Origin of the sequence: Pseudolactococcus chungangensis CAU 28 = DSM 22330 (assembly GCF_002441885.1) — a bacterium.
Taxonomy (GTDB): Bacteria; Bacillota; Bacilli; order Lactobacillales; family Streptococcaceae; genus Pseudolactococcus; species Pseudolactococcus chungangensis.
The window spans coordinates 1-57671 of the sequence record NZ_JXJT01000001.1 but is presented as its reverse complement, the minus strand read 5'-3'; the positions used below and the strand labels follow the sequence as shown (position 1 = coordinate 57671).

Here is a 57671-nt window from a genome sequence, read left to right as displayed (position 1 = left end):
CTATAAACGTGGCTCGACTGGTGAAGTCTTAGTCGGCGATTTAGTCGGTCAGGGCTGGTTTTCAGTTGTTAAAGACATGGGCTTGAAAACGCCTTATACTGGACAAACACCTTTGATTTCTGGTGAAATAGGTGAGGACTTGGCTTACTACCTGACAACATCTGATCAGACACCATCTGCTGTTGGCTTGAATGTTTTGCTCAATGAAGATGAGTCCGTCCATGTTGCCGGTGGCTTTTTAGTTCAAGTCATGCCAGATGCACCTGAGGCTGAAATCTCAGATTTTGAAGCACGCATCCAGAAAATGCCTGCCATTTCCAAACTCTTGCGTTCACATGACCACTCTAAAGCTATTTTAGACGCCATTTACGGACAAGACCAATACAAAATTTTGGAAGAATCGCCTTTGGCTTTCCACTGTGATTGCTCTAAAGAACGGTTTGCTGCCAGTATCCAAGGCCTTGGCAAAATAGAAGTTGAAAAATTGATTACTGAAAATCACGGAGCTGAAGTTATCTGTCAGTTCTGCGAAACAGTCTACAATTTTTCAGAAAATGATTTGAAAGAACTGATATAACATGACAAATACCTACGATACACCCTGGAAAATTGGGGACATTGACATCAAAAACCGCATCGTCCTTGCGCCGATGGCTGGTATCAATAACAAAGCTTTTCTCAGCCTCGCTAAAGAATTTGGGGCAGGTCTTGTCGTCACTGAAATGATTTCTGACAAGGGAATTGAGCATCGCAATGCTAAAACCCTATCAATGCTTGATTTTGATGGTGTACCAAATCCCTTGTCGATTCAAATTTTTGGTGGTGATGCTGAGACTTTAGTGGAAGCTGCGAAATTTGTCCAAGAACATACGACGGCTGACATTATCGACATTAATATGGGATGTCCTGTCCCTAAGGTTACTAAAAATGAATCTGGTTCTCGCCTCCTGCTAGACCCTAATAAAGTGTATGATGTGGTATCCGCCGTTTCATCTGCTATCGACTTACCTTTAACGGTTAAGATGCGTCTAGGCTGGGATAATGACCACCTTTTTGCCATCGAAAACGCGCTAGCTGCTGAAAAAGCGGGTGCTGCTGCCGTTGCCATGCATGGCCGAACTAAAGCTCAAATGTACGAAGGCAAGGCTGACTGGGATTGGCTCGCCAAGGTCGCAAGCAAGATGACCATTCCTTTTATCGGAAATGGCGATGTCAAAACCCCTGAGGACGCCAAGCGCATGCTGGATGAAACCGGTGTCGATGCCGTAATGATTGGGCGTGCTGCACTTGGTAACCCTTGGATGCTAAAAAGGACTGCACATTATCTAGCTACTGGTGAAGCAATGCCTGAGCCGACTGTTGCTGAGAAAATCAAAACGGCTAAGGTTCACTTGACGCGCTTAACTGAGCTCAAAGGTGACGAAAATGGTTCACGTGAGTTCCGCCAGCACGCCGCTTATTACCTCAAAGGGGCACCTCGTGCCGCCAAGGTTAAAGTTGCCATTAATCAAGCCAATTCTGCTGCAGAGATTTCTGGCATCTTTGATGATTATATGAAACTGTTTTGATATTAATACTATTTCACTTTAAAAATACTGCTTTGTCTTGACAACATTCGAAACTGAAAAGTAATTTATATTTTTGAAGTGAAATAGCACAAAAGGACATCTGTCGATTGACAGATGTCCTTTTGTTTTGGTTACCTTGACTTGTTATCTTTTTTAAAACGGAAACTCACAAGTTCAAATCTTCCGTATAAGTAAAGCCACTGCCGATGACTTCATGCACATTGATGATGGAGACAAAGGCATCTGGGTCAATTTCTGCTAGAATGGCTTTGACCGCTTGAACTTGCACAGGACTCAAGACGACATAGATAACTTTGGTTTCTTGCCCTGAATAGACCCCTTCTGCCTTGAGGTAGGTTGCCCCACGACCGATTTCATCCGTGATTTTTTGGCTGATTTCTGTGTACTTGCTACTAATAATCAGCATCCCTCGTACGGTATAACCACCATTTTGCACGACGGCAACGACTTGACTAAAGACGAAACTAGCAATGACGGTGTACATCATGTGCTGGATGTCGATATAAGAGAGTGATAAGGTTAGGACGACAATGTCAAAAACGAAGAGGGTCTGTCCGAGGGCTAAGCCTTTTTTCTGCTCAAAATAACGTCCAATGATATCCCCACCACCGGTCGTCCCACCAAATCGAAAGACGATACCGCCACCAATCCCAGCAAAAATACCTGCAAGAAGTGCAGCTATCAAGGTATCATGCGCAAGATCAATTGAAAAGCTCATACGCTGAAAGAGCCAGATAAAAACAGATAGACAGACAGTCCCATGAATGGTGTAAATCATACCTCGTTTACCGAATATTTTGACACCCAAAATGAACAAAGGGATATTGAACAGAATCTGTGTGTAAGCTGGATTGAGTTTAAACAGGGCATGAAAGATCAGGGTGATCCCACTGATACCACCCTCAGCTAGGTGATTGACCATGTTAAAATTAACAAAACCAAAGGCGTAAATCGCCGCCCCCAATGCAATCATCAAGAAATTTACGGGGTGAAATTTAACTTCTTTATTCATCTATTTTTCTTTCTGCGTTTTCATTTTATGAAACCTTGAAACTTGACATCCGCTTGCGCTTCCGCCAAGCAGGGTCATTCGCGAACTTCGGCCGCTCAAAGGCTTTCTGCGTTTTCACTTTATGAAACCTTGAAACTTGACATCCGCTTACGCTCCCGCCAAGCAGGGTCATTCGCGAACTTCGGCCGCTCAAAAGCTTTCTGCGTTTTCACTTTATGAAACCTTGAAACTTGACATCCGCTTGCGCTCCCGCCAAGCAGGGTCATTCGCGAACTTCGGCCGCTCAAAAGCTTTCTGCGTTTTCACTTTATGAAACCTTGAAACTTGACATCCGCTTGCGCTCCCGCCAAGCAGGGTCATTCGCGAACTTCGGCCGCTCAAAAGCTTTCTGCGTTTTCACTTTATGAAACCTTGAAACTTGACATCCGCTTGCGCTCCCGCCAAGCAGGGTCATTCGCGAACTTCGGCCGCTCAAAAGCTTTCTGCGTTTTCACTTTATGAAACCTTGAAACTTGACATCCGCGAACTTCGACCGGTCAAAGGCTTTTCCTAACTTTCAAAAAATAAGACTGTGATGATGTGTCACAATCTTATCAAAGTTATACTCAGTTAGCTAAAGAAAGAAAACATAATAGTCAAAAATGTTTACTTTATTTGGTTAACCGAACATATAAACCTTATCTTTTATTTTTTATACTAATTCGCCTTAAAAATGATAAGTATCTTTTCGAATTAAATGTCGTCAAGACAAGGCAATATTTTGAAGGCATAGCGGTGTTATGTCGAAAAATATTAACGATGGATTGACGATATTTAATCGAAAAATTTAACATTTTTTAGGCGAATTAGTATTAATTTTGATCTTCCACAAAACGTCCTAAGACTTTGACGTTTTCAGCGACCGACACAAAGGCTGCCGGGTCAACTTCTTTCATAATATATTTAAATTCTTGATATTCGGCTTGTGTGATAATCGTAATCAAAATCGTCATTGTCACCTTTGTATAGCCACCCTCAGCTGAGTTAACCACTGTGACCCCTCGGTGTAATCTGTGATGTAAGGCCTGAGTAATTTCTACCGGATGTTTGGTAATGATGGTTGCTTGCATCTTACGTTGCTTGGTATAGATAGCATCCGTCACACGGCTTGATACAAAAATCGTTAAAAGCGAATAGAACATATACTGCCAACCGAAAAGAATACCTGCAAGGATTACAATGACACCATTGAACAAGAGGCTGATGTTCCCAACCTGGCGACCTGTTTTTTTCCGTATATAGAGACTGATGATATCTGTCCCACCACTGGAAATCCCACTGCGTAGCGCATAACCAATCCCCGCACCCATGACCGCACCACCAAAAATAGCATTGATAATCGGGTCTGGCGTCAAGGTAAACTCGGGAATGATATGGATGAAGATTGAACTCAGGGTAACTGTAAGCACCGTGTAAATGGTAAATCTTTTGCCGATTTTTAGCCAAGCTAAAACTAGCAAGGGAATATTAAGCAGATAGAGAGTAATGGATACGGGGATATTATGACCCAGTAATTTATAAGATAGAGTTGTGAAAATCTGCGCTAGACCTGTTATCCCACTGGAATAAACGTGACCAGGCTGAAAGAAGAAATTCAGGGCGACCGCAGATAGAATCGCGTAGACGACTGATGCTGAAAGTTTATACATCAGTTTTTCGATAGAGAGATTTTTAATCACGTTCATCATAGAAGATATTATTTTCCAATTTTTAAATTGAGTTCTGCCAACTGCTGGTTAGAAACCAAGCTAGGCGCCTGCGTCATCGGGTCTGTCGCCTTATTATTTTTTGGAAAGGCGATGACTTCACGAATATTATCTTTGCCAGCTAGAAGCATAACGAAGCGGTCAAGACCAAGGGCTAGACCGCCATGTGGTGGGAAACCGTAGTCCATAGCTTCAAGTAAGAAACCAAACTGCTCATTTGCAGCTTCTGCTGTAAACCCAAGCGCTTTGAGCATCCGCTCTTGCAAGTCTTTATGGTTTATCCGCAAGCTACCACCACCCAATTCATAACCATTGAGCACAATATCATAAGCGACCGCACGAACTTTGGCTAAATCCCCCTCAAGTTCATGCGCACTTTCTGTTGTTGGCAAGGTAAAGGGATGGTGAGCACTTGTGTAGCGACCTTCTTCTTCACTCCACTCAAACATCGGCCAGTCGATCACCCAAAGGAAGTTAAATTGATTCTGGTTAATCAAGTCTTGCTCTTTGGCGATTTGATTGCGGAGGGCACCAAGTGTCGCATTTGCCACGTCCAATTCATCCGCCACAAATAGGACCAAATCGTTATCCGTCAGAGCCAGCGTATCAGCCAATTCATCCGAAATTTCTGGCAAGAATTTAGCAATAGGACCTGAGAATTCATTGGCCACAAATTTAACCCAAGCCAGACCTTTGGCACCAAATTGTTTGGCGTAATCTGTCATTTTGTCAATGTCTTTACGTGAGTAAGCATCCGCCGCATCTTTGGCAACAATGGCTTTCACGACTGGCGCTTCTGAGAAGACCTTGAAATCTACCTTTTTGACAATGGTAGAGACGTCTGTCAACAACATCTCAAAACGCGTGTCTGGCTTATCAGAGCCATATTGATTCATGGCGTCATCATAAGTCATGCGAGGAAAAGGTAAAGTCACGTCGATATTTTTCGTATCTTTCATAACTTTTGCGATCAAACCTTCTGTCAAACCTTGAATCTCCTGTTCATCAAGGAAAGAGGTTTCCAAATCGACCTGTGTAAATTCAGGCTGACGGTCACCTCGCAAGTCCTCATCGCGGAAACATTTGACGATTTGATAATAACGGTCAAAGCCAGCGTTCATTAATAACTGCTTGGTGATTTGCGGTGACTGCGGTAAGGCATAAAAATGCCCTTCCGAAATTCGACTCGGCACTAAATAGTCACGCGCCCCCTCCGGTGTTGACTTAGTTAAAATCGGTGTTTCAACATCAATAAAGTCCAAATCATCCAGATAATGACGGATTGCCTTAGTCACATTGTGACGCAATTTAAAGTTTGACAACATTTCCGGACGACGCAAGTCCAGATAACGATAGCGCATCCGTGTATCATCACTGGCTTCTAAGTCATCCTTGATTTCAAATGGTGTTGTCTTTGCAGCATTTAAAACGGTCAACTCAGCAACTTCAAGCTCGACTTGTCCGGTTGCTAATTTATCATTGGCTTGCGCCCTAGCAACGACTATTCCTGTCACTTCAATGACAAATTCACTACGTAGGCTCTCTGCTGTTGCCAAGACTTCTTTTGAGGCTAATTCAGGATTAACCACCAACTGCATGATACCTTCACGATCACGTAGGTCAATAAATATCAAGCCACCAAGATCACGACGGCGTGCCACCCAACCCTTGAGGGTGATTGTTTGACCAATCTGTTCTGAGCGGACGGCGCCCGCATACAATGTTCGTTTCATTTTTACTTCCTTAATATACTACTATTTTCTACTTAAAATGAGTGTAACACACACATCACAAGCTGCAATCCAACAGCTAGAAAGACTAGACTTGTCGTCAAACGGCTTTCCTTAAGGAAAGCGTTGATTTTCTTGATTGCCACCCCATAGAGGACAACAAAGAGCCATAGGTTAAGACCGTTAGTATCGCCTTGTACCAGTTTGAGGATACTGATGATGATGATTAAAATTGCTAAAATTCTGATTGATAGATGGACTGTATTTTTTGTCATGCCTTACCTCGTGAGAAATGATGTCACGAGTAAAAGGATAAGCGTGATGATCACAATAACCCGCGCAATTTTATCTCGGGTAATCGCCTTATCCCGATTAAAAATCACAATCAAGGCGCAATAAATCACTAAAAAAGTATGGTCAAACTGATGAGAGTTTGTGATAATCTGATACAAACTAGCAGCCATTGATAAAGCTGACAAGCCCATCAATATTTTGAGTTTATCTGCCATTAATCAGTCGTCACTTCTGTAAAGACAGCATCAAACTGGCTTTGAATGTCAGACAAGGTCGTCTTGACTTCTGCACGTGTCGCATTATTTTTAACGACGATATCTCCAGTCTCAACTTCTGATTCCCCGAGAGTGATGATGGTCTTGGCGCCAAACTCTTCTGCAGATTTGAATTGCTGCTTAATCTTGCGATTTAAGACATCACGTTCTACGGTATAGCCTTGCTCACGCAGCGATTGCACTAACTTGAGCGCTGCAACATTGGCACTTGCGCCTAAAACAACCACGTAAACATCCAGTGGCTGTGCAACTGGTAGCGACGCACCTTGCTCCTCTAGGACAAGCAAGAGTCGATCCACTCCGATACCAAAGCCAAAGCCAGGTGTATCAGGCCCACCAAAATAGCTGACCAGTGAATCATAGCGACCACCACCACAAATCGTCAGCTCTTTGCCCTTGATTTCCGTCATGAACTCGAAAATCGTGTCGTTGTAGTAATCCAGACCACGCACCATATTTTGATCGACGGTGTAGGCGATATTTAGGGTCTCAAGCATGGTTTTGACGTCAGTCAAGTGTTGCTGACTCGCATCAGACAAGAAATCCAAGATTGAGGGCGCGTCTTTGACGATAGTGATGTCCTGTTTATCCTTGGAATCTAACACACGCAAGGGGTTTTCGTGTAATCGGCGCTTTGAATCATCCGAGAGCTTTTCCAAATGCTGCTCCAGATAGGCAATCAAGGCCTCACGGTAGCGCTCACGTGTCTCGGCATCGCCTAATGAGTTGATGACAAGCTTAATATTTTTGACACCAACTTGGTCAAAAAAGGCTTTAGCCATAGCGATTGTCTCAACATCCGTTGCAGGATTTTTTGAGCCAAAATTTTCGACACCAATTTGGTGAAATTCACGCAGACGACCAGCCTGCGGGCGTTCATAACGAAACATTGAACCCGTATAATAAACTTTAAATGGTTTTTGGACTTCTGGCGCAAATTTTTTGTTTTCAACATAAGAGCGGACAACTGGTGCTGTTCCCTCAGGCCGTAAGGTCACGTGACGGTCACCCTTATCGTAAAAATCGTACATTTCCTTGGTTACGATATCTGTCGTATCCCCAACGGAACGTGAGATTACCTCGTAATGCTCAAAAAGTGGCGTGCGAATTTCACTAAAACGATAGGTCGCAAAAACACGACGCATGGTTGCCTCGACAAATTGCCATTTTTCACTTTCACCGGGCAGGATATCAACTGTGCCTTTAGGTCTTTGTAATTTCATATTTGCTATTTACCTCTCTCAATTCCTATAAGAAAACGCCCCTGAGCGTAGAAATCTACGCTCAAGGACGACAATATCGTGGTACCACCTTGGGTTTCTAGGCATTCCTAGCTCTGTAGCTATAAAGTCGCTAACTATAATCTTTAACTGTCACTTTCTCTATCATGCGGATTTCCAGCTACCTCCGCTCTCTGATTGCTTATCTTAATTATATATTAGTCCTTACCATTTTGCAAGATTTTATTGCTGTGATTGGTCTGCATCTTTAAAGACTGACATATTTTGGGCAAAGTAGTCATAACCTGAGTAAATGGTTGCGGCTAGGCAGACGTATAAGAAAATCACACCAAGTAAGTGCCAACCTAGTAACAAGAAGATGATAGATAGCATTTGTGTGAAGGTTTTAATCTTGCCTGGTAAGGCAGCGGCCATCACGACACCACCTTGTTCAACCAAGAGTAAACGTAAACCAGTCACGGCTAATTCCCGACAAATGATAATGGCAATCACCCAAGCTGGTGCCAATTTCAAGGGCACCAACATGATAAATGCTGACATGACTAACATTTTATCGGCCAAGGGATCCGCAAATTTACCAAAATTTGAGACGATGTGCCATTTACGTGCTAAATAACCGTCTAACCAGTCAGTTGCAGATGCGACTGCAAATAAAATCGCAGCGATGACTTGCCAAACATGAGCGTGACCACCCAATGCTAAAATCAGGATAAAAAGTGGAATCGCAAAAATACGGGCAATGGTTAAATTATTAGGTAAGTTTTCTTTGGTTAATTTCATCAGTTCTCTATTCTATTGTTATCGTCAAGGTTGCTGGACTTTCAGGTGCCACAATACTTGACAAGTCAATTGGGGTATCACCAATTTTAATGGTTAATCCTGTTGTTTTACCCAATGTCAAGACTGTCTGGTTCCCAGTCAAGGTTGTCGTCGTCGGGGTAGCATTGGTCAAAGTAATCTGTCCACCTGGCAAGTCTGAGTTAGTCATGCCAATCCAAACAGCTAGTCCCGCTGCCGTACTGAGGTTAACTTTCACTGGACTTGCGACATTTTTCACCGTTGCTGCGAGTGCTTGACCATTCCCAGTCACCGCTATTTCTGGTTTGGGCGGTTCTGGTGCTTTTGATTCTGAAGAAATAGACGATGTACTTGGCGCAGGATGACTTGCTGATGCCTTACTTTTAGAGCTAGTTGACACGCTATAAAGGTGTTCTGCAATCCCACTGTTTTTAGGTTTGTTAAGGACTACGGTGGCTGAAATACTAATGATAATAAGGGCAGCAACAGTCCCTAATAAAACGATTGGCAGATAATAACGCCACTTTTTGTCGCCTAGTTCTTCATCCGCTTCAAGGCGTTCAGAAGGTTTTACAAACTGATAACTTTCAGATAAATCAGGTGTTTCATCTACTTCAATGGGTTCGTTTTTTTCATATGCTGTGACCAATTGGTCATAATCAAGGTCCAAACGTTCTGCATACTGTTTGAGATAAGCCTTGACATAAAAGTCCCCTGGCAAGGCATCATAATCATCGTGCTCTAAAGCGACGATATACATTTTTTTAATCTGTGTTAATGCTTCCGCTGCGTTGAGCGTCATATCAAGCTTCGCACGCTGGTCACGTAAAACTTGTCCTACTGTTTTTTTTGCCACGAGAACTCCTTTCTATATAAGATGTTGAGGCGACTGCTTAGCTCCGTATAATGTTTTACTGCGACGAGTAATCGCAGGAGCAAATTAGGGATTTGCCGTAATCGAACGTAGTTCGTGCGGACAAATCATCTATTTTCCTAGGAGCTAGGAGCCGAAACTCAATTCTATGTTTAGTATTATAGTCGATTTTGATTTGTTTTACTTTGGGTTCATGATAAATTCAGTCGAGACCATCTCTTTGATAAATCGGTCTGCATGTTGTTCAATTTTTCTCAATGTCAGACTTGACAAAATCATTGGGAAATCAAAGAAAGTCATACCTTCAAAAAGGTTAGATGAAAATTGATTGGCAATAAACTCTAGCGAATTTAAAGACTTATAATAATCGCCTAACATCTCTTTTTTGATAATCGTCAAATGATCTAAATTGAAATCACTTTCTATTTTATAACTTTTTAGCGTATCACGCAAAACTTTAGCGAGTTTTATTGGATAAATCGTATCTGACGTCATACTGGCAAAATGATATTGCGGTGCCACTTCAAAATCAAAACCAAACGAATCATCAATCAAGCCTTGATTATACAAGCTTTCATAACGACTACTCGTATTTCCCAAAATCATCGTTAACATAAGTTGAATCGCTAACTTATACTCAAATCTGAGCAAAGGGTCCGACGGCAAACGATCATACCCCCTAAAACCTAGCGCAAGTTTAGGAATCGTGACATCAAAAGCCAAATGATTTGTCGCAATCGGTGCTGCTGCCACAAACGGTGCACGCTGAATCGGTTCAATCGGCTCAAATCGTTTCTCAGCTTGATTTTTCTCAACCAAAGCTGACATTTCTGATACCTCAAACGGTCCTGTTAAAAATAGCGTCATATTGGCTGGATGATAAAAGGTCCGATAATTTTCATATAAATCTTCCGCTGAAATATGTCTGATACTCTGGGGCGTACCTGCAATATCAGCAGCTAAAGGTGACTCAGGATAAAGATTTTGTAGAAGACCAAAAAACAGTCTAAAGTCTGCATCATCTTGATACATCTGGATTTCCTGTGTGATAATGCCTTGTTCTTTTTCGACAGAAGGTTGGGTAAAATATGGCTCCTGAACAAAATCTAATAACAATTCAACATTAGGTTCAACATTTTCCATAGTTGAAAATAAATAAGACGTCCGTGTAAAGCTTGTAAAAGCATTGGAATTAGCGCCCAATGCACCAAAAAAGTTCATGGCATCGCCATCTTTTTTCTCAAATAATTTATGCTCCAAAAAGTGAGCAATGCCTTCTGGAAAGGTCTGCATATCTGAGCTGCCACGTGGGATAAACTGCGTATCTAAGCTACCGAAATTTGTCGTGAACAAACCATAAGTCTTATTAAATTCAGGCTTTGGTAAATAATAAACGAGTAGGCCATTGTCTAGTATTTCTTTATAGAGTGTCTCACCGACTTGTGGATATTTTTTAATCTCCAAGACTTTCTCCCTCCATAAAATACAAAGCTTGTAAATTCAATATTTTAGCTATTCTAACAACATCAGCTTTTGTCACAGCGTCCAACCTTTGCAACCATTCTGCTTGAGAAAGCTGACGGTCTGGTAAAAGTTGTTTGATATAAGCCTGCTCGATGAGGTTTGACGGCGAATCTAGTGACAAGAAATAAGCATTTCTCAACATATTTTTAGTCTGGTCTAGTTCACTATCTGAAATATCACCTTGTGCCAAAGCACGAACCTGTGCTCGAATAATCGTTAAAGCTTTACTGCGTTGTCCCGCGTCAATACCAGCTGAAATTTTCAAGAAACCTGTAAACGTATCAAAACGCGAGTTAGCATAATAAGCCAAACTTTCTTTTTCACGTACGTTTGTGAACAATTTTGAATGTGAAAAACCACCTAAAAGGCCATTCAACACTTGCATCGTGAGATAATCCGAATCGCCATATTTGACTGGGTGACTATAAGCCAACTGTAAAATGGATTGATTGACTGCTTCTTTTTCCGTCTTTTCACGCACAATATTAGCTGTTTCTTGCTCATAAAAGACAGTGCTCAAGGGCTCCCTATCAGTAAAAGGCATGTCTGAAAAATAAGTCCTGACACTCGCTTCCTGAGCCGCTGACAAATCACCCAGAATCCAAATATCAATTGTATCTGTCAGTAACATTTTTTTATAGTACTCAAAAACACTCTGACGCGTCTCGTGTTCCATCAGTTCAACTGTTGAAATACTAGGTGTCGATAGATTTTTATCCTCAAAAAAGAGCTCACTCAAGCGCATAGATGCCACGTAGGACTTATCCTCACGCGTCGATGCCAAATAATGCAAAAGATTTTTCTTTTCACGCGCAAAAGTAGCCTCATCAAAGCCAATCTCATCAATCAAAGGCATAAACAAGGCCTGGTGTAAGAGTTCAACCGCATCGGTTACCGTATCACCCTCAACAAACCTTGAGTTAACAACACTCATACCGATATTCAAAAAATGATTGTCACCTTTTTTAGACACGCCAGTCGCAAAACTTGCACCATACATCTCCGATAATTTTCTTTGAAATTGTTGATTGGTCGTCAAAACTGCATTTGATGTCTCCCAGAGGTTAGAAATAATCACACGTTTAGCAACATTAGCGCGTGACATCTTAGCGCGAAAGCGCACCAAAAATTGCACTGTCTTAAACTTAGTTTCCTTGATTATATGTAAATTTACGCCATTTTTTATTTTCATGTTTATCCTTTATTTATGTACTTTTCTATTATACCAAAATATAGGCATCCGAACACCAAATCAAGTAGCAGATTTCAACAAATTTTATAGCGCACTGATTGTCAGTATCGCTAGATTTTTCATGCCCTATTTCCTATCAAGTTATGCTCATTTAACGAAAGATTCCGATTGCACGCCTAAAGACCTTAATTTATGTTAAAATGAGGTATGAATACTTATACGATATACGATGAATTTATCACCCTAGGTAAGTTGCTCAAAGAAGCAGCGATTATTGAAACAGGTGGTGCAGCCAAACATTTCTTAGCAACCAACGATGTTTTGTACAATGGTGAATACGAAAATAGACGCGGTAAAAAACTTTTTGATGGCGATGTGCTTGAATTCCCAGGCTTTGGTCTCAAAATTAGTATTGTCGCAGCGACAGCAGATGAAATTGCGGAACATCAAGCCGAACTTGACGAAGAGGCACGTGTCAAAGCCATTGTCAAAAAAATCAACGCCGATAACAAAAAAACGGAAATGCGTCAAAAATCAGCTGCTAACAATAAAGAGCAATACTATAAACGTAAAACGAGCAAACCTAAATTCCCTGGTGCTAAATAAATACCTATGATTATTTCCGAGTTACATCTCTCCAATTTTCGAAATTATAACCATCTCGACCTCACGTTTCATCCCAACTTAAATATTTTCGTCGGAAAAAATGCCCAAGGCAAGACTAATATTGCTGAAAGCATTTATTTTCTTGCCTTAACGCGTAGCCACAGAACGCATACTGACCGGGAATTGATTGGTTGGGAGCAAAAAGAGATGTCGGTATCAGGCACGATTATCAAAAAAAATACAACTGTCCCACTCGAGATTACCTTGACACCTAAGGGACGGATTGCCAAAGTCAATCATCTCAAGGAAAATCGACTGGCTGATTATGTCGGACATTTGAATGTCATCATGTTTGCCCCAGAGGATTTGGCGATTATCAAGGGTGCACCTAGTGTGCGCAGACGTTTTGTTGATATGGAAATTGGCCAGATTCGTCCAGTTTATCTTTATGATTTGATGCGCTATAATAAAACACTCAAAGAGCGCAACAGTTATCTCAAATTCGATGCATCAAAAATTGACCCTAATTTTTTGGATGTCTTAGATGACCAGCTGGTCGAATATGGCGAAAAAGTCATGAACCATCGCAAACAATTTATCTCCAGTCTCACTGAGATTTCTGCTGACTTGCACCATCATCTGAGCCACGGTCAAGAAAAATTACGCATCGTTTATGCTCAAAATGTCAAGACTGACTTTGCAGTCGAGCTCAAGCAAGCGCGTCAAAAAGACCAGTTTCGTGCCCAAACTTCTGTTGGACCTCATCGAGATGACTTACAATTTTTTATCAATGATATTAATGTTTCCAATTTTGGTTCTCAAGGTCAGCAACGCACGACTGCACTGTCTGTCAAATTAGCTGAAATTGAGCTCATCCATCAAGAAACTGGTGATTATCCTGTTTTACTCTTAGACGATGTGATGAGTGAACTTGATAACCAAAGACAACTCGATTTATTAGCTCTAGTTATCGGTAAAACACAGACATTCATCACAACAACGACGCTTGATCATCTGCAGCATTTGCCTGATAAGATGACGATTTTTGAAGTGACTTCAGGTATGATACAAACCGTGTCTTCAGAACAATCGGATACATCAGTAGACACCGAATAGCACTTAGTACTAAATTGTAAAAATATTAATAAACGTGAACGGCTCAGCCATTCACGTTTATTAATTATTTTTTATTCTATATTTCTCTATACCTTACGGTTTCTTCTTATTTGCATTATCAGTACTACTGCTCGTGGTGTTACCAGCGTTATTATTGGCATTATTACCAGTATTACTACCTAAAATTTTTGTCCAAGCATCAGCATAGTCACTATCACTACCACCAATCGCAAATTTATATTGCGTCGTCGGTGCACCTTCTGGTTTAGCCCAATAAGATGTCGTCGTGGGTCCTGATAATGTAAAGTTCGTGTAGCCTCCACCTGTGAATGTACCTGGTTTTTCACCTGTTGCTGTCAAGACTGTTGATTTTGTCACTGATGGATCAAGTGTAAACCGTTGCGCAATACCAAACACATCTGGATTAGCTTGATAAATACTATTGGCTAGTTGGGCAACATATTGTGAGTTATTGTTATAACCCGTCATCGCAGCCATTGGCGTATTATTATCGTGACCGACCCAAGAACTGAGCGTTACTGCGGGCGTTGCAACCATAAGCCAAGCATCGACAAAGTCGTTTGATGTCCCGGTTTTACCTACCCAATCAGCACCCGCTAACGTTGAATTCAAGTTAGACAACTGACCATAAAAAGTCGTTGTTTTCTGTGACTTAATCGGTCCCTTTAAAAGCTCTGCCATGATAGATGAGGTTGCTTTTGAATAGACCTGAACGGGTTGACTTTGATGTTTATAAATCTCCTTACCATTGCCGTCTTTGATACTATCGATCACATAATAAGGGTCGTATTGGCCACCATTCAGCAAGGTTTGGTAGCCGTTTGTATGCTGCACAACAGTTGGATCTAAACCACCACCTAAGGGCAGAGACTCATATTGATAATTTTTAACTTGGTAGTTCATCTTACTCATGTAAGGTTTAACCGAATTGCCAGATTTAAGAATGGTCTGATACGTCCAGTAGGCCGGAATATTCCAAGAGGTATCCAATGCATCTTGCAAAGTCATCATTTCTTGTGTCCCAGCTGATGTATCATGCATAATCGGCTCACCACTAGCAAACTTCGTTGGATAATTTGACAAGCGACTTGCGCTTCCCATCAATCCCATATCAATCGCTGGCCCATAAGCCACGATTGGTTTGATAGATGAGCCAGGGTCGCGGTGCGTATCAAAAGCATGGTTGTTTTGGTTACTATTATAATCCAGACCACCCACAAAGCCAAGAACAGCGCCAGTTTTATTGTCCATGAGGACATTCCCCGTCTGATTTTCACCTGTGCCGTCTTGCAAGAGATAGCCATAATTTGCGACAGCTGTCTGCATGGCTTGATAAATCCCTTGGTCAATGGTTGCAGTGATTGTAAAGCCACCTTGTTGCAATTTTTGCTCTGCCATTTTTTGGTAGGTTTCTTTAATCACATCATTACCTTGTTCAGCTTCAGAAACTTTGTCTGTCTTAATCAAATAATCATAGACTTTATCAAAGGCTTCATTATAGACCACGTGATATAAATAACCATGACTTGCTGTTTCGGCTGTTGCCGGCGCAATGAATTCAGTCGAAATATCATAGGCTTTATAAGCTTCATACTCTTTTTTAGAGATATAACCATTTCTATAAAGGTTAAAGAGAACATCTTTTTGTCTATCTAAGCCATATTGCATATTTTCCTTAGATTTAAGATTGCCATCTGCACCATAAGGTGTATAAACAATAGGACTCTGTGGTAAACCTGCGATAAAAGCTGCTTCTGGAATCGTCAAGTCTTTAGCTGACTTGCCAAAAATTCCTTTAGCTGCCTCTTCAACACCTGCAATATTTTGACCTTTATTATTACGACCAAAAGGTGAGACATTTAGATAGTCTGTTAAGATTTCATCCTTGGTAAAATGTTTTTCAAGCTCTAACGCATATACCATCTCTGTGGCTTTGCGCTTAAAAGTTGGTGAATCTCCAAGGACTTGTTGCTTTATCAACTGTTGAGTAATCGTTGAGCCACCTGAAGACGACCCTCCCATTGATTCTCCCAAAATTGCTCTGAAGAAAGCCTTGGGTACCACGCCTTTATGATGTTCAAAATTTTCATCTTCTGTTGCAATCAAGGCATTCTTTACTGTTTGTGCCATCTGATCACTTGACACTTTTGTTCTGATTAAATCACTCGAAATATCAGAAATTGACTGACCATTGCTATAAGTCATCACAGATGCCTCAGGAATGGTATTGATTTTTTCAGTCAATACTTTGCTTGACGGTACTTTGACGTCTGAAATCAAGCTCACTAAATAACCCGTTCCTGTCGCGGCACTAAAAATAATACCAAGACTCAAAATCGTCGCAAAAACGACACCCAAACCTCTGACAACTATAAAAGTCGTCTCTAGAATAGTTTTACCATCGGAAGGACTTTTTTTATTTTTGTTTTTATTTTTTTCGTTACGTTTCGCTTTTTTAGCTTCAATGCGATGCTGTAGCGCCTCACGTTCTTTATCGGAAAATTCTCTAGTCATAGCTTTATTATATCACAACTTTTTTCTTTTACCTACTACTATATGCCCTACAAGCCTTTAGACATAGGGATTCCCTCTCTTTTGTATCTAGCAATAATCTACGCATTAACTGGTTATAAAAAAGCAAAGTAGACAAGAGGTACAGCAGATAATGTGAATTGGATAGAGAATATAAAAAATCCATTTGATGATAAATGTCATATCTTGACTAGCCATCATACACCCACATGGCATATCGACCTAAAAATAAAGTCCCAAAGATAGAATTAATCAGCTCTACCTTAGAGGTTAGCAAGATAGCTGGTATAGGCATAAATAAAATCTGACAAATCCAAAAACTAATCAATTAGTAGCTTTGACTTACACTTTCGTAAACTCAGTATCAGATCAGGCATTTCAGATACTTATCCGACAAGTTTTAATTTAGTAAATCACCGACGATATCTGTTAAAATATAGACTCACGCCTTAAAATATCTTGATTTTTTTGATATAATAGACTTAATTTATAAAAATTTAGCTAATTGAGGTGACACTATGTCTGCCCAGCTTTCAATATGGTATTTTTAACACTTTATCCTCTGTGGCTATGTCACGATACATTATACTCAAATCAGTATAATAAAATAACACATATAAAGTATTATCTGCTACCATGTACCGGCAGCAAGTAAGGACAACCTCTAAAGTAAGGACGATTGAACATGAATATCTTCGAAGAACTCAAAGCACGTGGTTTGATTTTTCAAACGACAGATGAATCAGCGCTAGTCAAAGCCTTGACAGAAACTTCTGTTAGCTTTTACACGGGTTATGACCCAACTGCAGATTCGCTCCATTTGGGGCATTTGGTGCCTATCCTAAATATGCGTCGCTTGCAGCTTGCTGGGCATCATCCTGTGGCACTCGTTGGTGGGGCGACTGGAATGATTGGCGACCCGTCATTTAAAGATGCTGAGCGCTCACTCCAAACCACTGACACCGTGGCAGAGTGGTCTAAGTCGATTAAGCAACAGTTATCACGTTTTCTAAGTTTTGAGGGCGAAAACGCTGCCATCGTGGTCAATAACTACGACTGGTTCGCCAACATGAACGTCCTTGAATTTTTGCGTGATGTCGGCAAGTACTACACCATCAACTACATGATGAGCAAGGAATCTGTCAAAAAAAGAATTGAAACCGGCATTTCATATACTGAGTTTGCCTACCAAATTCTCCAAGGCTATGATTTCTACCAACTCAATGAAAGTCACGGGGTTAACCTCCAAATCGGTGGCTCTGACCAATGGGGAAACATGGTAGCTGGGACTGATTTAATTCGTAAAAAGTCAGGTAATGAAACCCATGTCATTACAGTACCGCTGATCACCGATTCAACCGGTAAAAAATTCGGAAAGTCTGAGGGCAATGCCGTCTGGCTTGATGCCGATAAAACATCACCCTATGAATTTTACCAATTCTGGCTCAATATCGCTGATGCCGACGCTGTGAAATTCTTGAAAATCTTTACTTTCTTATCCCTTGATGAGATTGATACCATTGCCAAAGCGTTTGAGGCTGCACCACATGAACGTTTAGCTCAAAAAACATTAGCTAAAGAAGTCGTGACTTTGGTTCACGGCGAAGCTGCCTATGCGCAAGCAGTGAATATCTCAGAGCAACTTTTTGCAGGTCATATCAAAGCCTTATCAGTCAAAGACATCAAAGCTGGCTTGAAAGATGTGCCTAGCTATACAGTTGCCAGTGATTTTGATGGTAACTTGGTTAATCTACTTGTTGATGCCAAAATCTCTCCAAGTCGTCGTCAAGCGCGTGAAGACATTACCAATGGCGCGATTTACCTCAATGGGGAACGTCAAACTGAGCTTGATTATATGTTGACTGATGCGGATAAACTTGAAGGCGAACTCACGGTGATTCGCCGTGGTAAGAAAAAATACACGATTGTGAATTACTGATCGGTATAACCAACCTCCACTAAACATACATAGAAAAAGTGGAGACAAACAATAAAAGAAGAGTCTAGGAGTTAAGGTTACCTGATTCTGAAATACAAAAAAAACGCATGAAACCAAGTTTTTTTACAAACAAGGTTCAAGCGTTTTTCTGTTTTCAAGACTTTTATCACAGCCCCAATTTTCTCTTTTTGAGCTTTCTCTCAGTCTGCTTTTCTAGACTTGTTTAAGCTGTTATTTCATGTTTTTCGCAAACTTCTTTCCAAATTTGAACCAAGAAAGCAAGCTAACCAAAGCAACTAATAGGATACCAATCAAGAGGTTAACCACTTTTCTAATCAAATAAAAAATAGACTGGAACAATACGCATCAAATCTGATAGTTTTCAACTTTCTCATTGATCAAGCAGATTTTTTCCGTGTGAGTAAACGATAACCTGACAAGCTCCAAGCAAATACAATCAGTGCTAAAGCCACATAAAAGGCAATGTGCATACCGTGGAGAAAGACCTCAGGCTGTGATTTGACATAACCCGAAACACGGTGACCGATTTGATTGGACATGGCAACAAATAAAACCGTTGTCGCTAAGGTTGTTCCTAATACAAAGCCAAGGTTTCGTCCCAAGGCATTGACTGATCCTGCAATTCCCAGATACTTCGTTTCCACCGTTGACATGACCAAAGCATTGTTAGGACTTTGGAAAAAGCCGACACTGCCACCATGACAGAACAAGATCAGCATTACAACTGGCAAAACTGTCAGCTTACCAATCATGAGATAGCCCAGCTGCACAATCAATACACCAGAGATGGCAAAGAAAGTGATGATTTCTTTATCAAATTTATCTGACAAAACACCCGCAATCGGACTAAAAATGAACATTCCCACAGGATAGGCCATCATCACCATTCCTGCAAAACCAGCGGCAGCACCTCTATAATCTTGCAGATAGAATGGCATGATGATGTTGACAAAACTACCCGCTGTGAACATTGTCATGCTCGTCAAAACGCTCATACTAAAGAGTTTACTGCTGAAAATATTGAGGTTCAGCAAAGGTTTTTCGACTGTTTTTTCTGTATGAATAAACCAAGCAAAAAGTGCAATCATGGCAGCAAAACTTAGGATGACCGACAGCGTCATGAAACCTTGAGCTTGTCCTAGACTGACTGCGATGAAGAACGCGACAATCGTTAGAAACATCTGTGTTGCCCCAAGTAAATCGGCATCTTTCACACTACCTGAGCCAGGATCTTCCGGCAAGGCTTTTCTACCAATGAGATAGGCAACGACGCCTAAAGGTACATTAATCCAGAAGATGTACGACCAACTCGCAAACTGTAAGATAAAGCCGCCGATTGCAGGACCTGCAATTGCCCCTAAACTCACAAACATAGACATGATACTCATAGCTCTAGCTCTCAAAGTCGGCTCAAAGAGTTGACTAGTAATCCCAAAACTATTAGACATGGTCATAGATGCCCCAACAGCTTGTACAATCCTTGAAAAGAGTAGAAAATGTAGTCCTAGATTAATCCCTGCGAGTAGTGAGCCTAGGGTGAAAATCAAACTACCAATGCTAAAAATTTTTGTTTTTCCAACTAAGTCACCAAGTCTACCAAATAACAGAATTAAACCTGATATAACGACTAAATAAATGGTCACTGACCAAGTCACTTGCCCCATATCAAGGTGCATTTCACGTGCCATACTTGGCAGGGCAATGTTAACAATTGACCCATCAAGGGTTGACATAAACGTAAAAATACCAAGTGCTAATAGCCCTGGAAATTTTCCTTTACTAAACATAGGCAACTTCCCTTTTCTATAATAAATCTTGAATAACTACTTCTAAATCATCGACTTGTGCCTCACCAGTAATTTGGCTGACCATTATGCCGTCAACCGCTCGTTGTACCAAATCATCAATAGCCATACGCGCTTCAAATTTTTCAGCATTTTCGAGCTTAGGGTTGGTCTTAGGTTGTGGTGGTGCAAAAATCGTACAACAATCTTCGAAGGGTTGAATCGAAATATTAAACGTATCAATCTTCTCAGCTAATTCGATAATTTCTAATTTATCCATAGTCACAACTGGTCGAATGACTGGCGTTGTAGTGACTGCATTGATAGCTGTCATTGAGCCTAGTGTTTGGCTAGCCACTTGACCTAGACTTTCACCATTGATGATGACTTGACCATGACGACGAGCCCGAATCTCATCAACGATACGCATCATGAAACGACGCGTTACTGTCATCAAATAAGGCATCGGTACTTTTTCTTTGATTTCTTCTTGAATCTCAGTAAATGGCACTTCGATAAATTGAATATCACCGCCAAAAACTGTTAACTTACTGGCTAAGTCTTTTGCTTTTTTGAGCGCACCAGGACTCGTATAAGGTGGGCTAGCAAAATGAACCGCCTCAATTTCAACGCCACGTTTAAGCGCTAAATAGCCCGCAACTGGCGAGTCAATCCCACCAGACAACATCAGCATCCCTTTACCAGCAGTACCGACAGGTAAGCCGCCCGCACCTTTAATCGTTTCATAGCTCAGATAAGCGAAGTCAGGACGAATTTCAACCCGTAAATCAATATCAGGCTTTTTCATCTGTACTTTCGCATGTGGCACTGCCATAATAACCGTATGCCCCAACTCACGATTTAACTCTGTACTATCTAACTCAAAATCATGGTCAGAACGCTTAGCCGTAATTTTAAACGTCATGCCTTCTTGATACACATTTTTCATCAAGGTTGCCACTGCTGCTTCAATTGCTGGCATATTTTTGTCCACTTTAATCGCAGGCGAAAAATTCTGAATACCAAACACCTTGACTAATTTCTCAGCCAAAGGCGCATAGGCTGCACCATTAAGATAGATATGCGCACGGTCTCGCTCACCCTTAACCGAAATCGTCGGAAATTCTGTCAAAACCTCTCGGATATTTTGAGCCAAACGACTGATAAAACGCATCCGATTTTTGCCCTTAGTCGACAGCTCACCGTAGCGAACCATAATTTCTGAATAATTTAAATTTGTCATAGTCACTTTCTATTTAAAATCCCTCGCCTAACACTAGCGAAAGATGCCCGATACCCTCACCTACCTAGCGAAAAAGTATCTCTATATTTTATTGTATTTTTTGGAATTTGGCATGGAGTTGTTTGAAAATCGTCAAAAATTGCTCGATTTCTACCATGTTATTGGTCTCGTCTAAGGAAATGCGAACAGCGGATGTCGCAAGTTTAGGTGACACGTGCATCGCTGTTAAGGTACTAGACGCTAGACCCACCTTAGACGAGCAGGCACTTGTCGTTGATATGTAAATCTCATGTGCTTCAAACCCATGTACTAACACTTCACCACGGACACCTTTGAGTCCAAAAGTAATGATATGAGGTACAAAGTTATCTCGCTGACTAAAGACGACAACATCCGAATATTCAGCCAGTGCCGTCAATAAGACTTCTTTCATCGCCGCCAATTTCGTAAGTTTAGCCTCTGAATCTGTCAGCACCATACGTAAAGCCTTAGCTGTCGCTGCAATACCCGCCACATTTTCCGTCGTTGAGCGTTGATTATTTTCTTGACCACCACCTGTTAATAAGGGTTGCAGTTTTTTACCTTTTTTAATATAGACAAAACCAACACCGCGAGGACCATGAAACTTATGCGCTGAAAAAGTTGCAAAATCAACACGTTCAGGCAAAAACTCCGACACATCTAACTTACCAACAGCCTGTACCGCATCCACATGAAAAGAAATCGTTGGTTTATCCGCTAACAAGTCCGCAATCTGATGAATTGGCTCAATGGTGCCAATCTCGTTATTAACAGCCATAACTGAGACTAAAATCGTCTCTTTTTTGATTAAAGCTGCTAAGGCATCAAGTTTGACAAAACCATGGCTATCAACAGGGGCAAAATCCACTTCAAAGCCTTGTGTCGCAAGCCATTCGGCTGATGCTTTGACCGCAGGATGCTCAACACTTGAGACGATGATATGGTTTCCATAGACACGTTTTTCAAATGCCACACCCTTTAGGATCCAGTTGTCACCTTCTGTACCGCCTGAGGTAAAGTAAATTTCCGATGCTGATTTGCCGAGTAGGTCGGCAATTTGTTTGCGAGATGCCTCTAGCATTCGCCCAGCAACTGTCCCTAAATTATGCAAGCTAGACGGATTACCCATTATTTTTGTGGTAACGTCTGTATATGTTTTCAGGACGGTGGGGTCAATCGCTGTTGTCGCTGAATTATCAAAATATATCATGTTTCTTCCTTTTATTAGAACTTCAAGTTAACTTCTGTAGAAAAATAGATAATTGACGAACCTGCACAAGCGCAGAAGTTTGTGCTACGTCATACTGCTTTCACTATCATATTTTGAACTTGAAAATAACTGCGAGTTCGCAGTTTTTATTTTGGTGTATACTCTAGGAAATCATAGAGCAAGTTGGAATGATTGTCAGTCATTGAATAGTTTTCGAGGGCGTTGACATTTTTTCGCATCACTTTGGCTTCTCTCGCTGTTAGCAAGCCTTGTGCCTCATATTCAAAGATTAATTTGCGTTCTAAATAATAGCCTCGCATCATCTCATCTAAATTATTAGGCCGCGCCTTGGTAATGATTCGGGTGATGAAACCGCCCGTTGCCACTTGCTCTGACGCACGCAAGCGTTCTGATTGTAGATAATTAATCAAGTCAGTATTATAGACCCCCTCCAAACTCTCTAGGGCATCTAAAATAAGACTTGTATTATTGAAGTAAAGGTCACGAATTTCCGTTTTAGAATCGCCAACCAATTTTTGTATTTTTTTTCGATTAAAATGAATATTAGTATGTAAAATATTACTCAAAACCAAGCGAATCGCCCGTATAAAAATGGCAACTGCGAAGGCTAAACTTGAAACAAATCTATGAACAATTGAGCGTTCTAGCTCTTTCAAATATCTTTGGTAAATCCGATAAGTTTTAATCGTAATGTCATTATTTCGGAATGCATTTTCCAGACCTTCATTTTCAAGTCGAAGAATCAAAAGCTGTAAGTCATTAAACTCGGCGGTCATTGTCGCTGATTCTTGATTAATAATCAATTTCCGAATTCTCGCTTGATAGTTATCAATCGTTGCAATATAGCCGAGTTTATTTCGACCTTTTACTGATTCTTGCTCAAGCTGTTCAACGACACTAGTTAAAATAGCAATTTTTGAGACATTATCAACCTTTTCTTCTTTTTTAGGCGCGATGATTGGTAGCACCAAAATACCAGTTAAGAAACTGACAACTGTTACTGATGCCGCAAGAAAGATAAGCAAGGAATACTTCTGAGCAACGGCTTCTGGTAGTAATAAGATTGTCGCAACAGATACTGTCCCCTTAACACCAGAAAAGGTCAGAAGTAAAATATCATCAACATAACGGGAAAATTTTTGATGACGCTTTTTAGCAATTACGGCATAATAGACACTTAAAATCACATAACGCATGATAAACAAAGCTGCGGTTAACACTAAAACAGTGAATAATAACCTAAAATTATCATAATAGGCATTACTGATGATTGGTGTCATGATTTGTTGTAATTCAATACCTAGAAATAAAAAGACAATGGAGTTCAAAATAAACGTCACAGCATCCCAGACTGTTTTTGAAACACTTTCAACCTGAGCATCGAACAAAGTAATTTTTTTGAAACCACTTGCCTGCATGACACCTGCCACAACAACAGCAATAATTCCTGAAACATGAAATTCTTCTGCTAGGAAAAATGCCAATAGAGGGAGCACAATCTCTAACATCAGATAGCCCGTGACATCCTGCGCCGCGACATCTTCCATCAGGGTCAGAACAGTTTGATTTAACCAAGCCACTAGAAAACCAACTAGCGCTCCCCCAATGGCTGACAGTGCTAAGCTGCCAACAGCTTTCCCAAGAGAAAACTCTCCTGTAGTTAACGCTAATATGGCAAACTGAAAGGCGATAATACCAGATGCGTCATTAAAAAGACCTTCGCCTTTTAAGACGGCAATGATTCGTTTTGGAAAATCGAAACGCTCAGAGAGCGAACTCACCGCTACTGCATCGGTTGGTCCTAAGCTGGCACCAAGGGCAAAACAGGCGGTTAAAGGAATGGCAGCATAAAAATTATGACCGATAATCCCGACGATAAGGGTTGTCACAAAGACAACAGGGAATACAAGCAGTGTTACCGTACGTCCATGTTTGACAATCCCTTTCACGTCAGCTTCTTCTCCTTCTCTAAACAAAAGGGGACCAATAACAAAGGCCAGAAAAAGCTCAGAATTTAGGCGTAAGACATCTCCTGCTCCAAGTACACCTAAAATCAGACCAAAGACAACTTGAATGAGAGGTAGTGGAAGTTTAGGGAATACCTTATTGATGACATTAGAAACAATTAATGCAACAAAAAATATGATGACATAAAATACCGTATGAATCAACCGTGTATGCTCTCCTTTCGCTTTCTAACTTGTCACAGATGCTTGATCTCATTGTTGAGAGTGCTTATAACTCCTCCTATTTAGGTATGGCGCATTAATTGGCCACTCCATCTTATATTATGGTTTTTAACAGCACTTAAAAACTACCATTAATTATCATTTTTCTCATCCAATAATTGTTTGAATAAAGCTTTTTTCATGGCTAACTTCTGGTCAAATTTTTGGGCAGATTTCTTATCCAAAGTCGCCCGACATCGTTTAATTTCTAATTCTGATAATTGTCGACGCAAACGTGCTTTTTGATTATCTCGACTACGAAAGTGATCTAAAAATGATAATTTAGCTGCCATAGCAGTCTTTAATTCACTTTTATCATGATTTTCTAAATAAAGCTCGCGCATATGTTGAATTTTTTGTTCAAATTCATCATCAGACAACTTTTTCATTTCTTCTCTCCATATGATTAATTGATAAGGCTTATTATAGCACAAATGCCCCATACACGCCAACGCCAAAAGACCTGAGCCTTTCAAATCATATAAGACAAGTTTTTCTTTTACTTTTTTACCAAATGAGCATATAATAAAAGTAGAGGGCACGACTACTTTCTGCCCAGTTTTGGCACGAATGCCGCGTCAAAATACCCTAGAGCATCATGAATGGAGGAAAAGCTATGCTTCAAGAATATAACAAAATTATGGTGGGGATTGACGGATCCGTTGAATCTGCTAATGCTTTGGACCGCGCAATCGCTGTCGCAAAACGAAACGATGCAGAACTTCTACTCGTTAATATTATCGACTTGCGTGCTTTTCAGAGCATCTCAACCTACGACACAATGGTAGCTGAGGACACCAAAAAAGGAGCGGAACAACTCATTGCTGATTTCGCTGAAGAGGCGAAAAAAGCCGGTATTAGTAAAGTCAAGACCCGAGTCGAATTTGGTTCTCCTAAGATTATGATGTCTACGACACTCCCTAAAGAAGAAAACGTTGACTTAATTACGATTGGTGCGACAGGCTTGAGCTACATTGAACGACTATTCATTGGATCAGTTGCTCAATACATCGTTACCCATGCCAAATGCGATATCTTAATCGTCCGTTAAAAATGAAATCAGAACTCGAAAAGAGCTCTGATTTTTTGATAGATAGGCACAGATACTCACAATTAAAGTTGTGTGCTGTTTAATTTAGCAATCTCAATGATTGTATCAACAGCTGCCAGCATGGTTTGCACGCTCACGAACTCAAAACGACCGTGCATATTTTCACCACCCGCAAAAATATTCGGCGTTGGAATGCCCATAAATGAAATTTTAGAGCCATCTGTCCCACCACGGACAGGTTCAATCTTAGGTGTGATGCCCAGGTTTTTCATCGCAGTTTCAGCTAGTGCGACAATAGACATATCTTTCTCAATCACTTCAGCCATGTTGTAATATTGATCTTTCAAGACAACATTGACACGGTCCTCATCATAACTCTCGTTCATTTTTTCAGCAATTGTTAAAAGTTCTGACTTCATTTTCTCGAAATTCGTCCGGTGATGGTCGCGAATGATATAAGTCATCGTAGCTGCTTCTGGAGAACCTGTCAAACTTGCCAAATGATAGAAACCTTGACGCCCATCAGTCAGTTCTGGACGGGCTGTTTCTGGCAATTGATTGTGGTAATCATTGGCCAGTTGAAGGGCGTTAATCATTTGATTTTTCGCTGTTCCTGGGTGAACATTACGACCAGCAATTGTGATCACAGCTGACGCAGCATTAAAGGTTTCGTATTCCAACTCACCTAGTGGGCCACCATCAATGGTGTAGGCAAAGTCAACATCGAAATCAGCGACATCAAATAAATCGGCACCCGTACCAATCTCTTCGTCCGGTCCGAAACCAACACGAATTTCACCATGTTCAATCTCAGGGTGTTGCATTAAGAAATCAGCAGCTGTCATAATTTCAGCAATACCAGCCTTATCATCAGCCCCAAGCAAGGTTGTGCCATCTGTTGTGATCAAGGTTTGACCTTTGTAGTTAGCTAGATTAGGGAAGTCTTTGGCATCCAGTGCATAACCGCTTGTCCCAAGTTGGATCGGGTTACCATCATAGTTTTCGACGATTTGTGGATTAATCCCATCCGCATTAAAATCAGCTGTATCCACATGCGCAATCCAACCCATTTTACGGACTGGTTTAGCTGTCGTCGCTGGAATTGTCCCAATGACATAGCCATTGCTTTCTAAATAATGGACATTCTCTAAGCCAATTTCACGCATTTCGTCTGCCAACATGGCTGTAAACGCAACTTGTGATTGTGTCGTTGGAACTGTTGTACTTGTCTCATCAGAGCGTGTATTAATTCTTACATAACGTAAAAAACGATCTAACATCTCATTTTCTATCATCATTTTCCTCATTTCTTGGGTATTCAACCCCTGTCACATGAAAAAACTTTCAACCCTAGAGTCGAAAGTTTTTATTTTTAAGCTTTTTTGCTTTCTCGCCTAGGCTCGTCGCAGTTTCTTTTGCTTTCTCACTTAAGCTCGTCGCAGTTTTTAAGCTTTCTTAGCAACTGGGTAAACAGATACTTTCTTCTTGTCGCGACCGAAACGTTCGAATTTTACAACGCCTTCGATTTTAGCGAAAAGTGTATCGTCACCACCACGGCCAACGTTTTCACCTGGATGGATTTTAGTACCGCGTTGACGGTAAAGGATTGATCCGCCAGTCACAGTTTGTCCATCAGCAGCTTTAGAGCCAAGACGTTTAGATTGTGAATCACGACCATTGGAAGTTGAACCACCACCTTTTTTGTGGGCGAACAACGATAGATTCATTTTCAACATAGGGTTTTTCCTCCTTGATTTAATGTAGGATACTGTTTGAGTTCGCTTAGATTTTGAATCATAAGTCAGGAAATCGTTGATTCAATCGTTCGGTTTTTGAACGACCGATTTTCATACTTATGGTTTCAAAATCTAACCCAAACAGTTCACTTAGTAGATTACCTTGAGGTAACTTGGATGAAACTGCTATATTCTGCCTCCTCGGCAATGGCTTTAACACCATTTTCGAAGTTTAGCAGCAATATCTGAGCAATTTCAGCTTGTTTGTCGGATAAATCAGACAAGATTTCACAATCGAGAAAACCACCTTCAACTTCATCCACTTCAACCAGAGGTTGAAAATGAGCAATTGTCTCTAGGGAGTTGACCGTTGTGATTGCAAGACTTGAAACGCCAGCACAAACAATGTCATGCGCCGTTTGACCATTAAAGGCATGGCCTGTAATCACAAAGCGTGTAATCTGATCATCTTTTCGACTAAACTTGATGTTGATCATCTGATTAAACTGTCGCGATTAAGCGTTGATTTCTTTGATGACAACTTTTGTATACGGTTGACGGTGACCTTGTTTACGGTGTGAGTGTTTTTTAGGTTTGTATTTGAAAGTGACAACTTTCTTTTGTTTACCTTGTTTCTCAACTTCTGCGACGACAGTTGCACCAGATACGAATGGCGCCCCAATCACAGTTTTTTCACCGCCAACAAGTACAACTTCGTCAAAAGTTACAGTAGCGCCAGCTTCAACGTCCAATTTCTCAACGTAGATTGCTTGTCCTACTTCAACTTTGACTTGTTTCCCGCCAGTTTTTACGATTGCATAAGTCATTTGCGTGTTTCCTCCTTATATAATATGTTAGACTCGCCTTGGTAGGTGGAATGACTTCGCTTAAACCTAACTTCGTGCGGTTGTACTCTTGAAAGCTATGAAACTCACAAAGACAACGTTATAATTATACCAAAAATAACTGAGCTTGGCAAGTATTTTAATAAATAAAAACAAACAAGATGAATGCCTCATTTGCTTGATGTGCTTACTTAAAGCTTAATCTGATTTGAAACAAAAAAAGCACACTGTATTCAGAGTGCTTTAAATGATGTTCTTACCCTTAAATCGTTTCAAACAAAGCCACAACTTTTGCTTTTTGATCAGCTAACAAGGCAATCTTAGCAGCAATTTGTGTTTTGGCCATTTCGATAATTCGTTTAAAGGCTGGTTCATTTTTGAATGGTTCTGTGAAGTTAATAAAGGCTTGCAATTTTGCTTCTGTATCAAAACTATTACCTATGACTTTGATAAAGTCACCAGACGCCATATCTCCGCCTAGCTTTTCTTGCACCCAATCCCAATTTTCAACTAACCAATCGAAGGCAGCAGCCTGTGAAAAGTCGCGGCTGACAAGTGATGAGAACCAGAAACGTAAATCTTGTGGTTTTACCAAATCAGTGTTGCGATATTGTGAGATGATGGTGTCGACTGTTGGCATTTTCTTCGTGCTAGACACGGCAACATTCAACTCACGTTGGAAGGTTTGATCAGTCGTTTTAGCATAAGCATCGAAGTACTTTTGAACTAATTCATCTGTTTCGTTTTCAACGATTTCATTTTTCAGGACAACTTGTCTGATATCAGCTGGAATACTGTGAATATCAGTAGCGTGTTGGCTAAATACCTCTGATGATTGTGCAACAGCATCCGCGTTTTCAGCGTAGACTTCCCATGAAATTGGTAAAGCACGTAATTGCTCATCATTGAATGATTCACCAGCAACTTTAGCCCAACCTAAACGGTTATATTGTTTGTCAAACAAACGGGCAACAAATTTCTTAAAGTTGACTTCTGAATCAGTATCTTCGTCAATGAAAATTTTCAAAGCATTGAGCGCTTGGGACATCGCCAAGTTGACAACGTTTGACGGTTCATTATCAAATGTCGCAAGCAAATTGACCAAGTCAGCGTAGTCAGATAAGCCACCTTCTGCTAATTTCAAGGCAGATTGGATGAGTTGAACTTTTGTAATCGTATCAAAAGTTGGGACTGCTGCAGTTACTTTTTCAGTCAATGCTGCATCGTATTTAACCAAATAGTGCGCGGCATTTTGCGCATTAAAGAGGAGTGGTTTGCCGACATTTTCAGCTGACAAAACCGCAAAACCTGGAATTCTAACTTCTGCTTCTGATAAAACATCAGGCAGACCAGTCCAGTTCGTGTTAAGCGGAATTTGCCATAGACGACCTTGATCCACACCCTCACCTGTAAAGAATTGTTGTTGGCGTAAAACGAGTTCATCATTTTCTACGGACACGCTTAGTACTGGGTAGCCGGGCTGCTCAATCCACGATGTCATAAAGGCTGAAACATCACGGCTTGATGCTGCTGACAAAGCATCCCACAAATCACGACCAACGGTATTGCCATACTGATGCACTTCAAAATATGCATGAAGGCCTGCTGAGAAATCAGTGTCGCCGAGCCATTTTCGGAGCATGACCATGAGACGAGCACCTTTAGCATAAACAATCGCACCGTCAAAAAGTGTGTTAATTTCGTCAGGGTGGTTAACTGCAACATGGACTGATTGCACGCCGTCGATAGCATCTCGATTAAGCGCCATAGGAGCTTCAGATACTGAGAACTGCTCCCAGATGTGCCAATCAGGTTCAATCGCATCAATGGCAACGTATTCCATCATGTTAGCGAATGATTCGTTCAACCAGAGGTCATCCCACCACTCCATTGTCACTAAGTCACCAAACCATTGGTGTGCAAGTTCATGCGCGATGACAAGCGCCACGTATTGGCGGCTAGCAAGCGTCGAGTTATCTGGATCAGCAAGCAAAGCGACTTCACGATAAGTGATGGCACCCCAGTTTTCCATCGCGCCTGCTGAAAAGTCAGGCAGACCGATATGCCATGAATGTGGCAATGGATAGGCGACTTTGAAATAATCCTCGTAAAATTCGATAACACGAATCGCGATATCTAAAGGAAAATCGAGCGCTTGGGCTTTATGAGCTTTGGTTGCAAAAACACCAACTTGAGTCCCATTTTTCGTTTCACCAAGTTTTGACTGCATATCGCCAAAGACGAAAGCCAAAAGGTAAGATGACATCTTAACCGTTGTATCAAAGGTATGTACACCATTTTCATTTGAAATTTCTGGCATATTTGAAACAATTTCTTCGCCTTCTTTTTCGTCAAATTTCACTGATAAGTCAAAGGTCGCTTTAGCCGCTGGTTCATCAATCGACGGGAAGGCTTGACGGGCAAAATGCGTCTCAAATTGTGTACCGACTAATTGTTTTTTCTCACCATCAGCATCGTAGTATGATGGGTAAATACCAGTCATATTGTCAGTCAAAGCTGCAGAGTATGTGAAGTCAATTGTCATTTGACCTAGCTCAGAGGCCTTAAAACTTACCGTTTCTGATGGTTCATCCAAGCTGAAATCGACTGCTTGACCATTGACGATAACTGATGTCATCTCTAAATCTTTTTGGTGAAATGCGAGATTAGTCGTCAGACTCTCACCTGTTACAGTGACTTGACCTTTGAACCTTTTTGTTTCTCGGTTAACATCCAGAAAAATTTTATAATTTTCTGGTTTAAAATCATCGTATAAATGCTTAAATTCGCTCATGTTCATCTCCGCTATCATCCATTATTCTATATCATTATATCAAAAAAGACTGCTCTTGTAAAAATTTGAGATTAGTCTCATACTTTTTTAGACAACACTAACAAACTAAAAAATGCTCCTTAGAGTTGGCACTCTAAAGAGTGTTTTTAAAGCTTAATAATCCATTACATCTCCGATATAACTTTGGAGAAGATATTCATTTTGCGGTGCATCAACATTTTTCATCTTGATGTCCCATTTGCCATCTTTTTTGCTCATCACGATATTGAGTTTATCATTTGATTCTACTAAGTCTGATTTATCCAGAATTTCCTTATATTTATTATAGGCATCTTCTTCTGCTTTTTTGTAATCATAATCATCTGTCGTATCAAAATAAGCACTCTCATAATCACCGATAAGGCGACGAATGTTTTCCCTAGATAAGGCATTCAACTTAACATTAACCAGCGCTTTATTATCATAAAAACCTATGATTGTCAGTTTATAAGATGAACGTTTGGCTTGCGCCTCACGAAATTGATCATATGCCGCACTTGCTTGTTCATCACTTGGTCTAAAATCCATAAAACTGTCTTTAAAATTTTTGACAAACGCTTTTTTAGCTGTCTCAATAGCTTCATCTTTACCAGTTGATACCAATTTTCCATAAGCAGCATTTGCTTTATTTAGGAACACAACATCAATATAGGCTGCCAAGGCGTTCTCAGCTTCTGTGAAATTAGATGTTGTTTTATCATATTTTTTCAAATCAACTGAAATCTCAATATCTTTTTCTTTTTGTGCGAGGCTAGGTGATGTTTTTGATACGGCTAATTTATATGTTTTGCCTTTTTTAACTTCAAACACAATTGTGCCTGTTGTGCTTTTCCCCTCTGAAAGTTCTGTAAACAAAGTGTCTTTATAATCGTAAGATATCGCAAAGTCATACGTTCTTTCAGGTTTTATTTTCTCGTCATCACCTTTTTGGTACAAAGCAAAGTTCTCGTCACTTAAATAAATTTTCTTGTCACTCGTATTTTTAACATTGACCTCAAGTGCGAGGTATTCTGTATCGTCACTCATCTCTTTTTTCTCAGAAAGTGCAACATATCCATTTTTAAGATTAACTTCCAGTCCTACCGCTTTCGCTGCACTTGCTTTTGAGCCATCTTTGGTCTCTTTCTTCGCACCATTCGCACCACACCCCATCATTAACAATGCGGATGTCAAAGCCAAAACTATTATTCCTATTTTCTTTTTCATTAATATACTCTTCTATTTTTTCATATCAACCATTAGAAATAGTGATATTTTGAGGTTTTAAGGCGAAAGCGATAATCAAGAAGATACTACCAGCCAGTTGTGATAGAGCTCCGAGCAACTCAATACCACCGACACCCATTATGAAACCTCCTAATATCCCAAATACCGCTCCCAATATCCAGATAATAGCAATAACCAGTAAGAATATTTTCCAGCCTTTATCACCTGTCTTACCAATCCTCACATAGGCAATCCAAGTCAAGACATGCAAGATAAAATTAAAACTAAGACCAATAAAGATGCCTACCGTAAAAGCTGAAGATACCACTGTATCAGCTGAATTGAGATTAAGCGATAACGTTGTATAAGCTGTCATCAAAAAAGATAGTGTTGCTAGAATATTTCCCACTAAAGCGTGTTGCTTATTTGTCATTTTTTCTCCATTAATTTTTTTCTATGCCTCATCCATTACCATTTCAAACACAAAAGCCGTTGAGGCAATTGCTTTCATGCTTGCTTACCACCACATCAATGCTTGATTGAAAATGTCACTGATGAAAGAAAATATCCCCACCATCAGCACTTTTGGACTGCTTATTTCTTTTTGTGCAAGACAAGCTGTCCCACAATCATTGCAAAAATACCTGCTACTAATCCAATGCTAAAAATAACGAGAGGGCGTACATCAAAAGATTGCTTTGTATTGACTACCAAGTTTTGCTTTGGTGTGGCATTACTTGTCGCAATCGGTGTGGCGAAGAAATCATAAATACCTTGTGTATTCACACCTTTGGTTCTCGTATTGGCAAGTGTTTTTGAGAAATCTCCAAAGAATCCTTTCGACTCATCAACACCTTGATTACCAGTAGATACCAAATTATCCGTATTCGCAAGGAGATTTTGTGCATCTTTTTGCGTACTGATTGCTTGATTCACCAACTCCTCAAATTGTGTGGCGTTATCTTTAACAACGGTTGAACTTTCTGCAATTGTTGCCATAGATTTTTCAGTTGTTGTCACTAGAGTTTGAAATTGTTCATAGAGCGAGTTACTTATCTCCATGTAGAGTTCAGTTTTAGTACTATCATACTTATTCCACTCCACTACTTGAAGCGGGGTTGCATTTTGTTGTTGCCAATTTTTGTAGGTCTCATCAATTTTTGACACAGTTTTCGTATACCAAGTTGTCAATGTAGCTAAATTATCTGTGAAGTAGTTCTCAGGGAGATGATTCTGTAAAGTTGATACATCATTTTGCAATGCCGAAATGGAACTGTTCAACTCCTCTATGGTCTGAATGACTTTATTCAAATCATTTTGTCCCATCGTCAAAAAATCTTGAACACCTTGATCACTTAAACGATCCGAAAGTGTCGATAAATCCATATTACCGTACATATTAAAAATGGAACTTGGGCTCGCATTCTGAAAATCAGCCTTACTTGTTGCCGAAAGTAAGCTCGTGTAATCAGCTCCAGGACTTGAGAAAAGTGTTGCAATCATACTTGCTGTGCTGTCAATTTTCCCAAGTAAATCTGTTATAGTTTGGAAATTATCCACAACATATTGATTGTAACTTGTCGTGCTTTCCTTGGGTATTAAAGCGAAAGTATCAGTTGTCGTTGATAAAGTTTCATTGATTTGGTTCTTCCAAGTCGTCGTAAAATTATATGACTTTTTATCACTCAATGCCACAGCCAGTTGACATTCAAAAGTTGTCGGACTCCCAGTTCCTGTTGTCCCATCTGGATTTATTGGGTGCGGATTATCTAATACAACACTATTATCTGCATTGACTGTTATTCCTGTTGCAGAAATAGGGTTAACGCTCACTTCGGAAGGAAATTTTGAAGATTTATAGGTAGTTCCTGCCGGCACTGTTATCTTGATGTTTCGTGTCAAGGTTTGAGTAACCGTATCTGCGGTTGGGCTATCTCCCAATGTCACTGCACCATTACTCAAACCGAACTCAGTCGCATATTGCCGTATCACTTGTAGTTCTTCTTTATACTTCGTTCTCGTAATATTATCAATGGTACCATTTGCCACTAAGTCATCTAATTTATAATCAGAGTCGGTCAAAGATAGACTACTAATGAGATTTTGAAGTTTAGTTAAATAGGCACTCCCAGTCAAATTGTCATGTTTACCAAGAGATGTCTGAAGTTTAATAGCCAATGCCATTCTTGAATTATCAAGTGTTTGTAAATTTGCGAAACTATCAAAATTATCTGTTGTCGCAGTTATACTCTGTGCCAAAAACTGGTGATACAAATCATTTTCAAGTCCAAGTAATTCATCTCGCTTATTTGTCAGCGTTGTGATTTGATTTGAAATATCCTCTTTAACATCTTCAGTCAATGTATTATAATCCGTGACTTTCTGCCTCAAATCGACCAGCTGACCTGTTTCAGCACCCACCGTGTCTTTTTGATAGAAATCACTTAGACCATTGACAATATCTGTGTTCAAGACATCAAATTGTTTATAATAAAAGACTTGGTCGCTATCAGCTTGATTCGCTATCCCAATGTTTGCATTGGCTACATTGATACTAGCGATTCTCTTTTGTGTCTCAAAATAGTTGGTGATCTGTGGCAATTGATTTGAAAAACTCTCGCCAGTTTGTTTCATCAAATTTTTAGTACTATCAGTAAAACTATTTTGCATGGCAACATTCGCTTGATTGATGCCTTTCAAACTAGTTGTCCCAGAAATAAAACTCGCATAATTGGGCATACTAGATTGAAAGGGTTGATGCACTTGATGAGATAAAGTTGAAACCAAATTTTCCTGTTTGCCAACTGTGGCATTCATCTGGTTTTCGGCTTCAGCAATATTGCCTGCGACACTGGCGTAATACATTTTGACGACATTTTGGTTGAAATCATATAAGGCAGACGTGATTTTGTCTTGAAGCAACTTTTCAGATAGTTCATCTGCCTGTGGTTGAATTTTATACGCAACATCTGCTTGGGTCGGTTCAATGTCCTGTAACGTCAACAAATCCTTTGAGAAAGTCTGAGGGAGATAGATGACTCCGTCGATCGAGCCGTCTGAATAGGCTTTATCCGCAACAGAACGGGAAACCACTTGCCAATTATACTTGTTGTCATTGGACACCAAGTCAATGAAATTCTTCCCAAAATTGTAGTCTTGATTGTTAAATTGGGAAGGACTATCCTCATTGACAAGGGCAATCGTTGGCGTTTTCGCTTTGACTTTTTCTTGCGGTTTTTGATTGAGAGAGACAAGAATAACAACCAACGCAGACAGCACAACAAACAAAGAAATACCTGCAATAAGTTGTAGCCTACGATAGTAGTTATTCAGTTTGTCCGTGAGAGTTGGTTTTTTCTTCATTTAGTTGCTACTCCTTTCTGTTTTAAAAATGTAAATCCCATGGCTGAAGTACAGTCTTAGGTTTCTCGTTAAACAAACTTTTACCTGCCTGACCGTCATAAGACTGGATATTATTTGAAACATTCTTCAAAGCATCGCTAAATTTATCAAGTTTTTCTTTATATTTTTTCGCTATTTTTAAATTATCTTCAGCTTGTGAATTGTCCCAAAGATTATCTTTTTGGAAACTTTGAATCATTGCATCTACCTCATAATAAGGAAGACGGAATGCTAAACCATGGGCTCCTTCAAAAACTGCTTGAACAAGTCGGTCAATTTCATCTTCTGTTTCTTGTTGACAATTCTTTACAAGCTCCTCATATTCTCGACCATAGCTTTTTGCTTCTTCTGAGACAGCTCCCGCAAGTTCTGCACGAAGTTTTACTTTTTGTCCACCTGAACTGCGAGAAATTTGATTTTTCAGATTAGAAATTTTATCATTTCTTTTCATTTGTTTAGCGGTATCAGCAATAATACCATTATATTTCTTAGAAAAATCATCATATATTTTTTTCGCTTGTTCATAAGTCAAATAACCATTAGCAGCTGCAACGATCGCGCTAATTGGATTACGTGTTGCCGCACTTCCCAGTAGTCCTAAAATTGTTGTTAGCGTTTGGCTACCAAGTTTAGGCGCGGCTTTTGTTACTTGTTCTAATGTTTCATCAATCAATCGTGATACTCGAATTCCTGCCTCAAAAATCTCTGGATTATCTTTCACATTGGCTTCTTTGATGCTACCATCTTTATTAAATTGATATTGTCCAAAGTCATGACTAGAGCCACAGGGAGCATCCATCTGAAAAGTGCTTGTTCCAGAAATAGGCATCAAATAATGAACATTTCCAATTTCGTCTACACCTTTTTTATTACGATTCAACATTGAAACGATGTCAAAGGGATTCACGTAATAATCAATCTTTCCTTGCGCCTCTAACGTTTCAATGTTTTTTCTTGCCTGTGCGGACATTTTTTCAATACTTGAACGTGCATCAGGACCTTGAAACAATACCACTCGGCCAATTTTATTGATGTCCCCTGCTGGTAAATTCGCTACCGCTTGAATAGAAACCATTGTACCAAGCGAATGACCTGTTACATTCATTACTGCTCCATCTGGAAGTTCAGCGACCCTAGCATTCATTGCCTTTGTTGCAACTTTTGCCTGTGGAATATAAGAGTCAAACAACGTGAACGTACCATTATTTCTTATCCAGTCGGTTTGCAAATCATGGAGACTTTCATAGCTATCACTCCCACGAGTTACAAAATAAGTTTCTTTAGACTCGTTAATACTTGAGTTATCTGTGACAAAATAGGAATTAAAACCTGTGAACTTATCTTGAGACAAATTTGTTTCAAAAGTGGATGTAACTTTTTCTGTATTATATCCTCCGTTTGGTCTAGGCGTTTGAATAGTATTCGTGACCTGTTTTGTAACGGTTTTATCTGGTTGGAGGTAAACTTTTCCGTCATTTGGTAGATTGATGCCACCTTTAGTAAGATTTTCGTCCCTATCATAGGCATCTTTACTAAAATCAAATAATACAGCCTTCCCTTCATTTAAATTATCTTTTTGTTTATCATTAAGTTGTTCTTGTGTGAATGGATTGGGTCTATTATTATACGCACTTTCAGCTAAATTAGCGTACATATCATTGAAATTTTTTAAATTTGTCATTCTGTCTTCCTCATCATAAAAATTTACGGAAAATTAAGACCTGTAATCGAATCAATCCGTTCAGGCTTGTCAACATCAGGTTTTGGGATTATAAAAAAACTATATCCATTAATCTTTTCTTTGTATTTATTATAGGTAATTACTCTAATATTAAATCCTTTTTTTGTAAACGCTCCACTATCGCTAATGGACACACTATCCCAATCATATTGAACTTCCTCAATTGCATTGCTTTTATTTTTGACATATTCAGTTATCTGACTTTCGTGTTTTTTCAAAAATTCAATCTGCTCTTCTTTCGTTGTGACATTTTTTTTATCTGCCATTTTACACCCTCCTAATATATTAACCATCACTAACATCAGTAAACTAATAATAAATAACTGTTTCTTCACATACTACCTCCATTGCTTTTTCAGCTAATTTTGCTTGTGGGATATAAGCATTGAACAACGTAAAATTGGCATTATTGTTTACCCAATCATTTAGATTTTCTACGGACATACCATCACTTCCCCGAGTGACAAAGTAGGTTTCTTTAGAGTCTTTTACCGTGGATTGATCCGTCACAAAATACGAATTATATCCTGCTTTTTCATCTGTTAAAATTCCTGTTGAATCTTGTTGGAGGTAAACTTTGCCACCATTTGGTAGGTTGGTGCCGCCTTTAGTAGTCTCTGTTACCCATTTCCCATCAACTTTATAAGATACCGTTGCTTCCTGTGAAAATTCAAACTCCACTGATTTTCCTTTATTTAAATTTTCTTTCTGCTTTTTATTTAAATCTTCAATAGGAAAAGGATTGGGTCTGTTGCCACTATAAGCACTTTCAGCCAAACTAGAAAAAATATCATTAAAATTTGTCAAATTAGCCATTAAATATTTTCCCTCCTACCCTAAACGTTTGTTGGATATACATACTTTCTATTTCCGGTTGGTTATTATCGCTCATTACAAAGCTTAACAGAAAATTTGAGTCATTAATTTCGTTAAACCCTCCGTCAATGCTTAATTTCTTATATTTTGAACCTGCTGGTATCCCACCAGCATTGGGAGTAACGATTTGTATCTCTATACTTTCCCAATCCCATTGCACACTAGTGATTTTTGTATTTTTAGATTTAACATACTCCGTCATCTCTTGTTCATGTTCTTTCAAAAATTCAATCTGCTCTTCTTTCGTTGTGACATTTTTTTTATCTGCCATTTTACACCCTCCTAATATATTAACCATCACTAACATCAATAAACTAAAAATAAATAACTGTTTCTTCACACTGCCTCCATTGCTTTTTCAGCTAATTTTGCTTGTGGGATATAGGAATTGAACAACGTAAAATTGGCATTATTGTTTACCCAATCATTTAGATTTTCTACGGAGATACCATCACTCCCCCGAGTGACAAAGTAAGTTTCTTTAGAGTCTCTTACCGTANTTGTTTACCCAATCATTTAGATTTTCTACGGACATACCATCACTTCCCCGAGTGACAAAGTAGGTTTCTTTAGAGTCTTTTACCGTGGATTGATCCGTCACAAAATACGAATTATATCCTGCTTTTTCATCTGTTAAAATTCCTGTTGAATCTTGTTGGAGGTAAACTTTGCCACCATTTGGTAGGTTGGTGCCGCCTTTAGTAGTCTCTGTTACCCATTTCCCATCAACTTTATAAGATACCGTTGCTTCCTGTGAAAATTCAAACTCCACTGATTTTCCTTTATTTAAATTTTCTTTCTGCTTTTTATTTAAATCTTCAATAGGAAAAGGATTGGGTCTGTTGCCACTATAAGCACTTTCAGCCAAACTAGAAAAAATATCATTAAAATTTGTCAAATTAGCCATTAAATATTTTCCCTCCTACCCTAAACGTTTGTTGGATATACATACTTTCTATTTCCGGTTGGTTATTATCGCTCATTACAAAGCTTAACAGAAAATTTGAGTCATTAATTTCGTTAAACCCTCCGTCAATGCTTAATTTCTTATATTTTGAACCTGCTGGTATCCCACCAGCATTGGGAGTAACGATTTGTATCTCTATACTTTCCCAATCCCATTGCACACTAGTGATTTTTGTATTTTTAGATTTAACATACTCCGTCATCTCTTGTTCATGTTCTTTCAAAAATTCAATCTGCTCTTCTTTCGTTGTGACATTTTTTTTATCTGCCATTTTACACCCTCCTAATATATTAACCATCACTAACATCAATAAACTAAAAATAAATAACTGTTTCTTCACACTGCCTCCATTGCTTTTTCAGCTAATTTTGCTTGTGGGATATAGGAATTGAACAACGTAAAATTGGCATTATTGTTTACCCAATCATTTAGATTTTCTACGGAGATACCATCACTCCCCCGAGTGACAAAGTAAGTTTCTTTAGAGTCTCTTACCGTAGATTGATCCGTCACAAAATACGAATTATATCCTGCTTTTTCATCTGTTAAAATTCCTGTTGAATCTTGTTGGAGATAGACCTTCCCTTTTTCTCCTAGGTTAGAACCTCCAGACCGCTTTGAAAATTCAAAAAGAATTGCTGAGCCATAGTGTTCTTGTTCTCTTTGTTCAGGATTCCATGTTTTATACTCTGCGAAATTATTTGGTCTATTTGTGTACGCACTTTGAGCTAAATCAGCAAATAATTCACTATATTGTTTTAAATTTGACATACTACTCTCCTTGTCTTAAATAAGCCACTCCATTACTAAGAAAATATATATCTTGCTCTGGTTCAAAAGAACTTGTTGACTCTAATGTTGAATTCACAGCTATATAAAATCCTAATTTAGGATCATCATTTACATACCCAGAAACCCTGATAACCACGCCTCCTCCCTGCGGTGTTCCATTTCCTACAACTCCAGTGTCAGTAGCATTCCAATCAAATTCAACTGTTTGAATTGTTTTATTAAACGATTTAACATACTCCGTCATTTGACTTTCATGTTTTTTCAAAAATTCGATTTGTTCTTCTTGAGTTTTGTATTTCGTTTCCATTTGACAACCTCCTAAGGTAAAAATTACTAAAACTATCATTAAAAAGATAATTACTTTTTTCATTTAACGACCTCTTAATCTAAAGAAATTTTTGAGGATAATCCATCAAGCGTACGCCCATTGTAATGAGTAAAAAGCTTTACTTCAATTGGAAGGTCGGTATTTTTAAGATTTTCATCCGTTAACGTCACTTGTACTTCATAGACCAAATCTAAACTACGACTCTGATTCCCCATTACAAAAAACGATTCATAAAAGACAGAAAATTTATAAGTTCCCTCGTATTCAACTTTTTTATATCTTAGCTCTGTCGTACCTTTACCTGATACGTTTTCACCCGTTATTTTTTCTTTTTTAACAAACTCTTGACACTTTTCATTATATTTTTCGAAAATTTCTTTTTCTGCCGTTTCATTCTCTTCAGCAAGCTTTTTATCTTCTTTTTCCTTCAATTCCTGATATGACTCAACTTCTTTTTGCATATTCCGTATTTCTTCTACGTGTATATCTTTTTGAGCTGAAAATGAAATCTGTTCTTTTTCATTACCTATTCTTCCTTGAATAGGTAAAAATATATCCGATAAATTTTCCCTATTTAAAGTAAAAACCATAGAAATATTCTTATTGCTGTCTTTTTTGTTTAAATAGTTTACAGCTAATTCAAATTGATTTTTGGATTGACTATTGACATGCAACCTTTCAACATCTTCTTCAATCACTTCATTGGAAGAAATATTATTTATTTTTGCTAGATAGTTTATAATATTTTGACGATGAACTGCATAAATTTTTTCAATAGTTTTGTGTGATGCGGAGTGCTCATCATAAGAGTCGCCTGCATAATTTTCAGCCCAAACTTCAGGAACAAAATTCCACCATGAATCCATTCTATTCTCTGCCTCTTTATCCTCCACAGAAGCATCAATAGTTTCTTTAGAGAATGTCATATCCATTTTCTTTTTATATGGATTTGGTTTAGTAAAAGTGAAGGGAGCTATTTGGGCATTTGGAAAATTAATTTCTACGTTAATAACTTTATTTTCATCTTTATTTGCAATTGCCAGAAAACGAATATGATAATTACCAGAAATATCCCCTCCATTATCAAAATATCCTTCAATGGTCGATTCAAGTATATCAAGTGATTTTATTTTTTCTCTTTTTTCGTCGAATTTTTCCCATAAGATGCTCTTGATGACAGATTCATTTTTTATTATGAATTTTTGATCATCACTTTTTTCTATCACTGGGGTATGAGACATTGAAAAAAATATTAGAATTAGAGAAGTTAATACCAAACTAAATATTATTATTTTTCGTTTCATTGCTTATCCAATTCCAACAAAGATTTTTCGTACTCTCTATTTAACTCACTCGCAACTTCTTCTAACTTAAAAATCCTTTTATTCGCCTCATGATAAAATTCTTCTTCAATGGCTCTCAATTGTCCTTCCACTTTATTGAGATTGACATCATCATTTTTGGTATAGTAAATAAACTTCTCCATTAGCTGATTATTCTCTCGGCGAAATTCGTTCATTTTTTCATTGATGGTTTCAATCCCATTGTTTATTTTTTTCTTTTCATCGATGAATTCTTCTTCTAATGCTCGGCGTTTTCTTGTTTTTTCATCCACAGTTCATCACCCTTTCACTGCACTTCTCAACATTGGTTTTGAAATCTCACCTAGAAAATCTTGACCTGCTTTTGCTGCCTTTCCTTCTAGCGCTCCATCAATATCATTTGGAATTTTACTTTTTGTTTTATCGTACATTGCTTCAGATAACTCGTCCAATTGTTTCGTAGAACTATTTTTGATTGTCGGAATTCGACTTGATTTTGTTTCTAGTAGTTCTCTAATCAGTTTACGTTCTCTTTCTTTATTCGCTTCAACATTAATTACATCGAACTCGTCCATAAATGAATTAATATCAAAATATGTCATCTTTTTTCGCTCTCTTTCATTTTTCTAAATTTGTAAAAAGGATCTTTCGCCAGCATTTCCTCATGTGTCAACCCATTGTTATTAGAAACTTCCACTTTAGATTGCTCAGCTGTTGGAGCTACTGAAGGAGCATTTTGAATTCGCTCCGTTAGCTCCTCCACTTTTTGTTTCGCAAAATCAATATCTAAATCATCGGTATAGCCTTTTGTCAACACTTCTGAAATTTCTGTTTCTTTGACGATATACACTCTAGAATCTTTTGCGTAACCTTGAGGATACAAAGAACATTGATAACCTGCTATCATTTCTTGTTCTGGAGGTTGCATAAAGGCTCGAGAAATAATGATGTAGATGGACTCTTCATCTTTTTTCCATTTGATTGCGCTACCTAATGGCAAAAATTCTTTACTCATTTTCATTCTCCTGTCTTGGCAATACAACAGTTGAAATGACTTCATCGTTCAAACATATCAATTCATAAACTTGAATTTTTTTCTTCCGTGCTTCTTGAGTCATTTCCACAAAATTTTGTTTTTGCATATCTCCTCCAAAGAAAATGTATGGGAGATTTTCTTTTGTTGCTGTCGTGACTGCGCCATAATTCCCACCAACATTTGTTAAAACGTCGAATAAAATAAACTGTATATTGTGATTGCTCTCTTCCACAATGCAATAAAATTCTTCTGGATTTAAAACAATTTTATTCAAAATTTGTGCAAGTCCATTTAAGATAACAACAAACTTTTCGTCAGCTCTGTATTTTCGTAACGAACGAATAGAGTCTACTATATTCACAGAATCTTGAGCAATCGTATCTTTCCCAACGTAGATACTTGAAGGATATGTTGATAGATTACCAACCATATAAAAAATAACCATATCTTCAAATTTTGAAAATTGTTTTTCTAAAAAATAAGTTACAAAGGCTGTTTGCTTTTTGTTTCCCAAGAAAAATCCGATCGCATTTCCGTTAAACAGTTCGATACTTTCTATATTCGAGGTTGCCTTATTTAACCCCAGATACAAGGTGTTTTCTTCCCTAACGGAAATAAAGGACTCAAAGATTTCTTCTGTCAACTCCTCAGGCACCATCGGAATCTTCGCAGGTCTCACACCTATCCAGTTTTCATTCAGTGTCAAAACTTCTTGTTCAAGTTGCTCTAGTACTTCTGTACTATTATTTCCTGCAACAGGCAAGTAAAATTGAATGGCTCTAGGCGCCTCCAACATGACTTGTCCTCGTCCGACTTTCGCAACTTGTGCGACTTTCTCACGCCCCATGATAGTCGTGAGCTCACTTTCTTCATTGAGGTACAAAGCCATTTTCGTCGCAATGCTACTTGTCATATTCATGCGAACCGCACCTGTTCGACTAGCGGTAAAGATAAGATAGACACCCAAACTTGCCCCATCTCGCAATACTTGTAGGAGCAGGTTATCAATCCCGTCTTTTCGCTTGTCGTTAGGACTTAACCCGTCATAATTATCCAAGAGAGTCACAATGATTGGCAGAGACTCTTTTGTCTTCGCTTCATACTGTTCAAGACTCGCAACCCCAGCCTCTTTGAATTGTTTCTTACGAATCGCCAGCGTCTCCGCAATACCAGCCAACATTTTTTGAAGTTTTTCTTCTTCTTCAAGGGTCACAATATCCGCTACGTGTGGTAATTCTTTGAGTGGCAATAAGCCATTGTTCCCAAAGTCTAATAAGTTGAGTTGGACTTGTTCTGGGGTGTTGGCTTTTGCCAAGTTCAAGGCAAACGTTTGAAGAATCGTTGATTTCCCATAGCCACTACTTGCGAAAATAACGGTATTGCCTTGTTTAGTGAGGTCAAAGTCATAGTTTTCTTGTGTTTGATTACTTGGAATATCGAGTAACCCTAAGGGTATTTTGAGCGTCCGTTTGCCTGTTGTTTCAATTGTCGGTGTTGGGAGGTTTTCTCCCAAATTCGGTAGCCAAGGTTTATCTGGCAAGGCGTATTGACTCTGCTCAAAAGTTTTACCAATCTCTGAAATGACTTCTTCTAGTTGAGTAGGTAAGTCACTGGTATCTTTGCCTTGTTTGACTTCTTCACCTGGATCATAAATCAATTCGTGCTGTCCAAGCGCATTGATTTTATAAATACGCTCATCAACGACTTCTTCCTGACTCGCTTCAGGGTCATAAGGCACACCCGCATAGCCACTTTGGAACAATTCATAGACTTCGTTTTCGCCTACCTTGAGATACCCACGTCCCGGATTGGTGATATGCGCCGCATCAGGAGTTTTCAAGAGTTCATTGGAATCTTGAACGCCTGCCATTTTCAAGGCAATTTTTGATTTCGAATTGGCTTCTATTTGATCATTGACCACACCGCTTGGTTTTTGAGTCGCTAAGATTAAGTGAACCCCTAAACTCCGACCAATACGCGCAACAGAGGTCAATTCATCGAGGAATTCTGGCACATTTGATTTCAATTCGGCGAACTCATCTGAAACCAAAACCAAATGAGGGAGGGGTTTCGTTGGATATTTAATTCCCTCTTTTGGTGTCAATCGCTCTTTATACAACGACATATAGCCGTTGATATTATTAACCCCAAACTTCGCAAATTCTCGTTGGCGTTTGTCTAGCTCTGCCTTGATACTGGCAAGCGCTCGTGCGGTACCTGCACCGTCAAGGTTGGTAATGGCACCCATAAAGTGTGGGAGTTTATCCAAGGTATTGGCAATCCCGCCACCTTTCCAGTCGATGATTAACATCCCAATATCTTCTGGTGAGAAGTTAATCGCAAGACCAATGAGGTACGTGGTTAAGAACTCCGATTTCCCTGAACCTGTTGTCCCACCGACCAAGGCATGTGGTCCATGGGCACGTTCGTGTAAATCCCAATAAGCATAGTCTGATTTTCCACGCCACCCAATGAGTGATTTGATGGACTTGTTGGGTTGGGCTGCTTGCCAACGTTGCGGTATTTCAAGTTCCTCGACTGTTTTTACCTCATATTGTTCAAGAAGAGACAAACTTTCGGGTACCGCATTTTTCTCCACTTCCAAATGGTTTAAATTGGAAAGGGTACGCAGGCTCTGTTCCAAGTTTTCAGGCAAGACATAAGGTTGGAATACTTTATCCACGTAGACACTGTCAACATTCACAAGTCGCCCTTTTTGTTCATTGGGCACTTCAATCAAGGTCGTGACCGTCTCAGGTAACAAGACGCTCTTTTCCTTACACCAAATGACCGTAACGCCTAGCTCGCTCATATCTTCAGCGAGAAGTTCATTCAGTCCATGTCCGGCAAGATACGTATCATCTTGGATCGTGAAAATATAATGGGGCGAGAATTGAGGCTTTTCTTTCCCTGCCTCATTCACTGTTTGCTTGCGTTTCATCAGGAGTTGATAGAAGGCATTCAGCACCACATCCCGCCCTTTTTCATTGTAGATGAGCCCACGCATATTCAAATCATTTAGTTTAAAATGTGGGAGTAAGCGCCATGCTTGCCAGGTTTCTTGGTAAGCATCTTTTGAAACCAAACTGATAAAGTTCACATCTTGATAAGAATGGAAGAACGCTGTTTGAAATAAGAGGGCTTGAACATTGTCCTTCAACACTTCTTGTGTCCCCACAAACCCAAGCGTTGTGCTCGCTAGTTGTATCGGTGTGGCAACATTGCGCTGAATCGTATAACGCTTTTGAAGATTTCTCAAATGTACCGCATCTTCACTTAAATCTTTCGCATCTGCGCCAATCTCTACTTTCAAGTTAGATGGTTGATCACTTAAGCCAAGAGAAACTTCTAAGAAATCTTTATTGTGTCGTTGACGTTCATAAATTCTTGCGTCATAGCGCTCCACTAACTCAGAAAGTTCGAGTGGCGTAGGCTGTTGGTAGTGTAAGACGTTCTTTTCTGCTTCATAAGTCGTGCCCAATCGACTGACTTCATTTATCAGATAAACTTTATAATCATCTGCTTGTTGGGCTGTTTCTATTTTCTTTTCTTTTTTCTCTGTGACATATTGGGAAACGCTAATCCCAGCGGTCATCAGACTCATACCACCCATACCTAACATCATGACTGGGTTACGTCCACTTAATACTGTTGTAATCCCTGTCATGGCAAGCATCCCCAATGGTGGCATCAATAACTTCATCAGACCATTTTTATCTTTAGTGTTGTCCTTGGTTGGACTATCTAGTTTAAAGCTTTCTTCTGGGACTTCTAAATTTAACCTGGGACTCCTGCGATAATCTGGAAAGTCTTTCGGATAATTTTCTGTCCTTGAAACTTTTAATAACTGGTCTCGATTAAAGGTTATCGCATCCGAAAAACTCGTGATTTTCCATTGGTCTTGACGCTTTTCCAGATAAAAGGAGGGCGTCAAAACGCGCAAGCCATCCTCTACTGGTACAATCCTTGTTTTCGTAACCAATCGGTCGTTCAGATAAACGGTTTCGCCTTCTGGTTTGACCGTCAACGTTTGATTATGGAGGATAAGCAGAGACTCGTCTATTACTTGAATCCCACTGTTCTCAGACTTGCCAAAAACAAAATCTTTTGTTTCATTGCGGATAAAATAACTCGTTTTCGCATTTTCTTCGGACACAATAAAAAACGACTGTCCCTTGATGTCTTGTTTCCCCACACCCGTTTTTGACCCATTGATCAACAATTCATCATTGACAATCCCGAACTTATATTGTTCCGTGTTATAGTAGGGATGCGTTGTGGTTAGCGTGATTTTGTCTAGTGTTTCATTAAGCAAAAAGATGACAAAAATCACTTCTTCAGGATGCAAGCGTTCATCTAAGGAAAACGTCTGAATTTTGCGCTCCTCATGTGTTTCAAATAGTGTCATCTCATCACTTCCCTAACTTTTTCGTTAATTCCTCAATCTGTTTTGTATATTCTTGAAGGCGCTTTTGTTTCTTATCTCCAGCCATCTTGGTATTCAATTTCGTTGCTTGATACAAGTCAGTGTAGGCAAGCAGTGTTAATTGATCATCTCCTAAGTTTTGCGCCAAATTCAAAGCTTCTTCAAAATGTCCGCGTCCCATATTAACCCAGTAATTGAGTGTATTATCATCCGTTTTAATGGATAGCGTATTTAAAATGGTTTGTTTTTGTGTGCTGGTTAAATCTGCCAAATTCACAGACGATACTGCAAGGATATATTTAGCAGATTTCGGTAAACTTGCAGGTTTGTATTTTTCTAAATCCGCCTGTGTTTTAGCATAATTATTCGTGATGAAACTCGTTTGAGCCGAAACGATAGCTTCAGATTTGTCGCTACTTGTTTTATATTGGTAGAAAAAGAATCCCATAATCATTGCGAAAACAAACGCAAGTAACCCAAATACACGAACAGCCACAAAACTTCTTCTTGAGACAAGACGTTTTGACTGATTGATTTTCGTTTTCTCTTTTGTTAATGCTGCATTCAAAAATGTAAAAAGTGCTTCTAAATTTTCAGCTTCAAGAATACCCGTTGAGAAAGGATCTTTCAAACTTGGCAGCCCTTCCAGGCATTTTTCATAACTTACTTTCGACTGGAAAATAGACAAAATCAATCCTTTAACTGCTTTTAAGAACAAAACAGGATTTTCTGCCTGTGGCGTTACCAGACCTTTTAAACCAAAATGAATGATTTTCAGTTTTTCACCTTCAAAATAAATATTTTCAGGATGTATAAAGGGAATTTGATACTCTCCCTTACACTCTTTAAACGGACTACACAAGGTCGCTAATTCTAATTTTTCTAGTTGTGTTTTTGCTTGAGTACAGGCTTGAGGAAACGGCAAAAGCCCCTCTTGTAAGTCGTAGCGCAATTGTACGCCTTGTTCGGTTTGTTCTGCGGACACGTATTGGTTGATTTCTTCTAATTCTGATAATTCCACTTGTGTTTTTTCTAGTTTCACAAGAATCGCTTGTTTCTCTTTTTCAAACTCAAGCGTCTCTTCTCCGTTAAACAATCTCATTTGATTCTCCACTTTCTCCTACCACAATTTCAATCTTATCCCCATTGCCAATCCCAAAATCACTCAACCAATCCGAATCTTTTAAACGGACTGTTTTGTCCTGAATCTTTAGAAAGATATTTTCTGGCAAGGCATTCCCATGTTCCAAAAATACGGAACGAAGTAGCGAACGCAATCGACCAAAAGTCACTTGCTTTGGTACAACCATATCTACTTCAATACCTTGCATGACTAACGTAATTTCCAACACGTTTTTTCCTCCGTTTGCTTTTTGCACGCCTATTGCCAATCAGAACACCGATTGACAGCAAAAATACTCCGCCAACAGTCCCTATTAGATAAATATTCCCTTCCGATTTTTTGTCGGTCTTTTCTGCACTTGAAATCACCTGTGGTTGATAGTTTTGAAACAAGTTTTTTGTCACAGGTTTCATATCAAGGCTTTGCGTGCTCTTATCATCAAACTGTATTGTTTGTATTTGTTTTGCGAGTTGAGCTTGACTCTCTTTAAGTTTTTGGCTCTGTTCTTCTAACTCACTAGAAAACAACTGACCTCGGATAGAGAATTCACCACTTCCACCAATACTAGTCCCATTGTTCACTAAGACGTCTGTATTTAACTTTAGATTACCATCTGCACTTCCTTTTACAGCTGGAAAAGAAAACGCAAAAGCACCAACCATTAGCGTAAAAATACACAAAAAGCGCCTTGATAGGCGCCCATGTTTAAAACCCAAAGCTCTGTGCATCTTGTGCATCACGCTCAGCGACCGTATCTGCATATTTGTTTAGCTGTTGATTGATGCTTTCTAATAACTCTTCAAACTTCGTCACGTTTTGGTAAAGTTCGTTATATTGTTCGAGATAAGCTTGAAAGGCTTGACCTTTCCACTCTTCCGCAATCGTTGAATTCATTTGATTGACTTGTTGGATGGCTTGTTCGATTTGTTCCTTTGAACGAATGTAAACTTGCGCTTGTTGTTTGAGTTCTTCTGGGGTTACGCTAATTTGTGACATAAAATTTCCTCTTTCTTTTTTAATAAGCAAATAGATATTAGGTTTTAGTGATGCTAAGTACTAAAACCTATTGCTGTACAGTAGCAGTCGCTTAACGACTAGTGATGATGAACAGTCTGGACTGACTATTCTGATTATTTATATAACTTATTTATAATTTTATCAAGATATAACACATATGTCAAGACATTTGTTATTTTTTTATTATTTTAATTTTTTATTTTTTATTATTTAGTTATTTTACTCTCTAAAATCAATGGTAATATTTACTTAATTCGAAATTCCTAAATTATTTCGCTTTCAATTCAGTATTTTAAATTGAATATATATTCAAAGCACTTTTTCTCCCAATAAAAAATCAAAAAAAGCACCCGACCAAAGCCGAGCACTTTATTTCTAACCTTATAAATTAAAATGTTTATAAAACGCCCCAAACACTTTCCAACACGTTTGTCTGGTCACGACCAGGACCAACTGAGAAAGTTGAGATTTTCACGCCTACGAGTTCAGAGACGCGACGAACATAATTTTTCGCTGTTTCAGGTAGGTCATCTAAATGACGAACACCTGTAATATCTTCTGACCAACCTGGCAATGTTTCATAGATTGGTGTGCAACGTTGTAATGTTTCAAGACTTGCTGGGTAGTAATCAATCCGCTCACCATCAAGGTCGTAAGCCACACAGATTTTAACTTCATCAAGACCTGTCAAAACGTCGATCGAGTTAAGTGACAGATTTGTCAAACCAGACACACGACGTGAATGACGCATGACAACCGAGTCAAACCACCCCACACGACGTGGACGACCAGTTGTTGTGCCATACTCATGACCAACTTCACGAATTTGATGACCGATTTCATCGTTCAATTCAGTCGGGAATGGTCCGTCACCAACACGTGATGTATAAGCTTTACATACGCCAACAACTTTAGTAATCTTAGATGGTCCAACACCTGAACCAATCGTCACACCACCTGCAACAGGGTTTGAAGATGTCACATATGGATAAGTCCCTTGGTCAATATCAAGCATGACACCTTGCGCACCCTCAAAGAGGACACGTTTACCAGCGTCTAAAGCATCATTCAAAATCACAGATGTATCTGTCACGTACTTCTTGATTTGTTGACCGTAATCATAATATTCTTCAAAAATGTCTTGGAAATTGATTGGGTCAATTTCATACATCTTCGTAAATTCACGATTTTTTTGCTCGAGATTTGTCTTCAAACGCTCAGCGAAAATCTCTTTATCAAGTAAATCGGCAATCCGAATCCCAACTCGCGCAGCTTTATCCATATAAGCTGGCCCAATGCCTTTAATCGTTGTCCCGATTTTGTTAACGCCCTTAGCATCTTCTTGAAGTTGGTCTAATTTGATGTGGTAAGGCAAAATAACGTGCGCACGGTCAGAAATCCGCAAATTATCTGTCGTAATTCCTGCATCATGCAAGTAAGCCAACTCTTTTACCAATGATTTTGGGTTAACAACCACACCATTTCCGATGACAGAAACCTTCTCCGGATAGAAAATCCCTGACGGAATCAAATGTAATTTGTATTTAGTCCCTTCGATAACAATGGTATGCCCAGCATTATCGCCACCTTGATAGCGCGCGATAACTTCTGCATTTTCACTGAGGAAATCCGTAATTTTCCCCTTACCTTCATCACCCCATTGGGTCCCAACGACTACTACTGATGACATATCTTCTCCTTCAAGATTCAAGTCAGAACTTGATAATCTTTAAAACTTGCGCAAATTGCAACACTTTATTATATCAAATCTACATAGAGATTGCCACCTTGCGCCCTGTTTTTTACCTGACGATATTTCTGAAAAGTTCGGAAATAGCTATTCCTTTATACCAGTTATGGCTTAAATGATCCGTTTTTAAAGCAAGTCTATACTTTGAAATATCTCCTCAGAAATCATCATTTTGACAAATTGAGAGCATCAAAAAGAACCCTTAACTAAGGGTTCTATTGCTGCTTACATCATGCCACCCATCATTGATGGATCCATACCACCAGGCATTCCTGCAGGAGCTGCTGGTTCTGGTTTATTTGCGACAACAGCCTCAGTTGTCAAAATTAAGCTAGCAACTGATGCCGCATTTTGAAGAGCTGAACGTGTCACCTTGACTGGGTCAATGATGCCTGTTTCAATCATATCTACCCACTCGCCAGTCGCCGCATTAAAGCCTGTTCCGGTTGCTGATTGTTTGAGTTTATCAATCACGACAGAACCTTCATAGCCTGCATTTTTAGCGATTTGACGGACAGGTTCTTCAAGCGCGCGTAAAACAATGTTACGTCCTGTTAACTCATCACCTGTTAACTCGATGTCAGCAACTTGCGCAATGACATTAATAAGCGCTGTGCCACCACCTGCAACAATACCTTCTTCAACTGCTGCACGTGTGGCATTCAAAGCATCTTCAATCCGAAGCTTCATTTCCTTAAGCTCAGTTTCAGTGGCTGCACCGACTTTAATTACTGCGACACCACCTGATAATTTAGCCAAACGTTCTTGTAATTTTTCGCGATCAAAGTCAGATGTCGTTTGCTCAATCTGTGATTTAATGACAGCAGTCCGATTAGCGATGGCATCTTTTCCGCCAGCGCCCTCAACGATTGTCGTTGTCTCTTTATCAACAGTTACTTTGCTTGCTTGACCAAGTGAGTCAACTGTTGCGTCTTTCAACTCAAGACCGAGATCTTCAGTGATGACTGTACCACCAGTAAGGATAGCGATATCTTCAAGCATGGCTTTACGACGATCACCAAAGCCTGGCGCTTTAACTGCAACAACATTGAAAGTCCCACGAATTTTGTTCAAGACAAGTGTTGGTAAAGCTTCTCCATCCACATCATCAGCAATAATCAAGAGCGGACGATTTTGTTGTAGGATTTGTTCCAAGAGCGGCAAGACATCTTGAATATTTGAAATCTTTTTATCCGTGATTAGGATGTATGGATTGTCAAGATCAGCAACCATTTTTTCGTTGTCTGTTACCATGTATTGAGACAAGTAACCACGGTCAAATTGCATCCCTTCAACTACCTCAAGTTCAGTTTCCATCCCTTTTGATTCTTCAATTGTAATGACACCGTCATTGCCAACTTTTTCCATAGCTTCAGAAATATACTCGCCGACTTTTTCTGAGCGAGAAGAAACAGCAGCAACTTGCGCAATTGCTTCTTTACCCGAAACCGGAATCGCAATATTTTTTAATGCCTCAACAGCTGTTGCGACAGATGTTTCAATCCCACGACGAATACCGATTGGATTAGCACCTGCTGTGACATTTTTTAAGCCTTCGCGTACAATAGCTTGTGTCAAAACAGTCGCAGTCGTTGTACCATCACCTGCAATATCGTTTGTTTTTGATGCCACTTCACTAACGAGTTTAGCGCCCATGTTTTCAAAATGGTCTTCCAACTCAATTTCTTTAGCGATTGTCACACCATCGTTGGTGATCAAAGGTGAGCCAAATGATTTTTCTAAGACCACATTGCGACCTTTTGGTCCAAGCGTTACTTTAACTGTATCTGCTAAAACATCTACACCACGTACCATAGCTGCACGCGCATCTGATGAAAATTTAATATCTTTTGACACTTCTTCTACCTCCGTAAATTTAATTTGATAATTCTACTTTATAAGCTGTGTTTGTTATTCTACAATTGCTAAGATGTCGTCTTCACGAACAATCAAAAATTCTTCAGAGCCATCTTTAATTTCAGTTCCTGCGAATTTTTCAAAAACAACAATATCACCAACCTTCACACCTGGTTCAATCACTTTGCCATGGTGTGTATGACGACCTTCACCAACAGCAATAACTTCTGCTGTTGATGGTTTTTCTTTTGCACTTGTCGTCAGAACGATGCCACCGACAGACTTCTCTTCTTCTTTTTTAACACGTAAAACAATACGATCACCTAATGGTTTTAACATTTGGTAAGCCTCCAATTATTTTTAATTTTTGGCACTCTGTGTGTTCGAGTGCTAACAATTCTATTATACTCAGTTGGTCAGGAATAGTCAAGGATTTTTGATTGTGAGACGCAAAAAAATTCAGGATAAAATCAAACAAACTGCCCTCGGGACAGTTCATGATTACTAAGCATCTCCTAAGTTATTACTTTTGACAATCTGGAGATTAAAATGGTAATTCTTCAGCCTCTAACATCACGTCTGAGACATCATCCACTTGATTTTCTCTTAAAGCAACGGCAGCGCGGCTTTCTAGTAAATTAAACTGCTGGCATAGGACTTCCGTCACATAGTGAGTCACACCCGTCTTGTCTTCATACCGTCGTGTCCGTAGTTCTCCCTCGATTGAGACCAGACTCCCTTTTTTAGCATAAGATGCGAACAACTCTGCTGGTTTCCCCCAGATGACAATGGTCAAAAAATCTGCCTCGCGTTGGCCGTCAGCAGTCTTAAACTGCCGACTAACCGCTAAGGTCACGCGCAAGACGGATTTATCCGTCGGCGTTTTTTTCACTTCCGGCTGTGCGGTCAAACGACCAATTAATAAACTCTTATTTAACATATAAAAAATCCTCCTACTTACTTATACGTAAATAAAAGGATTTTGTTTTCATTATTTCTTATTTTTGCCAATGCTTAGCTGGATTAAAGGCGGTTCCTGGGATTTCACTTGCTGCGAGTTCTATAATTCCACGTTTTTGAGGGGCATTTGGCAAGGCTAATTCACGTGGACTTGCCATCATACCAAAGCTATCTTCTCCACGAAGTTGGCCTGCAAAGATCAAAGCACCGCTCGGCATCATGGCACCAGGTAGGGCAACGATTGTTTTCAGTCCCAGACGTGCGTTAGGGGCACCTGCTACGATTTGAATCGTTTCATCTTCTGAGATCTTAACTTGTGCGATATTGAGATGGTCAGAATCTGGATGTGGCACAAGATCTACAATCTCACCAACCACAAATTTAGGCGCGTGATCTGGAACTAAGACATCTTCAAATCCAGCGGTTTTAATGGCCTCGTTGAGTGTGGCAACATCTGCATCTGAAAGGTCAACTTGACCATTTCCCGTAATGGCAAACAAAGTTGATGCGTCAAAAAAGTTCCAAGCCACAACTTGACCATTATCTTCACGCATGACTTTGGCCACATTGTTGTGGCGTGTTGCTGTTAATTTCTCACCTTGATTGTCCCCTGTAATCAACATCAAGACATCATTTAGGTGGGTGTTATAAATCGCGATCATTTTATTTTCTACTCCTTTAGGAAAGCGTCTTAACTTTTGACACTGGTTAAGAACGCATTCACTTCTTCTTTTGTTTTCCGTAATTTATTGACCAGACGGCCTGTTTCTTTGCCGTCTTCAATCACGACAAAACTAGGAATCCCCATGATCCCCCATTCAATGGCAACATCGATATAAACATCTCGGTCAACTTCGATAAAGGTATATTCTGGATGCGTTGCTTCAATTTCTGGCATGGCTGGTTTAATAAAAGAACAGTCCCCGCACCAATCTGCTGTGAAAAAGAAGACATTGCGGCCTTTTTCGACGTATGTTGCTAATTCTGCTACACTATTTGGTATAATCATTTTATTTCTCCTCTAGCGAAGTGACTAGTTCTGCTTCTGACTCGTGTGTTTCAACTATCCGCAAAGTGTCAGCATCGATTTCAAACGTGATAACGGTGCCATCCCGACGAATGAGGCCACCTTCATGGACATGAAAAAGAATCGGATCCATCACGATCCAACTGGTTAACAGATCATCAAACATAAAATGCTGTTTGGCCAGGGCCAAGAGCTTGCGCAGATTTTTATCCTTGCGCTTCTGGTAGAGCGTGCCGACACTGACGACCAGACTGGCACTGACGAGTGCGCCCACACCCATTTTCAAAATTTTCTTCATGTTTATATTTTAGCACAAATTTTACTTCCTCGCTAACCAACCACGTTTTTTACCCCATCTGGTCAGATTTTTGGTATCATGGAACTATCATGAAAAAGGCTAACTTGCGGTTAGCCGAGTGGATTAAGGAGAGTTACACATGTCGATCACTTTTGACAAAATCAAAGCTATCACTGAGATTCAAGCAACATCTGGTTTCGAGCGTCCCATGCAGGACTTCATGCGTCAGAACATCACCCCTCACGTCGATGAGGTTCAAACCGACGGCCTGGGCGGGGTTTTTGGCATCAAACACGCTGCGGATGCCAATGCCCCACGGATCATGGTGGCCGGTCACATGGACGAAGTCGGCTTCATGGTCAGCAAAATCAAGACTGACGGCACCCTGCGCGTTGTCTCGCTCGGTGGCTGGAATCCACTCGTCATCTCTGCTCAGCGCTTTACTTTGCTTGCCAGAAATGGTGTTGAAATTCCGGTCATCACAGGTGGCGTACCGCCACACTTGATGAGAGGCGCAGGCGGTACCCCTGCCATGCCACAAGTTGAAGATATTATTTTCGACGCAGGCTTTGCAGATAATACTGAGGCGGAGCGTTATGGCGTCCATCCTGGTGCTGTCATCGTCCCTCAAACCGAAGCCATCCTGACTGCCAACGAAAAAAATGTCATCAGTAAAGCCTGGGATAACCGCTACGGTTGTCTCATGGTGACGGAGCTATTAGCGCATCTGAGCGACAACAAAATCGACTTGCCCAACACCCTCATCGCAGGTGCCAATGTTCAAGAAGAAGTCGGCCTTCGTGGTGCACACGTTTCGACAACTAAATTCAATCCAGACTTGTTCTTCGCTGTCGACTGTTCACCTGCTCAAGATACTTTCGATGCCAGTGCTGATGGCCGCATCGGTGACGGGACACTGATGCGAGTCTTCGATCCTGGTCATATTTTATTGCCGACCATGCGTGATTTCTTGCTGGATACGGCTGAGTCTGCGGGTGTGAAATACCAGTATTATGTCTCAAAAGGTGGGACAGATGCCGGTGCTGCTCATTTGAAACACAGTGGTATTCCATCGACAACGATTGGTGTCTGTGCCCGCTATATCCACAGCCATCAAACCCTCTTCTCACTGGAAGATTTTGATACCGCACAAGCTTTCTTACAAGAAATTGTGAAACGCTTGGATCGGTCTACTGTTGACTTGATTCGGGGAACTGGGGTGTAACATATAGAAACGCATTAGAACGTACTGTTCTGATGCGTTTCTATATGAAATCAAAATATGAGAACGTCGAATCCTGAAATTGAAAATGTCTTTTGATTCTAGTTTAAGCGCATAAGCCGTACTAGACCGATGCAATCACTTGTGTTACAATAATTTTACTGTTAGTTTCTCACAATAAAATTATTAATAAAAAACAAAAAAACATTTTATGATTAATTGGTAGAAACTGTGTTATGATTAATTGGTAGAAACTGTGTGAGGAGACGTTGAGGTCATGGCTCGCATCTTTGATGGACTCTTTTTCTGTTAGTCTTCTGATGATCTGGGTTTTGAGTAAGGTGGAGTCTTTATGCCCTTTTAAAACAAGTTGTTCAGGGATTTGAGAGGATTGCGTCATACCACAGGTCACACAACGATAGCGTTCAATTGTGATCATCAGAAAGCAGGGTAGGCCCATATATTCTGTCAGCTGCACCTTTCTTGGGTGCGGTGTTGTGCCATGCCTATAGAATTTAGTCCCCTGGCAACTTGGGCATTGAGTCGCTGCTTGCGTTAGCTTAACGTTAAGTTCGAAGTGATGACCGACTTGAACAGGGGAGGGATCTGAATATAACCAATCTTTTTCTTGTAAATGGTAATGACTTAGGATACAATTAAACATGTCTTTCCTTCTCTTTTGTGTTGCTTAGTAACTCACATTATAGAAGGAAGGATTTTTTTATGCAAAAAAATCGCCTGGGTATTTTTCCCACACGATTTATTATAGAGCCTTTTTATTTTAACATCAGCTATTTATGCTAATATTCAAGGGCACCTCTAATAACTACCAATTAATTC

Annotated in this window: 55 protein-coding genes, 1 pseudogene and 1 other annotated feature (1 of these 57 running past the window's edge); of the genes and pseudogenes, 7 read left to right on the top strand and 49 right to left on the bottom strand. The window is 39.7% G+C overall.

Annotated features, from left to right (window positions below):
• A protein-coding gene (gene hslO / locus RR45_RS00285; RefSeq protein WP_031366291.1) for an Hsp33 family molecular chaperone HslO crosses the window boundary here: on the top strand, positions 1-577 show its 3' portion. Its footprint begins 284 nt before the window's first position; 577 of the gene's 861 nt are visible here — the last part of the coding sequence; the start codon falls outside the window, past its left edge; the stop codon is at positions 575-577.
• A 1-nt stretch (position 578) separates the two neighbouring features.
• Positions 579-1568 carry a tRNA dihydrouridine synthase DusB gene (dusB, locus tag RR45_RS00280; protein ID WP_031366292.1) on the top strand — a complete coding sequence of 330 codons (990 nt, stop codon included), beginning with the start codon at positions 579-581 and terminating at the stop codon, positions 1566-1568.
• 166 nt (positions 1569-1734) lie between these two features.
• Here dusB and RR45_RS00275 read toward each other — a convergent pair whose 3' ends face one another.
• The 10 genes from RR45_RS00275 to yfmF all read right to left on the bottom strand — a co-directional run bounded on the left by RR45_RS00275 (position 1735) and on the right by yfmF (position 12274).
• Complete coding sequence (locus tag RR45_RS00275; protein ID WP_031366293.1) at positions 1735-2601, bottom strand: YitT family protein; 867 nt, start codon at positions 2599-2601, stop codon at positions 1735-1737.
• An 851-nt stretch (positions 2602-3452) separates the two neighbouring features.
• Positions 3453-4328 carry a YitT family protein gene (locus RR45_RS00270; protein WP_031366298.1) on the bottom strand — a complete coding sequence of 292 codons (876 nt, stop codon included), beginning with the start codon at positions 4326-4328 and terminating at the stop codon, positions 3453-3455.
• Positions 4329-4336: 8 nt separating this feature from the next.
• Positions 4337-6079, bottom strand: coding sequence for an aspartate--tRNA ligase (aspS, locus tag RR45_RS00265; RefSeq protein WP_031366299.1), 1743 nt, complete (start codon positions 6077-6079; stop codon positions 4337-4339).
• A 32-nt stretch (positions 6080-6111) separates the two neighbouring features.
• Positions 6112-6351 (bottom strand): hypothetical protein, encoded by a 240-nt coding sequence (locus RR45_RS00260; protein WP_031366300.1) that lies wholly within the window; start codon positions 6349-6351, stop codon positions 6112-6114.
• A 3-nt stretch (positions 6352-6354) separates the two neighbouring features.
• Entirely contained in the window at positions 6355-6585 is a 231-nt protein-coding gene (locus tag RR45_RS00255) for a hypothetical protein (RefSeq protein ID WP_031366301.1), read from the bottom strand.
• On the bottom strand, positions 6585-7868 hold the full coding sequence (hisS, locus tag RR45_RS00250; protein ID WP_031366302.1) for a histidine--tRNA ligase: 1284 nt from the start codon (positions 7866-7868) through the stop codon (positions 6585-6587). The genes RR45_RS00255 and hisS overlap by 1 nt, the downstream gene beginning before the upstream one ends.
• Positions 7869-8108: 240 nt before the next feature.
• On the bottom strand, positions 8109-8666 hold the full coding sequence (gene pgsA, locus RR45_RS00245) for a CDP-diacylglycerol--glycerol-3-phosphate 3-phosphatidyltransferase (protein ID WP_031366303.1): 558 nt from the start codon (positions 8664-8666) through the stop codon (positions 8109-8111).
• A gap of 7 nt (positions 8667-8673) precedes the next feature.
• Positions 8674-9540 carry a helix-turn-helix domain-containing protein gene (locus tag RR45_RS00240; RefSeq protein WP_031366304.1) on the bottom strand — a complete coding sequence of 289 codons (867 nt, stop codon included), beginning with the start codon at positions 9538-9540 and terminating at the stop codon, positions 8674-8676.
• Positions 9541-9738: 198 nt separating this feature from the next.
• Positions 9739-11022, bottom strand: coding sequence for an EF-P 5-aminopentanol modification-associated protein YfmH (yfmH, locus tag RR45_RS00235; protein WP_031366305.1), 1284 nt, complete (start codon positions 11020-11022; stop codon positions 9739-9741).
• A complete protein-coding gene (gene yfmF, locus RR45_RS00230) occupies positions 11012-12274 on the bottom strand; it encodes an EF-P 5-aminopentanol modification-associated protein YfmF (RefSeq protein WP_031366306.1) in 1263 nt (420 codons plus the stop codon). Before yfmF ends, yfmH begins: the two co-directional genes overlap by 11 nt.
• A gap of 207 nt (positions 12275-12481) precedes the next feature.
• Here yfmF and yaaA point away from each other — a divergent pair, with 207 nt between their 5' ends.
• Positions 12482-12880, top strand: a complete 399-nt coding sequence (gene yaaA, locus RR45_RS00225; protein ID WP_031366307.1) for a S4 domain-containing protein YaaA — start codon at positions 12482-12484, stop codon at positions 12878-12880.
• Positions 12881-12886: 6 nt separating this feature from the next.
• Complete coding sequence (gene recF, locus RR45_RS00220) at positions 12887-13996, top strand: DNA replication/repair protein RecF (protein ID WP_031366308.1); 1110 nt, start codon at positions 12887-12889, stop codon at positions 13994-13996.
• A gap of 93 nt (positions 13997-14089) precedes the next feature.
• Here recF and RR45_RS00215 read toward each other — a convergent pair whose 3' ends face one another.
• Positions 14090-16531, bottom strand: coding sequence for a transglycosylase domain-containing protein (locus RR45_RS00215; protein WP_031366309.1), 2442 nt, complete (start codon positions 16529-16531; stop codon positions 14090-14092).
• Between the two features lie 703 nt (positions 16532-17234).
• Here RR45_RS00215 and tyrS point away from each other — a divergent pair.
• Positions 17235-18488: a tyrosine--tRNA ligase gene (gene tyrS / locus RR45_RS00210; RefSeq protein WP_031366310.1), complete on the top strand. Its 1254-nt coding sequence runs from the start codon at positions 17235-17237 to the stop codon at positions 18486-18488.
• A gap of 398 nt (positions 18489-18886) precedes the next feature.
• Here tyrS and RR45_RS00205 read toward each other — a convergent pair whose 3' ends face one another.
• The 5 genes from RR45_RS00205 to RR45_RS00185 all read right to left on the bottom strand — a co-directional run bounded on the left by RR45_RS00205 (position 18887) and on the right by RR45_RS00185 (position 25405).
• Positions 18887-20296: an MFS transporter gene (locus RR45_RS00205; RefSeq protein WP_031366311.1), complete on the bottom strand. Its 1410-nt coding sequence runs from the start codon at positions 20294-20296 to the stop codon at positions 18887-18889.
• 16 nt (positions 20297-20312) lie between these two features.
• Entirely contained in the window at positions 20313-21536 is a 1224-nt protein-coding gene (gene thiI, locus RR45_RS00200) for a tRNA uracil 4-sulfurtransferase ThiI (protein WP_031366312.1), read from the bottom strand.
• An 88-nt stretch (positions 21537-21624) separates the two neighbouring features.
• Positions 21625-22767 carry a cysteine desulfurase family protein gene (locus RR45_RS00195; protein ID WP_031366313.1) on the bottom strand — a complete coding sequence of 381 codons (1143 nt, stop codon included), beginning with the start codon at positions 22765-22767 and terminating at the stop codon, positions 21625-21627.
• Positions 22768-22913: 146 nt separating this feature from the next.
• Complete coding sequence (locus RR45_RS00190; protein WP_031366314.1) at positions 22914-24959, bottom strand: cation:proton antiporter; 2046 nt, start codon at positions 24957-24959, stop codon at positions 22914-22916.
• 149 nt (positions 24960-25108) lie between these two features.
• Positions 25109-25405, bottom strand: coding sequence for a hypothetical protein (locus RR45_RS00185; RefSeq protein ID WP_072353526.1), 297 nt, complete (start codon positions 25403-25405; stop codon positions 25109-25111).
• A gap of 227 nt (positions 25406-25632) precedes the next feature.
• Here RR45_RS00185 and RR45_RS00180 point away from each other — a divergent pair, with 227 nt between their 5' ends.
• Complete coding sequence (locus RR45_RS00180) at positions 25633-26067, top strand: universal stress protein (RefSeq protein WP_031366316.1); 435 nt, start codon at positions 25633-25635, stop codon at positions 26065-26067.
• A 62-nt stretch (positions 26068-26129) separates the two neighbouring features.
• Here RR45_RS00180 and pepT read toward each other — a convergent pair whose 3' ends face one another.
• The 32 genes and pseudogenes from pepT to RR45_RS00015 all read right to left on the bottom strand — a co-directional run bounded on the left by pepT (position 26130) and on the right by RR45_RS00015 (position 55609).
• Entirely contained in the window at positions 26130-27362 is a 1233-nt protein-coding gene (gene pepT / locus RR45_RS00175) for a peptidase T (protein WP_031366317.1), read from the bottom strand.
• A gap of 150 nt (positions 27363-27512) precedes the next feature.
• Positions 27513-27803: a 50S ribosomal protein L27 gene (rpmA, locus tag RR45_RS00170; protein ID WP_003137946.1), complete on the bottom strand. Its 291-nt coding sequence runs from the start codon at positions 27801-27803 to the stop codon at positions 27513-27515.
• Between the two features lie 158 nt (positions 27804-27961).
• Positions 27962-28300 (bottom strand): ribosomal-processing cysteine protease Prp, encoded by a 339-nt coding sequence (locus RR45_RS00165; RefSeq protein ID WP_031366318.1) that lies wholly within the window; start codon positions 28298-28300, stop codon positions 27962-27964.
• 18 nt (positions 28301-28318) lie between these two features.
• Positions 28319-28630 carry a 50S ribosomal protein L21 gene (gene rplU, locus RR45_RS00160; RefSeq protein WP_031366319.1) on the bottom strand — a complete coding sequence of 104 codons (312 nt, stop codon included), beginning with the start codon at positions 28628-28630 and terminating at the stop codon, positions 28319-28321.
• Positions 28631-28649: 19 nt separating this feature from the next.
• Positions 28650-28722: a sequence feature (ribosomal protein L21 leader region), on the bottom strand.
• Between the two features lie 188 nt (positions 28723-28910).
• Positions 28911-31442 carry a M1 family metallopeptidase gene (locus tag RR45_RS00155; protein WP_031366320.1) on the bottom strand — a complete coding sequence of 844 codons (2532 nt, stop codon included), beginning with the start codon at positions 31440-31442 and terminating at the stop codon, positions 28911-28913.
• Positions 31443-31595: 153 nt separating this feature from the next.
• Positions 31596-32687 (bottom strand): DUF5105 domain-containing protein, encoded by a 1092-nt coding sequence (locus tag RR45_RS00150; RefSeq protein WP_072353525.1) that lies wholly within the window; start codon positions 32685-32687, stop codon positions 31596-31598.
• A gap of 25 nt (positions 32688-32712) precedes the next feature.
• Complete coding sequence (locus tag RR45_RS00145) at positions 32713-33120, bottom strand: hypothetical protein (RefSeq protein WP_031366322.1); 408 nt, start codon at positions 33118-33120, stop codon at positions 32713-32715.
• Positions 33121-33281: 161 nt separating this feature from the next.
• Positions 33282-36050, bottom strand: coding sequence for a type VII secretion protein EsaA (gene esaA, locus RR45_RS00140; RefSeq protein WP_072353524.1), 2769 nt, complete (start codon positions 36048-36050; stop codon positions 33282-33284).
• Positions 36051-36072: 22 nt separating this feature from the next.
• The gene (locus tag RR45_RS00135; protein ID WP_072353523.1) at positions 36073-37770 is read right to left on the bottom strand and encodes a hypothetical protein; all 1698 of its coding nucleotides are present in this window, start codon (positions 37768-37770) and stop codon (positions 36073-36075) included.
• A gap of 23 nt (positions 37771-37793) precedes the next feature.
• The gene (locus RR45_RS00130; protein ID WP_244148291.1) at positions 37794-38096 is read right to left on the bottom strand and encodes a hypothetical protein; all 303 of its coding nucleotides are present in this window, start codon (positions 38094-38096) and stop codon (positions 37794-37796) included.
• Positions 38097-38139: 43 nt separating this feature from the next.
• Positions 38140-38646 carry a hypothetical protein gene (locus tag RR45_RS00125; protein ID WP_031366326.1) on the bottom strand — a complete coding sequence of 169 codons (507 nt, stop codon included), beginning with the start codon at positions 38644-38646 and terminating at the stop codon, positions 38140-38142.
• A complete protein-coding gene (locus RR45_RS00120; protein WP_096823122.1) occupies positions 38639-38977 on the bottom strand; it encodes a hypothetical protein in 339 nt (112 codons plus the stop codon). Before RR45_RS00120 ends, RR45_RS00125 begins: the two co-directional genes overlap by 8 nt.
• A 77-nt stretch (positions 38978-39054) precedes the next feature.
• A pseudogene (locus RR45_RS11395) lies at positions 39055-39205 on the bottom strand (triacylglycerol lipase); the annotation flags it as partial.
• A gap of 400 nt (positions 39206-39605) precedes the next feature.
• Entirely contained in the window at positions 39606-39944 is a 339-nt protein-coding gene (locus tag RR45_RS00110) for a hypothetical protein (RefSeq protein WP_096823122.1), read from the bottom strand.
• 65 nt (positions 39945-40009) lie between these two features.
• Complete coding sequence (locus RR45_RS00105) at positions 40010-40444, bottom strand: hypothetical protein (protein WP_031366328.1); 435 nt, start codon at positions 40442-40444, stop codon at positions 40010-40012.
• 1 nt (position 40445) lies between these two features.
• On the bottom strand, positions 40446-40835 hold the full coding sequence (locus tag RR45_RS00100; protein ID WP_072353522.1) for an EexN family lipoprotein: 390 nt from the start codon (positions 40833-40835) through the stop codon (positions 40446-40448).
• Positions 40836-40846: 11 nt separating this feature from the next.
• Complete coding sequence (locus RR45_RS00095) at positions 40847-42097, bottom strand: hypothetical protein (protein ID WP_072353521.1); 1251 nt, start codon at positions 42095-42097, stop codon at positions 40847-40849.
• Complete coding sequence (locus tag RR45_RS00090; protein WP_031366331.1) at positions 42094-42408, bottom strand: hypothetical protein; 315 nt, start codon at positions 42406-42408, stop codon at positions 42094-42096. The genes RR45_RS00095 and RR45_RS00090 overlap by 4 nt, the downstream gene beginning before the upstream one ends.
• A gap of 6 nt (positions 42409-42414) precedes the next feature.
• On the bottom strand, positions 42415-42690 hold the full coding sequence (locus RR45_RS00085; protein ID WP_072353557.1) for a hypothetical protein: 276 nt from the start codon (positions 42688-42690) through the stop codon (positions 42415-42417).
• 23 nt (positions 42691-42713) lie between these two features.
• The gene (locus RR45_RS00080; protein WP_072353520.1) at positions 42714-43130 is read right to left on the bottom strand and encodes a DUF4176 domain-containing protein; all 417 of its coding nucleotides are present in this window, start codon (positions 43128-43130) and stop codon (positions 42714-42716) included.
• Complete coding sequence (essC, locus tag RR45_RS00075; protein ID WP_031366334.1) at positions 43123-47559, bottom strand: type VII secretion protein EssC; 4437 nt, start codon at positions 47557-47559, stop codon at positions 43123-43125. Before essC ends, RR45_RS00080 begins: the two co-directional genes overlap by 8 nt.
• Positions 47560-47563: 4 nt before the next feature.
• Positions 47564-48679 (bottom strand): type VII secretion protein EssB, encoded by a 1116-nt coding sequence (essB, locus tag RR45_RS00070; RefSeq protein ID WP_031366335.1) that lies wholly within the window; start codon positions 48677-48679, stop codon positions 47564-47566.
• Positions 48666-48926: an EsaB/YukD family protein gene (locus tag RR45_RS00065; protein WP_143465078.1), complete on the bottom strand. Its 261-nt coding sequence runs from the start codon at positions 48924-48926 to the stop codon at positions 48666-48668. Before RR45_RS00065 ends, essB begins: the two co-directional genes overlap by 14 nt.
• Positions 48895-49428, bottom strand: coding sequence for a type VII secretion protein EssA (gene essA, locus RR45_RS00060; RefSeq protein ID WP_279625292.1), 534 nt, complete (start codon positions 49426-49428; stop codon positions 48895-48897). Before essA ends, RR45_RS00065 begins: the two co-directional genes overlap by 32 nt.
• A complete protein-coding gene (locus tag RR45_RS00055) occupies positions 49406-49696 on the bottom strand; it encodes a WXG100 family type VII secretion target (RefSeq protein WP_031366338.1) in 291 nt (96 codons plus the stop codon). The genes essA and RR45_RS00055 overlap by 23 nt, the downstream gene beginning before the upstream one ends.
• Before the next feature lie 418 nt (positions 49697-50114).
• Positions 50115-51407 (bottom strand): adenylosuccinate synthase, encoded by a 1293-nt coding sequence (locus tag RR45_RS00050; RefSeq protein WP_031366339.1) that lies wholly within the window; start codon positions 51405-51407, stop codon positions 50115-50117.
• A gap of 285 nt (positions 51408-51692) precedes the next feature.
• The gene (gene groL / locus RR45_RS00045; protein WP_031366340.1) at positions 51693-53324 is read right to left on the bottom strand and encodes a chaperonin GroEL; all 1632 of its coding nucleotides are present in this window, start codon (positions 53322-53324) and stop codon (positions 51693-51695) included.
• A gap of 54 nt (positions 53325-53378) precedes the next feature.
• The gene (gene groES, locus RR45_RS00040; protein WP_031366341.1) at positions 53379-53663 is read right to left on the bottom strand and encodes a co-chaperone GroES; all 285 of its coding nucleotides are present in this window, start codon (positions 53661-53663) and stop codon (positions 53379-53381) included.
• 205 nt (positions 53664-53868) lie between these two features.
• A complete protein-coding gene (locus tag RR45_RS00030; RefSeq protein WP_031366343.1) occupies positions 53869-54264 on the bottom strand; it encodes a single-stranded DNA-binding protein in 396 nt (131 codons plus the stop codon).
• 58 nt (positions 54265-54322) lie between these two features.
• Positions 54323-54946, bottom strand: coding sequence for a YtpR family tRNA-binding protein (ytpR, locus tag RR45_RS00025; RefSeq protein WP_031366344.1), 624 nt, complete (start codon positions 54944-54946; stop codon positions 54323-54325).
• Positions 54947-54975: 29 nt separating this feature from the next.
• Complete coding sequence (locus RR45_RS00020) at positions 54976-55293, bottom strand: thioredoxin family protein (protein ID WP_031366345.1); 318 nt, start codon at positions 55291-55293, stop codon at positions 54976-54978.
• 1 nt (position 55294) lies between these two features.
• Positions 55295-55609, bottom strand: coding sequence for a hypothetical protein (locus RR45_RS00015; protein ID WP_031366346.1), 315 nt, complete (start codon positions 55607-55609; stop codon positions 55295-55297).
• A 139-nt stretch (positions 55610-55748) separates the two neighbouring features.
• Here RR45_RS00015 and pepA point away from each other — a divergent pair, with 139 nt between their 5' ends.
• Positions 55749-56834, top strand: a complete 1086-nt coding sequence (pepA, locus tag RR45_RS00010; protein ID WP_031366347.1) for a glutamyl aminopeptidase — start codon at positions 55749-55751, stop codon at positions 56832-56834.
• 169 nt (positions 56835-57003) lie between these two features.
• Here pepA and RR45_RS00005 read toward each other — a convergent pair whose 3' ends face one another.
• Positions 57004-57495: a transposase family protein gene (locus RR45_RS00005; RefSeq protein ID WP_096823120.1), complete on the bottom strand. Its 492-nt coding sequence runs from the start codon at positions 57493-57495 to the stop codon at positions 57004-57006.
• Positions 57496-57671: the final 176 nt, after the last annotated feature.

Coding starts and splice junctions, on each gene's coding strand:
- dusB (WP_031366292.1), top strand. CDS start 579: ATGACAAATACCTACGATACACCCTGGAAAATTGGGGACATTGACATC.
- RR45_RS00275 (WP_031366293.1), bottom strand. CDS start 2,601: ATGAATAAAGAAGTTAAATTTCACCCCGTAAATTTCTTGATGATTGCA.
- RR45_RS00270 (WP_031366298.1), bottom strand. CDS start 4,328: ATGATGAACGTGATTAAAAATCTCTCTATCGAAAAACTGATGTATAAA.
- aspS (WP_031366299.1), bottom strand. CDS start 6,079: ATGAAACGAACATTGTATGCGGGCGCCGTCCGCTCAGAACAGATTGGT.
- RR45_RS00260 (WP_031366300.1), bottom strand. CDS start 6,351: ATGACAAAAAATACAGTCCATCTATCAATCAGAATTTTAGCAATTTTA.
- RR45_RS00255 (WP_031366301.1), bottom strand. CDS start 6,585: ATGGCAGATAAACTCAAAATATTGATGGGCTTGTCAGCTTTATCAATG.
- hisS (WP_031366302.1), bottom strand. CDS start 7,868: ATGAAATTACAAAGACCTAAAGGCACAGTTGATATCCTGCCCGGTGAA.
- pgsA (WP_031366303.1), bottom strand. CDS start 8,666: ATGAAATTAACCAAAGAAAACTTACCTAATAATTTAACCATTGCCCGT.
- yfmF (WP_031366306.1), bottom strand. CDS start 12,274: ATGAAAATAAAAAATGGCGTAAATTTACATATAATCAAGGAAACTAAG.
- yaaA (WP_031366307.1), top strand. CDS start 12,482: ATGAATACTTATACGATATACGATGAATTTATCACCCTAGGTAAGTTG.
- recF (WP_031366308.1), top strand. CDS start 12,887: ATGATTATTTCCGAGTTACATCTCTCCAATTTTCGAAATTATAACCAT.
- RR45_RS00215 (WP_031366309.1), bottom strand. CDS start 16,531: ATGACTAGAGAATTTTCCGATAAAGAACGTGAGGCGCTACAGCATCGC.
- tyrS (WP_031366310.1), top strand. CDS start 17,235: ATGAATATCTTCGAAGAACTCAAAGCACGTGGTTTGATTTTTCAAACG.
- RR45_RS00205 (WP_031366311.1), bottom strand. CDS start 20,296: ATGTTTAGTAAAGGAAAATTTCCAGGGCTATTAGCACTTGGTATTTTT.
- thiI (WP_031366312.1), bottom strand. CDS start 21,536: ATGACAAATTTAAATTATTCAGAAATTATGGTTCGCTACGGTGAGCTG.
- RR45_RS00195 (WP_031366313.1), bottom strand. CDS start 22,767: ATGATATATTTTGATAATTCAGCGACAACAGCGATTGACCCCACCGTC.
- RR45_RS00185 (WP_072353526.1), bottom strand. CDS start 25,405: ATGAAAAAGTTGTCTGATGATGAATTTGAACAAAAAATTCAACATATG.
- RR45_RS00180 (WP_031366316.1), top strand. CDS start 25,633: ATGCTTCAAGAATATAACAAAATTATGGTGGGGATTGACGGATCCGTT.
- pepT (WP_031366317.1), bottom strand. CDS start 27,362: ATGATAGAAAATGAGATGTTAGATCGTTTTTTACGTTATGTAAGAATT.
- rpmA (WP_003137946.1), bottom strand. CDS start 27,803: ATGTTGAAAATGAATCTATCGTTGTTCGCCCACAAAAAAGGTGGTGGT.
- RR45_RS00165 (WP_031366318.1), bottom strand. CDS start 28,300: ATGATCAACATCAAGTTTAGTCGAAAAGATGATCAGATTACACGCTTT.
- rplU (WP_031366319.1), bottom strand. CDS start 28,630: ATGACTTATGCAATCGTAAAAACTGGCGGGAAACAAGTCAAAGTTGAA.
- RR45_RS00155 (WP_031366320.1), bottom strand. CDS start 31,442: ATGAGCGAATTTAAGCATTTATACGATGATTTTAAACCAGAAAATTAT.
- RR45_RS00150 (WP_072353525.1), bottom strand. CDS start 32,687: ATGAAAAAGAAAATAGGAATAATAGTTTTGGCTTTGACATCCGCATTG.
- RR45_RS00145 (WP_031366322.1), bottom strand. CDS start 33,120: ATGACAAATAAGCAACACGCTTTAGTGGGAAATATTCTAGCAACACTA.
- esaA (WP_072353524.1), bottom strand. CDS start 36,050: ATGAAGAAAAAACCAACTCTCACGGACAAACTGAATAACTACTATCGT.
- RR45_RS00135 (WP_072353523.1), bottom strand. CDS start 37,770: ATGACAAATTTAAAAAATTTCAATGATATGTACGCTAATTTAGCTGAA.
- RR45_RS00130 (WP_244148291.1), bottom strand. CDS start 38,096: ATGGCAGATAAAAAAAATGTCACAACGAAAGAAGAGCAGATTGAATTT.
- RR45_RS00125 (WP_031366326.1), bottom strand. CDS start 38,646: ATGGCTAATTTGACAAATTTTAATGATATTTTTTCTAGTTTGGCTGAA.
- RR45_RS00120 (WP_096823122.1), bottom strand. CDS start 38,977: ATGGCAGATAAAAAAAATGTCACAACGAAAGAAGAGCAGATTGAATTT.
- RR45_RS00110 (WP_096823122.1), bottom strand. CDS start 39,944: ATGGCAGATAAAAAAAATGTCACAACGAAAGAAGAGCAGATTGAATTT.
- RR45_RS00105 (WP_031366328.1), bottom strand. CDS start 40,444: ATGTCAAATTTAAAACAATATAGTGAATTATTTGCTGATTTAGCTCAA.
- RR45_RS00100 (WP_072353522.1), bottom strand. CDS start 40,835: ATGAAAAAAGTAATTATCTTTTTAATGATAGTTTTAGTAATTTTTACC.
- RR45_RS00095 (WP_072353521.1), bottom strand. CDS start 42,097: ATGAAACGAAAAATAATAATATTTAGTTTGGTATTAACTTCTCTAATT.
- RR45_RS00085 (WP_072353557.1), bottom strand. CDS start 42,690: ATGGACGAGTTCGATGTAATTAATGTTGAAGCGAATAAAGAAAGAGAA.
- RR45_RS00080 (WP_072353520.1), bottom strand. CDS start 43,130: ATGAGTAAAGAATTTTTGCCATTAGGTAGCGCAATCAAATGGAAAAAA.
- essC (WP_031366334.1), bottom strand. CDS start 47,559: ATGACACTATTTGAAACACATGAGGAGCGCAAAATTCAGACGTTTTCC.
- essB (WP_031366335.1), bottom strand. CDS start 48,679: ATGAGATTGTTTAACGGAGAAGAGACGCTTGAGTTTGAAAAAGAGAAA.
- essA (WP_279625292.1), bottom strand. CDS start 49,428: ATGCACAGAGCTTTGGGTTTTAAACATGGGCGCCTATCAAGGCGCTTT.
- RR45_RS00055 (WP_031366338.1), bottom strand. CDS start 49,696: ATGTCACAAATTAGCGTAACCCCAGAAGAACTCAAACAACAAGCGCAA.
- RR45_RS00050 (WP_031366339.1), bottom strand. CDS start 51,407: ATGTCATCAGTAGTAGTCGTTGGGACCCAATGGGGTGATGAAGGTAAG.
- groES (WP_031366341.1), bottom strand. CDS start 53,663: ATGTTAAAACCATTAGGTGATCGTATTGTTTTACGTGTTAAAAAAGAA.
- RR45_RS00030 (WP_031366343.1), bottom strand. CDS start 54,264: ATGTTAAATAAGAGTTTATTAATTGGTCGTTTGACCGCACAGCCGGAA.
- ytpR (WP_031366344.1), bottom strand. CDS start 54,946: ATGATCGCGATTTATAACACCCACCTAAATGATGTCTTGATGTTGATT.
- RR45_RS00020 (WP_031366345.1), bottom strand. CDS start 55,293: ATGATTATACCAAATAGTGTAGCAGAATTAGCAACATACGTCGAAAAA.
- RR45_RS00015 (WP_031366346.1), bottom strand. CDS start 55,609: ATGAAGAAAATTTTGAAAATGGGTGTGGGCGCACTCGTCAGTGCCAGT.
- pepA (WP_031366347.1), top strand. CDS start 55,749: ATGTCGATCACTTTTGACAAAATCAAAGCTATCACTGAGATTCAAGCA.
- RR45_RS00005 (WP_096823120.1), bottom strand. CDS start 57,495: ATGTTTAATTGTATCCTAAGTCATTACCATTTACAAGAAAAAGATTGG.